At 62.5% G+C, this 55,347-nt stretch carries 56 protein-coding genes, 1 tRNA gene and 1 pseudogene (2 of these 58 cut by a window edge); 35 read left to right on the forward strand and 23 right to left on the reverse strand.

The genetic code is table 11. The features are described from left to right. Both EKH49_RS14115 and EKH49_RS14120 read left to right on the forward strand, forming a co-directional pair. A protein-coding gene (locus tag EKH49_RS14115; protein WP_236641174.1) for a BCCT family transporter crosses the window boundary here: on the forward strand, positions 1–596 show its 3' end. It extends 1,531 nt beyond the left edge of the window; only the last 596 of its 2,127 coding nucleotides appear in the window; its start codon lies beyond the left edge, outside the window; it ends in the stop codon at positions 594–596. A 163-nt stretch (positions 597–759) separates the two neighbouring features. Then, entirely contained in the window at positions 760–1,410 is a 651-nt protein-coding gene (locus EKH49_RS14120; protein WP_128471343.1) for a DUF6318 family protein, read from the forward strand. A 101-nt stretch (positions 1,411–1,511) separates the two neighbouring features. On the opposite strand, the gene EKH49_RS14125 is transcribed toward EKH49_RS14120, so the two are convergent. After that, a complete protein-coding gene (locus EKH49_RS14125) occupies positions 1,512–2,705 on the reverse strand; it encodes an MFS transporter (RefSeq protein WP_236641175.1) in 1,194 nt (397 codons plus the stop codon). A 212-nt stretch (positions 2,706–2,917) separates the two neighbouring features. On the opposite strand from EKH49_RS14125, the gene EKH49_RS14130 reads away from it, so the two are divergent. From EKH49_RS14130 to EKH49_RS14145, 4 genes are all read left to right on the forward strand, one after another. Further along, positions 2,918–4,129: a thiolase family protein gene (locus EKH49_RS14130; protein ID WP_128471344.1), complete on the forward strand. Its 1,212-nt coding sequence runs from the start codon at positions 2,918–2,920 to the stop codon at positions 4,127–4,129. Positions 4,130–4,148: 19 nt separating this feature from the next. Continuing rightward, entirely contained in the window at positions 4,149–4,820 is a 672-nt protein-coding gene (locus tag EKH49_RS14135) for a 3-oxoacid CoA-transferase subunit A (protein ID WP_128471345.1), read from the forward strand. Then, a complete protein-coding gene (locus tag EKH49_RS14140; protein ID WP_128471346.1) occupies positions 4,820–5,476 on the forward strand; it encodes a 3-oxoacid CoA-transferase subunit B in 657 nt (218 codons plus the stop codon). Before EKH49_RS14135 ends, EKH49_RS14140 begins: the two co-directional genes overlap by 1 nt. Before the next feature lie 82 nt (positions 5,477–5,558). Next, the gene (locus tag EKH49_RS14145; protein WP_128471347.1) at positions 5,559–6,341 is read left to right on the forward strand and encodes an IclR family transcriptional regulator domain-containing protein; all 783 of its coding nucleotides are present in this window, start codon (positions 5,559–5,561) and stop codon (positions 6,339–6,341) included. A 27-nt stretch (positions 6,342–6,368) separates the two neighbouring features. On the opposite strand, the gene EKH49_RS14150 is transcribed toward EKH49_RS14145, so the two are convergent. From EKH49_RS14150 to EKH49_RS14160, 3 genes are all read right to left on the reverse strand, one after another. Continuing rightward, positions 6,369–6,986, reverse strand: a complete 618-nt coding sequence (locus tag EKH49_RS14150; RefSeq protein ID WP_236641176.1) for a cysteine hydrolase family protein — start codon at positions 6,984–6,986, stop codon at positions 6,369–6,371. Between the two features lie 66 nt (positions 6,987–7,052). After that, positions 7,053–7,451 (reverse strand): VOC family protein, encoded by a 399-nt coding sequence (locus EKH49_RS14155; RefSeq protein WP_128471348.1) that lies wholly within the window; start codon positions 7,449–7,451, stop codon positions 7,053–7,055. Positions 7,452–7,546: 95 nt separating this feature from the next. After that, a complete protein-coding gene (locus EKH49_RS14160) occupies positions 7,547–8,428 on the reverse strand; it encodes a lipase family alpha/beta hydrolase (RefSeq protein ID WP_128471349.1) in 882 nt (293 codons plus the stop codon). A 465-nt stretch (positions 8,429–8,893) separates the two neighbouring features. Between EKH49_RS14160 and EKH49_RS14165 the strand changes: the two genes are divergently transcribed. Genes EKH49_RS14165 through EKH49_RS14175 form a run of 3 tightly spaced genes read left to right on the forward strand, consistent with a single transcriptional unit; the run spans position 8,894 to position 10,902 of the window. Then, positions 8,894–9,544: an alpha/beta hydrolase gene (locus tag EKH49_RS14165; protein WP_128471350.1), complete on the forward strand. Its 651-nt coding sequence runs from the start codon at positions 8,894–8,896 to the stop codon at positions 9,542–9,544. After that, positions 9,541–10,575 carry an LLM class flavin-dependent oxidoreductase gene (locus tag EKH49_RS14170; RefSeq protein ID WP_128471351.1) on the forward strand — a complete coding sequence of 345 codons (1,035 nt, stop codon included), beginning with the start codon at positions 9,541–9,543 and terminating at the stop codon, positions 10,573–10,575. Before EKH49_RS14165 ends, EKH49_RS14170 begins: the two co-directional genes overlap by 4 nt. A gap of 33 nt (positions 10,576–10,608) precedes the next feature. After that, entirely contained in the window at positions 10,609–10,902 is a 294-nt protein-coding gene (locus tag EKH49_RS14175; RefSeq protein WP_128471352.1) for a hypothetical protein, read from the forward strand. Here EKH49_RS14175 and EKH49_RS14180 read toward each other — a convergent pair. Continuing rightward, a complete protein-coding gene (locus EKH49_RS14180) occupies positions 10,899–11,999 on the reverse strand; it encodes a hypothetical protein (RefSeq protein ID WP_128471353.1) in 1,101 nt (366 codons plus the stop codon). The two genes, EKH49_RS14175 and EKH49_RS14180, sit on opposite strands and share 4 nt — an antisense overlap. 78 nt (positions 12,000–12,077) lie before the next feature. Between EKH49_RS14180 and EKH49_RS14185 the strand changes: the two genes are divergently transcribed. Continuing rightward, positions 12,078–12,509 carry a MarR family winged helix-turn-helix transcriptional regulator gene (locus EKH49_RS14185; protein ID WP_038992432.1) on the forward strand — a complete coding sequence of 144 codons (432 nt, stop codon included), beginning with the start codon at positions 12,078–12,080 and terminating at the stop codon, positions 12,507–12,509. A gap of 24 nt (positions 12,510–12,533) precedes the next feature. Here the strand turns inward: EKH49_RS14185 and EKH49_RS14190 are convergent, their stop codons facing one another. Genes EKH49_RS14190 through EKH49_RS14210 form a run of 5 tightly spaced genes read right to left on the reverse strand, consistent with a single transcriptional unit; the run spans position 12,534 to position 15,223 of the window. Continuing rightward, positions 12,534–12,743, reverse strand: a complete 210-nt coding sequence (locus EKH49_RS14190) for a DUF1653 domain-containing protein (RefSeq protein ID WP_038992430.1) — start codon at positions 12,741–12,743, stop codon at positions 12,534–12,536. Between the two features lie 39 nt (positions 12,744–12,782). Continuing rightward, positions 12,783–13,277: a MogA/MoaB family molybdenum cofactor biosynthesis protein gene (locus EKH49_RS14195; protein ID WP_128471354.1), complete on the reverse strand. Its 495-nt coding sequence runs from the start codon at positions 13,275–13,277 to the stop codon at positions 12,783–12,785. Then, complete coding sequence (gene moaC, locus EKH49_RS14200) at positions 13,267–13,743, reverse strand: cyclic pyranopterin monophosphate synthase MoaC (RefSeq protein WP_128471355.1); 477 nt, start codon at positions 13,741–13,743, stop codon at positions 13,267–13,269. Before moaC ends, EKH49_RS14195 begins: the two co-directional genes overlap by 11 nt. Then, positions 13,736–14,968, reverse strand: a complete 1,233-nt coding sequence (locus EKH49_RS14205) for a molybdopterin molybdotransferase MoeA (protein WP_128471356.1) — start codon at positions 14,966–14,968, stop codon at positions 13,736–13,738. The genes moaC and EKH49_RS14205 overlap by 8 nt, the downstream gene beginning before the upstream one ends. A 3-nt stretch (positions 14,969–14,971) precedes the next feature. After that, the gene (locus EKH49_RS14210; protein ID WP_073707444.1) at positions 14,972–15,223 is read right to left on the reverse strand and encodes a MoaD/ThiS family protein; all 252 of its coding nucleotides are present in this window, start codon (positions 15,221–15,223) and stop codon (positions 14,972–14,974) included. Positions 15,224–15,262: 39 nt separating this feature from the next. Here EKH49_RS14210 and EKH49_RS14215 point away from each other — a divergent pair, with 39 nt between their 5' ends. Both EKH49_RS14215 and EKH49_RS14220 read left to right on the forward strand, forming a co-directional pair. Beyond that, on the forward strand, positions 15,263–16,435 hold the full coding sequence (locus tag EKH49_RS14215) for a ThiF family adenylyltransferase (protein ID WP_330857445.1): 1,173 nt from the start codon (positions 15,263–15,265) through the stop codon (positions 16,433–16,435). A gap of 2 nt (positions 16,436–16,437) precedes the next feature. Beyond that, the gene (locus tag EKH49_RS14220; RefSeq protein ID WP_201739621.1) at positions 16,438–16,845 is read left to right on the forward strand and encodes a molybdenum cofactor biosynthesis protein MoaE; all 408 of its coding nucleotides are present in this window, start codon (positions 16,438–16,440) and stop codon (positions 16,843–16,845) included. A gap of 263 nt (positions 16,846–17,108) precedes the next feature. On the opposite strand, the gene EKH49_RS14225 is transcribed toward EKH49_RS14220, so the two are convergent. Further along, positions 17,109–18,065, reverse strand: coding sequence for a helix-turn-helix transcriptional regulator (locus tag EKH49_RS14225; protein ID WP_128471358.1), 957 nt, complete (start codon positions 18,063–18,065; stop codon positions 17,109–17,111). A gap of 113 nt (positions 18,066–18,178) precedes the next feature. Here EKH49_RS14225 and EKH49_RS14230 point away from each other — a divergent pair, with 113 nt between their 5' ends. Next, entirely contained in the window at positions 18,179–18,715 is a 537-nt protein-coding gene (locus EKH49_RS14230) for a DinB family protein (RefSeq protein ID WP_128471359.1), read from the forward strand. Here the strand turns inward: EKH49_RS14230 and moaA are convergent. Then, on the reverse strand, positions 18,712–19,752 hold the full coding sequence (gene moaA, locus EKH49_RS14235) for a GTP 3',8-cyclase MoaA (RefSeq protein ID WP_128471360.1): 1,041 nt from the start codon (positions 19,750–19,752) through the stop codon (positions 18,712–18,714). The two genes, EKH49_RS14230 and moaA, sit on opposite strands and share 4 nt — an antisense overlap. 134 nt (positions 19,753–19,886) lie before the next feature. On the opposite strand from moaA, the gene modA reads away from it, so the two are divergent. Genes modA through EKH49_RS14260 form a run of 5 tightly spaced genes read left to right on the forward strand, consistent with a single transcriptional unit; the run spans position 19,887 to position 24,327 of the window. Further along, on the forward strand, positions 19,887–20,666 hold the full coding sequence (modA, locus tag EKH49_RS14240; protein WP_128471361.1) for a molybdate ABC transporter substrate-binding protein: 780 nt from the start codon (positions 19,887–19,889) through the stop codon (positions 20,664–20,666). Continuing rightward, positions 20,659–21,465 (forward strand): ABC transporter permease, encoded by an 807-nt coding sequence (locus EKH49_RS14245; RefSeq protein WP_128471362.1) that lies wholly within the window; start codon positions 20,659–20,661, stop codon positions 21,463–21,465. The genes modA and EKH49_RS14245 overlap by 8 nt, the downstream gene beginning before the upstream one ends. Beyond that, positions 21,462–22,214, forward strand: coding sequence for an ATP-binding cassette domain-containing protein (locus EKH49_RS14250; RefSeq protein ID WP_128471363.1), 753 nt, complete (start codon positions 21,462–21,464; stop codon positions 22,212–22,214). Before EKH49_RS14245 ends, EKH49_RS14250 begins: the two co-directional genes overlap by 4 nt. After that, the gene (locus tag EKH49_RS14255) at positions 22,211–23,458 is read left to right on the forward strand and encodes a molybdopterin molybdotransferase MoeA (RefSeq protein WP_128471364.1); all 1,248 of its coding nucleotides are present in this window, start codon (positions 22,211–22,213) and stop codon (positions 23,456–23,458) included. Before EKH49_RS14250 ends, EKH49_RS14255 begins: the two co-directional genes overlap by 4 nt. After that, positions 23,455–24,327: an NTP transferase domain-containing protein gene (locus EKH49_RS14260; protein WP_128471365.1), complete on the forward strand. Its 873-nt coding sequence runs from the start codon at positions 23,455–23,457 to the stop codon at positions 24,325–24,327. Before EKH49_RS14255 ends, EKH49_RS14260 begins: the two co-directional genes overlap by 4 nt. A 65-nt stretch (positions 24,328–24,392) precedes the next feature. On the opposite strand, the gene narI is transcribed toward EKH49_RS14260, so the two are convergent. The 4 genes from narI to EKH49_RS14280 are packed head-to-tail and all read right to left on the reverse strand — an operon-like array spanning position 24,393 to position 31,205. Continuing rightward, positions 24,393–25,160: a respiratory nitrate reductase subunit gamma gene (gene narI, locus EKH49_RS14265; RefSeq protein WP_128471366.1), complete on the reverse strand. Its 768-nt coding sequence runs from the start codon at positions 25,158–25,160 to the stop codon at positions 24,393–24,395. Then, a complete protein-coding gene (narJ, locus tag EKH49_RS14270) occupies positions 25,157–25,855 on the reverse strand; it encodes a nitrate reductase molybdenum cofactor assembly chaperone (RefSeq protein ID WP_128471367.1) in 699 nt (232 codons plus the stop codon). Before narJ ends, narI begins: the two co-directional genes overlap by 4 nt. Next, positions 25,852–27,489, reverse strand: a complete 1,638-nt coding sequence (narH, locus tag EKH49_RS14275; RefSeq protein WP_128471368.1) for a nitrate reductase subunit beta — start codon at positions 27,487–27,489, stop codon at positions 25,852–25,854. Before narH ends, narJ begins: the two co-directional genes overlap by 4 nt. Then, on the reverse strand, positions 27,486–31,205 hold the full coding sequence (locus EKH49_RS14280) for a nitrate reductase subunit alpha (protein WP_128471369.1): 3,720 nt from the start codon (positions 31,203–31,205) through the stop codon (positions 27,486–27,488). The genes narH and EKH49_RS14280 overlap by 4 nt, the downstream gene beginning before the upstream one ends. Positions 31,206–31,420: 215 nt before the next feature. Here EKH49_RS14280 and EKH49_RS14285 point away from each other — a divergent pair, with 215 nt between their 5' ends. The 10 genes and pseudogenes from EKH49_RS14285 to EKH49_RS14325 all read left to right on the forward strand — a co-directional run bounded on the left by EKH49_RS14285 (position 31,421) and on the right by EKH49_RS14325 (position 38,731). Next, positions 31,421–32,653 carry an MFS transporter gene (locus tag EKH49_RS14285; protein ID WP_128471370.1) on the forward strand — a complete coding sequence of 411 codons (1,233 nt, stop codon included), beginning with the start codon at positions 31,421–31,423 and terminating at the stop codon, positions 32,651–32,653. Between the two features lie 3 nt (positions 32,654–32,656). Next, positions 32,657–33,175 carry an NUDIX domain-containing protein gene (locus tag EKH49_RS14290; protein ID WP_161567533.1) on the forward strand — a complete coding sequence of 173 codons (519 nt, stop codon included), beginning with the start codon at positions 32,657–32,659 and terminating at the stop codon, positions 33,173–33,175. A gap of 38 nt (positions 33,176–33,213) precedes the next feature. Continuing rightward, positions 33,214–33,369 carry a hypothetical protein gene (locus EKH49_RS16605; RefSeq protein WP_161567534.1) on the forward strand — a complete coding sequence of 52 codons (156 nt, stop codon included), beginning with the start codon at positions 33,214–33,216 and terminating at the stop codon, positions 33,367–33,369. Positions 33,370–33,422: 53 nt separating this feature from the next. Further along, complete coding sequence (locus EKH49_RS14295) at positions 33,423–33,965, forward strand: YaeQ family protein (RefSeq protein ID WP_128471399.1); 543 nt, start codon at positions 33,423–33,425, stop codon at positions 33,963–33,965. A 97-nt stretch (positions 33,966–34,062) separates the two neighbouring features. Next, positions 34,063–35,265, forward strand: a complete 1,203-nt coding sequence (locus EKH49_RS14300; RefSeq protein WP_128471372.1) for a glycerophosphodiester phosphodiesterase family protein — start codon at positions 34,063–34,065, stop codon at positions 35,263–35,265. 475 nt (positions 35,266–35,740) lie between these two features. Next, positions 35,741–36,031, forward strand: a pseudogene (locus EKH49_RS14305) (transposase); the annotation flags it as partial. Between the two features lie 175 nt (positions 36,032–36,206). After that, positions 36,207–36,998 carry a hypothetical protein gene (locus EKH49_RS14310; RefSeq protein WP_128471373.1) on the forward strand — a complete coding sequence of 264 codons (792 nt, stop codon included), beginning with the start codon at positions 36,207–36,209 and terminating at the stop codon, positions 36,996–36,998. Positions 36,999–37,004: 6 nt separating this feature from the next. Continuing rightward, positions 37,005–37,478: a hypothetical protein gene (locus EKH49_RS14315; RefSeq protein WP_128471374.1), complete on the forward strand. Its 474-nt coding sequence runs from the start codon at positions 37,005–37,007 to the stop codon at positions 37,476–37,478. Between the two features lie 346 nt (positions 37,479–37,824). Next, on the forward strand, positions 37,825–38,448 hold the full coding sequence (locus tag EKH49_RS14320; protein ID WP_128471375.1) for a hypothetical protein: 624 nt from the start codon (positions 37,825–37,827) through the stop codon (positions 38,446–38,448). Positions 38,449–38,473: 25 nt separating this feature from the next. Next, positions 38,474–38,731, forward strand: coding sequence for a hypothetical protein (locus tag EKH49_RS14325; RefSeq protein WP_128471376.1), 258 nt, complete (start codon positions 38,474–38,476; stop codon positions 38,729–38,731). Positions 38,732–39,113: 382 nt separating this feature from the next. On the opposite strand, the gene EKH49_RS14330 is transcribed toward EKH49_RS14325, so the two are convergent. Then, positions 39,114–39,204, reverse strand: a tRNA-Ser gene (locus EKH49_RS14330). A gap of 94 nt (positions 39,205–39,298) precedes the next feature. Next, entirely contained in the window at positions 39,299–39,775 is a 477-nt protein-coding gene (gene tadA / locus EKH49_RS14335; protein ID WP_038992357.1) for a tRNA adenosine(34) deaminase TadA, read from the reverse strand. Between the two features lie 169 nt (positions 39,776–39,944). Here tadA and upp point away from each other — a divergent pair, with 169 nt between their 5' ends. Next, a complete protein-coding gene (gene upp, locus EKH49_RS14340) occupies positions 39,945–40,592 on the forward strand; it encodes a uracil phosphoribosyltransferase (protein WP_066144007.1) in 648 nt (215 codons plus the stop codon). Positions 40,593–40,627: 35 nt separating this feature from the next. Here upp and EKH49_RS14345 read toward each other — a convergent pair whose 3' ends face one another. Next, a complete protein-coding gene (locus tag EKH49_RS14345; protein ID WP_128471377.1) occupies positions 40,628–42,139 on the reverse strand; it encodes a sensor histidine kinase in 1,512 nt (503 codons plus the stop codon). After that, positions 42,136–42,876, reverse strand: a complete 741-nt coding sequence (locus EKH49_RS14350; protein WP_038992352.1) for a response regulator transcription factor — start codon at positions 42,874–42,876, stop codon at positions 42,136–42,138. Before EKH49_RS14350 ends, EKH49_RS14345 begins: the two co-directional genes overlap by 4 nt. A 616-nt stretch (positions 42,877–43,492) precedes the next feature. Here EKH49_RS14350 and EKH49_RS14355 point away from each other — a divergent pair. The 4 genes from EKH49_RS14355 (at position 43,493) to EKH49_RS14370 (ending at position 47,852) form a co-directional block, all read left to right on the forward strand. Further along, positions 43,493–44,278 (forward strand): winged helix-turn-helix domain-containing protein, encoded by a 786-nt coding sequence (locus tag EKH49_RS14355; protein WP_066144014.1) that lies wholly within the window; start codon positions 43,493–43,495, stop codon positions 44,276–44,278. Positions 44,279–44,347: 69 nt separating this feature from the next. Beyond that, a complete protein-coding gene (locus EKH49_RS14360) occupies positions 44,348–44,875 on the forward strand; it encodes a SixA phosphatase family protein (RefSeq protein ID WP_066144017.1) in 528 nt (175 codons plus the stop codon). 227 nt (positions 44,876–45,102) lie between these two features. After that, entirely contained in the window at positions 45,103–46,230 is a 1,128-nt protein-coding gene (locus EKH49_RS14365) for a DUF1611 domain-containing protein (RefSeq protein ID WP_128471378.1), read from the forward strand. Between the two features lie 8 nt (positions 46,231–46,238). Further along, positions 46,239–47,852 carry an ABC transporter transmembrane domain-containing protein gene (locus tag EKH49_RS14370; RefSeq protein WP_128471379.1) on the forward strand — a complete coding sequence of 538 codons (1,614 nt, stop codon included), beginning with the start codon at positions 46,239–46,241 and terminating at the stop codon, positions 47,850–47,852. Here the strand turns inward: EKH49_RS14370 and EKH49_RS14375 are convergent. The 3 genes from EKH49_RS14375 to EKH49_RS14385 are packed head-to-tail and all read right to left on the reverse strand — an operon-like array spanning position 47,849 to position 51,698. Beyond that, positions 47,849–48,460, reverse strand: a complete 612-nt coding sequence (locus tag EKH49_RS14375) for a TetR/AcrR family transcriptional regulator (RefSeq protein ID WP_128471380.1) — start codon at positions 48,458–48,460, stop codon at positions 47,849–47,851. The two genes, EKH49_RS14370 and EKH49_RS14375, sit on opposite strands and share 4 nt — an antisense overlap. Beyond that, complete coding sequence (locus EKH49_RS14380) at positions 48,457–50,787, reverse strand: YhgE/Pip domain-containing protein (protein WP_128471381.1); 2,331 nt, start codon at positions 50,785–50,787, stop codon at positions 48,457–48,459. The genes EKH49_RS14375 and EKH49_RS14380 overlap by 4 nt, the downstream gene beginning before the upstream one ends. Next, positions 50,784–51,698, reverse strand: a complete 915-nt coding sequence (locus tag EKH49_RS14385) for an ABC transporter ATP-binding protein (protein WP_128471382.1) — start codon at positions 51,696–51,698, stop codon at positions 50,784–50,786. The genes EKH49_RS14380 and EKH49_RS14385 overlap by 4 nt, the downstream gene beginning before the upstream one ends. A 221-nt stretch (positions 51,699–51,919) precedes the next feature. Here EKH49_RS14385 and EKH49_RS14390 point away from each other — a divergent pair, with 221 nt between their 5' ends. Together EKH49_RS14390 and EKH49_RS14395 are read left to right on the forward strand one after the other, a co-directional pair. Continuing rightward, positions 51,920–53,836, forward strand: a complete 1,917-nt coding sequence (locus EKH49_RS14390; RefSeq protein WP_128471383.1) for an ExeM/NucH family extracellular endonuclease — start codon at positions 51,920–51,922, stop codon at positions 53,834–53,836. Positions 53,837–54,105: 269 nt separating this feature from the next. Further along, positions 54,106–55,347 carry the 5' portion of an ABC transporter substrate-binding protein gene (locus EKH49_RS14395; RefSeq protein ID WP_236641177.1) on the forward strand. Its footprint extends 90 nt past the window's final position, so 1,242 of the gene's 1,332 nt are visible here — the first part of the coding sequence; the start codon lies at positions 54,106–54,108; its stop codon lies off the right edge, out of view.

A 55,347-nucleotide genomic window follows, 5' to 3' on the forward strand; every position in this document is an offset into this window, starting at 1 on the left:
AGGTGCTGCGCATGGAGCGCGCCGAACGCGAGGGCCGGAGGAACCGGCGCAAGGCCACCGCCGCGCATGGCGGCGCGGCCCCGGACAAGACCTGGCGCCAGCGGCTGGCCCAGCTGCGCTCCTACCCGTCGAACAAGCAGGTGGCCCGCTACGTGGAAAAGGCCATCCACCCGGCGCTGGTGGAAGTGGCGAAGGAATTCGAGGAACTCGGCTACCATGCCGAGCTGTCCACCACGCCCAACGAGCAGACGAAGATCCCCGAGCATGCTCTGGTCATCCACATCCCGGACCACCGGGATTTCCATTACCAGGTGGCCGCGGTGGAAGCTCCTGTGCCGATGTTCGGCGCGCGTTCGATGTCCCGCGAAATCGACGTGTATTTCCGGCTCGAGGTCTTCACCCAGACGGGCTCCGAAGGCTACGACCTGATGGGCCTGGAACGCGACCAGGTCATCAACGATGTGCTGGACCGCTACGAAACGCACCTGTCCTTCCTGCGGTACTCGGACGAGCACGACTATGCCTCGGTGCTCACCCCGCCGCGTCCCGGAGCCGGGAACGGAGCCCGACCCGGGTGCCGGCAATCCGCCCGATGAGCAGCATCCAACGCCTCCCACTCCAGACCGCGGCCAGTAGGCCGAAGAAGCGGAGAATGAATTAGCCTCTCGGCATCCTATTTTCCAACCGATTGATGTATTGTCGGTTGCAGGTGGGGGCGTACCTATTGAGGAGCGGGTGGACATGGTTCGAATTCATAAAGTGGAACTGGTTGCACTGTCGGCTGCCGTGGCGCTGGCCGCCAGCGGTTGCGTCGGAGTGTCCGAGGAGGGTGCCGGCAATCAGCCGGACGCCACGGCGGCATCCGGCTCGGATTCTGCGCAGCAGGCTGTCGAGGCGCCGCAACCGCCTGCGGGCTTGGAGGAGGAAACCGAGGAGGGCCTTGAAGCTGCCGTCGACTACTGGGTAGCCCTGCTGAACCATGCGGTGGCCACTGGAGACACTGCGACGCTCAAGGAATTCTCCGCTCCGGACTGCTCGCTGTGCCAGGAGCAGATCGCCGCAATCGACCGGGTGTACGCCGAGGGCGGGAGCATTGCCGACGGGCAGTTCAGCATCGTCGAGATCTCCAGCAGCCTGGACCAGTTCCAGGAAGAAGATGGCGATGACAAGGTGGCCTTTGCCAACTTCGGGATGGAACGCGCCGCCGGCGAGGTGCTCGATTCCGAGGGTAAGGCGAGCGGCCAGATTGGGCCGGTGTCCTGCCAGGGCATCGACAGCACCTGGGACGAGGTCGCCTACGACAAGGATGGGAACTTCATCGGATCGATCTGCCGGCTGGCTGTGCAGGAGCCGGAGTTCGACGAAACCACCGGGTGGCGGCCGCTGGATGTCGCATTCAACGCCCAATAGCAGTGCACAGGTGAAAGGCGCCTCGATCGCAGCATGAAGAACGCCGGGCCCCTTCTGGAAGGGGCCCGGCGTTGCTTGCAGGGAACAGCTGCTGCGCGCGGCTACGCGCTCTTCGGCTTCGGGATCTGCGCGATGACCAGGACTGCGATCAGCGCCGCTCCGCCGTAGAGGAAGAACGCGCCCGGGTAGGCGGTACCCGCGGCGACCATCAGGCCGGTGACGTATGGGCCGATGATGGCGCCGAAGCGGCCGATGCCCGAGGCCAGGCCGATGCCCGTGGCCACCATGTCGCGCGGGTACACGTGCCCGGCATAGACATACATCAGGCACTGGGCGCTGAACACGAAGATGCCGGTGACGAACAGGACCGCGGTGAGCAGCACCTGGCTGCCGAATGGCACGGCCAGCAGCAACAGGAACACCGCGGACGCGGCGAACCAGAGCAGCGAGATGAGCTTGATGCCCTTGGCATCCGCCGCGTAGGCGCTGATGATCAGGCCTGCAATCGCGCCGAGGTTCAGCACGAAGAGCATGGTCAGCGAATCGGCCACCGGGTAGCCGGCAGCGCCCATGATCTTCGGCAGCCAGGCATTCAGGCCGTAGACCAGCACCAGGCCCATGAATGCGGCAATCCACAAGCCGATGGAGCTGCGCAGGTACTTGGGCTTGAGCACATCCATTGCCGAGGTCCGCTCATCCGCGGCAGCCACTTCGCTATCCGGCAGCTTGAACCACAGCAGCGCCAGCAGCGCCAGGCCCAGGCCGCCGCCCAGGTAGTAGAGCAGCGACCAGTGCACGCCGGCGGCCTTGCCAGCCAGCGAGGCCAGCACCGCGCCGAGGTGGTAGCCGACCATCGGCAAGTTGTTGGCCAGCGCGCGGCGTCCCACCGGCGCGTTCTCCTGCATCAGCGCCAGCGCTACCGGCATGCAGCCGCCCAGCCCGAGGCCCGCGATGAAGCGCACCAGGCCCATCAGGAACGCCGAGGGCATGAGCGGGAAGACCAGCGTGAAGATCGAGAAGACGAGCACTGCGAGCAGCAGTGGGCGGCGCCGCCCGAAACGGTCGGCCAAGCGGCCCATGAATGCGGCGCCCACGCCCACGCCGATCAGCGAGAAGGTGTTGACCCAGTTCATGGCTCCGACGCTGAAGCCGCCGACATCCGGGTCGGTGAGCATTGGGATTGTGGCGCCCAGTGCGACGATGTCGTAGCCCTCGAAGACCACGATGAAAAAGCAGAGGACGGCGATCCAGCCACCGAGTCGTTGTGGGGCGGTGCTAGTGGGGGGCGCGGACAATCTTGATCCTTTCGACGACGCGACGCCATGGCAGTGATGCAGCTCATGACCAAGTGAGACTAGCACCTCATTCGCATAGTGACCAAAAGTTCGCACAGCGAACAGGTGGGACTGGCCAAACTCTTGTGCCCGATGGGTGGAAACTGATAAAGTTCAACATACGAACATAAGTTCACGATGTGAACATCTTATAGCGATGGAGCAGTGAGACGATGCAGCAGGCCTACCTATACGACGCAATCCGCACGCCATTCGGCAAAATCGGCGGTTCCCTGTCCAGCCACCGCCCCGACGACCTGGCCGCCCACGTGGTGCGCGAACTGGTAGCCCGCGCTCCGCAGCTGGACAGCGCGCAAATCGACGAGTCGATCTTCGGCAACTCCAACGGCGCCGGCGAGGAAAACCGCAATGTGGCCCGCATGGCCACCCTGCTCGCTGGCCTGCCCACCTCGCTGCCGGGCACCACGATGAACCGCCTGTGCGGCTCCTCGCTGGATGCCTCCATCGCTGCCTCCCGGCAAATCGCCACCGGCGACGCGGACCTGGTTCTGGTCGGTGGCGTCGAATCCATGTCCCGCGCCCCCTGGGTGCTGCCCAAGACCGAGCGCCCGTTCCCGATGAGCAATCTGGAACTGGCCAACACCACCCTGGGCTGGCGCCTGGTCAACCCGGCCATGCCGGGTCAGTGGACGGTGTCGCTGGGCGAGGCCACCGAGCAGCTGCGCGAGAAGCACAACATCTCCCGCGAGGACCAGGACGAGTTCTCGGCCCGTTCGCACCAGCAGGCGGCGGCCGCCTGGGAGGCCGGCAAGTACGAGAACCTGGTGGTCCCGGTGCCTCCGGCAACCAAGCGCGGGGTGGAAGTCACCCGCGACGAGACCATCCGCGCCGATTCCACCACCGAAACCCTCTCCAAGCTGCGCACCGTCTTCCGCACCGGGGAGAACGCCACGGTCACCGCCGGCAACGCCTCGCCGATGAGCGACGGCGCCTCGGCCGCCTTCCTCGGCTCCGAGCGCGGCGGGCAACTGCTGGGCGCAGACCCGATTGCCCGCATTGTCTCCAACGGCGCTGCCGCCCTGGACCCGCAGTTCTTCGGCTTCGCTCCGGTCGAGGCGGCCAACAAGGCGCTGGCCAAGGCCGGCCTGAAGTGGTCGGACATCGCCGCGGTGGAACTGAATGAGGCTTTCGCCGCCCAGTCGCTGGCCTGCATCCGCGCCTGGGATGTCGACCCGGCGATCGTCAACGCCTGGGGCGGGGCCATCTCCATCGGCCACCCGCTGGGCGCCTCGGGCCTGCGCATCCTGGGCACCGTCGCCCGTCGGCTGCAGGAATCCGGCGAACGATACGGCATCGCCGCGATCTGCATCGGCGTGGGCCAGGGGCTGGCAGTCGTCGTCGAGAACGTGAACGCAACCAAGTAGCTTGTAGAAAGGCAGCATCATGGCACCACGTATTGCCACCTCGGCCGCGGACGCCGTCGCCGAGATCACCGACGGATCCACCGTGCTGATCGGCGGCTTCGGCAACGCCGGGCAGCCGATGGAACTGATCGACGCGCTCATGGAGTGCGGCGCCACCGACCTGACGGTGGTCAACAACAACGCCGGGCAGGCCGATGCCGGCCTGGCCCTGCTGATCAAGGAGCGCCGGGTGAAGAAGATCATCTGCTCCTTCCCGCGCCAGTCCGACTCCTGGCACTTCGATACGGCCTACCGGGCCGGGGAAATCGAGCTGGAACTGGTGCCGCAGGGCAACCTGGCCGAGCGCATCCGCGCCGCCGGGGCCGGCATTGGCGGGTTCTTCACTCCCACCGGCTACGGCACGCTGCTGGCCGAGGGCAAGGAAACCCGCATCATCGATGGCAAGGGCTATGTGCTGGAAACCCCGATCCATGCGGACTTCGCGCTGATCAAGGCGCTGAAGGCCGACACGCTGGGCAATCTGGTCTACCGCAAGACCGCACGCAACTTCGGCCCGATCATGGCCACCGCGGCCAAGCAGGCCATCGTGCAGGTGGACGAGGTCGTGCCGGCCGGTGCCATCGATCCGGAAAACGTCATCACCCCGGGCATCTTCGTGGATACCGTGGTGGAACTGGGAGGGGAAAAGTAATGAGCGCATTCAGCACCACCGAGGCGAAGCTCACCCGCGATGAAATGGCGCAGCTGGTGGCCGCCGACATCCCGGCCGGCGCCTTCGTGAACCTGGGCATCGGCCAGCCGACCAACGTCTCGAACTACCTCACCAAGGAGCAGGGGGTTACCCTGCACACCGAGAACGGCATGCTGGGCATGGGCCCGGTCGCCACCGGCGAGGACATCGACGAGGACCTGATCAATGCAGGCAAGATCCCGGTCACCGAGCTGCCCGGCGCCTCCTTCTTCCACCACGCTGATTCCTTCGCGATGATGCGCGGCGGGCACCTGGACGTGTGCGTGCTCGGCGCCTTCCAGGTCTCCAAGAACGGCGACCTGGCGAACTGGCACACCGGTGCCGAAGGCGCCATCCCCGCAGTGGGCGGCGCCATGGACCTGGCCATCGGCGCCAAGGCGACCTGGGTGATGATGAGCCTGTTCACCAAGGCCGGTGAATCCAAGCTCGTCGAGGCGCTGAGCTACCCGGTCACCGGCCTCGGCTGCGTCTCGCGGATCTACACCGAAGTCGCGGTCTTCGAGCTGCGCGATTCGAAGGTCTTCGTGCGCTCCACCCATGGCATCAGCTTCGATCAGCTGGCGGCCAAGGTTCCGGTGGAACTGACCAAGGCATAGCAGACACAGTAGATTAGTGGGGTGCGCATCGGGGAACCCGGACGCGCACCCCGCAATCATTTGAGCACGCGCAAGGAGCACGGTGAGCGAGCAGGCAGCACCAACCGCATCGGTCCAGTCACTGGCCCGGGGCTTGGCGGTCATCAGCAGTTTCGACGCAGAACACGCGTCGATGACCCTCTCCGAGGTCGCCGCCCGGACAAACCTGTCCCGGGCCACCGCCCGGCGGTTCCTGCTGACCCTGGTGGATCTGGGCTATGTGCGCACCGACGGCAAGCACTTCGAGCTGACTTCCAAGGTCCTGCAGCTGGGCTATGCCTACCTGTCCAGCGCCACCTTGCCGCAGCTGATCGAGCCGGTGCTCGAGGAACTCTCGGCCGCCGTGCACGAATCGGCTTCCGCTTCCATCCTTGACGGTTCGGATATCGTCTACATCGCCCGCGTGCATACCCGTTCGATCATGCGGGTAGGCATTTCGGTGGGCACCCGCTTCCCTGCGGCCAATACCTCCATGGGCCGGGTGCTGCTGGCCCACCAGCCGGCGGAAATCCAGCAGGAGGTGCTGTCCGCCGGGGTGCAGTCGATGACCGGATTGGGCATTGGAGATGCGGCTGCGCTGCGCGAGGAACTGGAGAAGATCCGCGTCCAGGGCTATGCGGTGGTGGACCAGGAACTGGAAATCGGGCTGCGCTCCGTGGCGGTGCCGGTATTCAGCGCCGATGGCACCGTAGTGGCCGCGATGAACGTGTCGATGAGCGTGCATCCGAATACCGCTGATACTGCGCATGATGCCGCCCAGGCGGTGCTGCCACGGCTTCTCGAAGCCGCGCAGCAGGTGCGCGAGGCGCTGGCCGCCAGCCGCTAGCGGCCAGCGGCGAGCCGACCCTGCGGATCAGCCAGCGGCCGGATCCCATTGGATATCGCCGCAGCCGGTGATCGTGGCGAGCAGCCCGAGTGATTCGATGCTCGCCGCATGGGCCGCCTCGGTGGCCGCCGAGCAGGCATCTTCCACGATCACCACCCGGCAGCCATGGTCCACAGCCGCCCGGGCGGTGCTTTCCACCGAGATATTGGTTGCCACCCCGGCGATCAGCAGGGTGTCGATGCCGCCGGATTCGAGCAATCCAGCGAGTTCGGTCCCGAAGCCGCCGACCTGCTGGTTGGTGATGACGGCATCGCCAGGGCCAGGCAGCAGCGGCTGGATGATGGCCGCCGATTCGGTGCCGTCCACCAGGGCGCCTGCCTGCTGCACCAGCTGCAGCAGCGGGGAATTGGGCACCAGGTCGCTGTAGTCCGGGGCGAAGGCGATGCGGGTGTAGATGATGGTGGCGCCGGCCGTGCGGGCCTGGTCCAGCAGCCCGGACAGTTTGCCCACCACGTTCCGGGCGGTGATCTGCTCGTGGAACAGGTGCGCGAAGGCGCCGTCGGGCCCGATGATGTCCCTTTGATTGTGGATGGACACCACTGCAGTCCTGGACGGGTCGAAACGCATGGCATGCCCCTTTTCCACGGGCCGCCGACCTCCTCAGCGGCGCTCGGTTTCAGCTTGCCACGGGCACGGCACGCACGCCAGCTTTTATTTCCGCGGCTCGCGCGCATCCCGGCGCAGCGGATGATCTGCCGGCACCTGCACCAGCACGATCCTGGTTCCGTCGGGATCCTCGATCCATGCCTCGACCAGGCCCCAGTCCTCCTGGCATGCCTCGCGGAGCACCTTCGCGCCGCGGGCGGACAGTTGTTCCAGTTCCGCACGCACATCCCGCACCTGCATCCAGAGCACCAAGGTGGAAGGCGTGCCAGGCGCCCTGCGCCCGGAGACTTCCAGCTGGCCATTGCCCAGGAAGAACACCATGCCTGGTTGCTCGGCCGGACCGAATTCCCGGGCCACGGCCAGCTGCAGCACTTCGCGGTAGAACCGCTGGGTTGCGGCCAGATCCACCGGCCGCAGCAGCACCCTGCTGGAAAGTACGTCCATGGTCACCAATCTAGTAGCTGGCTGGCGCACTGCCTAGGGGTGCTCCGGGTGCGTCCCGGCACCGGGAGCCGATGCCTGGACGCGTACTGGCCTGCTTACAGGTAGCAGGATGGGCGGTAGCCGGGGTCTGCCGGGCCATCGGTGGCCAGGGCGTTGAGCACCCAGCGATGGACCACCGGATCAACGTTCACGCCGAGGTGTCCCGAGATATTCAATGGGCATTTGTCCTGAAGCAGGACGTTGGTCACCTGCGCGCTGTTTCCCTTCAGGAGCTGCGATTTGTAGGGCATGACGATCTCGTCGTACTTGGTGGCAATTACCGTATAGTCCGGGCCGGCGACTGTGTCGCCGATGGCATTCAGCTCGGTCATGAAATCGCTGCCGGACACCTGGTCGGCGCAGGAATCGCAGATCCAGGTGTCAATGCTGTTGGCAATTGCCACGCCAGTGGCGGTCGGGACCAGAATGCCCTGGGTGCCGTGGCTGGATGGGGCGATCGACACCAGGTCGTTGACGTACTTCGCTCCGCCCATGTGGCCCATGTACCAGCGCGGCATCATTCCGCCTTGGCTGTGCCCGACGATGTCCACCTTCTTGGCGCCGGTGGCCTGGCGTACGCGGTCAATGAAATCGCCCAGTTCGGCCGCCGAGTCGGGGACATGCGCGGCCCCGGAAAGCCCGTTTTCAAAGCCGTAGTTCAGTGCGAAAACGCAATAGCCGTTGCGCTTGAGCTTGGGCGACAGGGAGATCCAGTTGACGTCCATCGTTTCAAAGGTGCCGTGAACCAGGACTACGGGGTAGGGGTGTTCTGCATCGGGCGTGCAGTCCCAATCGTTGGCCCCCACTGGGCTGATGCCAAGAGTGGAAACCGTGCCGGCTTGCGCGGTGCTTGCCGGGCTTGGCGCGACGGCCGGAGCAGCGAGTGCTGCGGCGGCCAGGCACAGTGCGCCTAGACCGGAGAGTATGCGTCGTTGCATGGTTGTCCTTCGGGTAAAAGTTGGAAGAAACTTGCTACCGGCCAGTAGTAAAACGAAATGATCACAGTAATTTTGATCGCTGTCCAGAGTTTTCTGCCGCCGAATTCTTGCGTGAAGTGGGATGGGATACCTCCGGATTCAATGATTCCGCCAAGGCGAATCCCCGAGTTTTCGCATTAGCTTCGGGCCGATTCCGGGCCGGGATCATCTTTGTTGACCAGCAGGTTCGTACTGCTGCCGCGCGGCTCTTGGCAGAGGGTGAACTGGATCGCAGTGTAGCTCGCTTCGGAAATTCCGAATGGGTCTGGTCGGGTGTATGTGACGAGTTGGATTGAAAAAATTTACTTGTATCTTCAATCAATTCCAGTATGCTTGGACTATGAACTTTGCCGGGAAGGCTGCCGTGAAAGCTGAACTTCCGCCTCCGGCACTGCCCCCCGGCAACTGATGAGGAGCTGACCTGCCATGAGCAACCTGTTGAGCGATGTGCGTTCTTCCAACTGGGATGACGCCGCGGAATCCGGCGCCGTGCTGGTCTTCCTGCATGGCTTCGGCTCCAATGAGCACGACCTGGCTTCGCTGGCCGAACCGTTGGGCCTTCAATTGCCGTGGGCTTCGCTGCGCGCACCGCTGGAATTGGGCCACGGCGGGGCCGCCTGGTTCCAGATCACCACACCGGGCGTCCCCGACGCGGCACCGGTGGAAGCGGCAACCGCAGCCATCTGGGCCTGGATCGACGCAAATGCGGACGCCTCCACCAAGATTATTCCGGTCGGTTTCTCCCAGGGCGGGCTGATGGCCAGCCAGCTGCTGCGCACCCGTCCCGAGCGCGTCCTGGCCACCACGATCCTCGGCGGTTTCGTGCTTGGCGGCACCCAGCCAGCCGATGAAATCATCGCCGCCCAGCGACCCGCCGTCTTCTGGGGCCGCGGCACCGAAGACCAGGTCATTGCCCCGGTCGCCATCGAACGGACCGCCGGGTTCCTGCCCGGGCACTCGACCCTGAATGAACGGACCTACCCGGGGCTGGCCCACGGCATCAACATGGATGAGCTGTACGACGTGCGCAGCCACATTTCCGCGCAACTGGATGCGATGGCAGCAGACAACGCATGAGCCAGGGCGCGCCCTTTGAAATCGGCATCTTCACCTTCGGGGAATTGACCAGGGATGCCGACGGCAAGCCCGTCGATGCGGCCACCAGGATGCGCGACATCCTTGAATGGGCGCGGGTCGCAGACCAGGCCGGACTGGACGTCTTTGGCGTGGGCGAGCATCACCGCGAGGACTTCGCGGTGTCCGTCCCTCCGATAGTGCTCGCGGCCGCCGCCGCGCAAACCCAGAACATCAAGCTGACCAGCACCGTCACGGTGCTTTCATCCGCCGACCCGGTACGCGTCTTCGAGGACTTCTCCACCGTGGATCTGATCAGCGGGGGACGCGCGGAAATCACCGCCGGCCGCGGGGCCTACCTTGAATCCTTCCCGCTCTTCGGCCAGTCGCTGGAACGCTACGACGAGTACTTCGAGGAAAAGCTGGATCTGCTGCTGAAGATCCGCGACGAAAACCCCGTGACCTGGAGCGGCAACACCCGCGCGCCGCTGGATGAGGCGGGGGTCTGGCCTCGTCCGGTTCAGGAGCAACTGCCCATCTGGGCAGCCGTGGGCGGGATGCCAGCCTCGGCGGTGCGTGCCGGCCGGCTAGGGTTGCCGCTGTACCTGGCGATCCTCGGCGCACCTGAACGCTTCGGGCCGCTGGCCCAGCTCTATCGCCGTGCCACGCACGAAGCCGGGCGCGAGCCAGGACGCATCGGGGTATCTTCGCACTTCTATGCCGAGGAAACCTCGCAGGGCGCCCGGAACAGCTTCTACCCGCATTACAGCTCCTGCATCGGGCAGAACATGCCGCGTGCAGGATTTCTGGATCGTGAATCCTTCGAGGCATGGGCCTCCCCGCGCGGGGCGCTCTTTGCCTGCAGCCCGGCAGAAATCGTGGACAAGATCCTGTGGGAGCACGAGATCCTAGGCCACACCCGTTTCCTGGCGCAGGTGGGTCTGGGCGGCCTGTCGCAGGCGCAGACCTTGCGTTCCATCGAGCTGCTGGCCACAGAAGTCCTGCCACAAGTGCGCGCCGCGTTGGGCCAATAGCGCCGGCAGCAAGGCGGCGGCTAGCCTAGAAGCATGCACGCAGTAGAGAAGCGCCTGCGCGAGATCCGGCAAGCCATCTCGAATCTGCGCGAGGCGGCGGCAATGGACGGCGATGCGCAGCGGGCGGGCGTGGCACAGTCGCTCGGCGAGCTGTTCGGGCTGGTCTCGACCCGCAAGGAATTGCGTGCCGCTGCGGCGCAGGCGATGCGGCACTACCAAGGCGGCATGGGATCATTCCAGGATGCCGGCACCCCGGCGATGGGTGATGCGGTCGACGGACTGCGGCGCGCGCTGGCCAAGGCACGATCAAGACTGCCTGCCGGCTAGGCCGCGACAGCCTCTTCGACGTCCTGGATCGAGGCATGCTCGTTCGCGATGCGGGTTCTGCGCACGCTCCAGGCGTGGGTCAGGATCACCAGCAGGATCCCGGGAATGAGCCACAACAGCAGTCGCAGGATATCCATGCTAATGGACTGCTCGGGAAAGTAGACCAGGGTCTGCACAGCATCCAGCCACCCTGCGCCATTCCAGAACGAGTTCAGTGCACCATAGAAGCCGGGCTGCATCTGGGGCTGGAAGATGCCGCCGGAGCTCGTGAAGTTCAACGCGACGAAGCATAGCGTCAGCACTGGGGTGGTCCAGTGGCGCAGCAGCGGATGCAGGCCCAGGCCCAGCAAGGTGATGCCGGCGGCATAAACCCAGGAAGTCAACCAGATGCCCGTGAACCGGGACTCGATGATCCCGTAGACCGGGCCTGCGATGATCACTGCGATCGTGGCAACCACTGCGGCGGCGACCGCCGCCAGGACCAGGCGCACCGGCAGCTTGACCTTGCCCATGAACCCGGCCAGCGGAACGGCGCTGGCATAGCCGCCAATGCTCAATGCAACCAGCAGGAAGAACAGGCCCTGCCCGGTGGTGTCCTGCGCTCCCGTGGGCACGACATCCTCGATGCGCAAGGGTAGGTCTTGCTCATAGGCCACGTCCATGAAGATCTTCTGGGCAATATTCGCCGACGTTTCCGATGCTGCGCTGGAAATGTACAGCGTTGCGGTGCCGTTGACTGTTTCGTAGGCGGCTGCGAGCTCGCGCTGTCCGACCAGTTTCCGAGCCTGCGCGGCATCAGCGACGGTGCGCACTCCCAAGGCGCCGTCGGATTCATCCTGCAAGGTTTGGGCGAAGACCTTGGACTGCGCGGAACCGCCGACGACTGCTACCTGCACGTTGTGCGGACTGGGCGCATGGAACGCGCCCAGATAGAACAAGCCCATGATTGCGCACAGGAAGAACGGGATCAGCATGGTCAAGGCCAGCTTTCCCCAGCCCAGCGGTGCCCGCTTGGGCGCAGGGGACGGCTTTGCGTCCACGGAGACGGTCTGCGTGGAGTCGGAGGATGGGCGCGGGGCGGTGTCGGTGAGAGTCATCAGCACCCAAGAATACTCTTAATGTTGCATGATGCAACTTTAAGATTCCGATGAAGCCCTGGGTACTAGACTCGGTACATGGGCAAGGAACAGCGCGAAGCCGACATCCAATCGATTTTCCACCACATGCAACTGATTACCCGGCGGGCAAATTCGCGCTCCCGCCAGCTGGCCGAGCCGTTGACCCTCGTGGAGCATTCCCTGCTGCGCTTCATTGCCGATACTCCCGGAACCCGGGCTACCGACATTGCCGAGGCATTCTCGCTGAACCGGTCGACAGTTTCCCGGCAAGTGGGCACGCTGCTGGAGTTGGGATACATCGCCTATGACGCTGCCGAATCAGGGCGCGGGCGCGTACTGGAACTGACTGAGCTGGGAAGCGATCGGCTTCAGGCATCCGCCGCAGTGCACCGCGCCGCGGTAGCCGACCGCCTGGATGGCTGGAGCGAAGAGCAGATCTCCACCTTTGCCGAAGCCTTGGCACGCTACAACGAGGCCGACTCGCAGTAGAGCCAGGGAATTCCGCGACCGGACCTATGCGATCCTGGCGAACCGCGGTCCGCTGTAGCCGTCGCGTTCAACGTGTTCCGCGAACATTTGAAGCGGCCGGGCCCAGAAGCTGTAGTCATCGTAGAGCTTGCGGTAGAAGACCAGCGGCTCTTCGGTCTCGCTGTGCTTTCCCACGGCCAGCACCTCATAGCGCTGTCCCTTGAAATGCTGGTAGATGCCGGGTTCGATGCTCACCGTGGCGGCCTTTCTGGTCAATTGGGATGCAGGAAAACTTCAGCGCGAGCCGTGCCCGGCACCGACGCCGCTGCGCTGGGCCAGCAGGTGCTCAAGGATCGGTTCCAGGACCGCCAGCCCGTCCTTCACTCCGCCGGTGGATCCGGGCAGCGTGATCACGAAGCTGCTGCCAGCGAATCCTGCCACCCCGCGGGTAATGATGGACATCGGGGTTGAGGCCTCTCCGCGCCGGCGGATGGCCTCGATGATACCTGGCAGCTGGACATCGAGCAGCGGGGCAACCATTTCGGGGGATTGGTCATCGGGCGAGACCCCGGTCCCGCCGGTGACGATCACTATCTGGCTGCCATTGGCCAGCAGCTCATCCACGGCGAAACGCACCGGCTGCCCGTCGGCTACCACCGTCGGTTGCCCGGTGTCGAAACCGCGCTCGGACAGCCACCGGGTGATCAGCGGGCCGGTCTTGTCTTCTGCTTTGCCGGCCGCGGCGCTGGTCGAGGCGACCACCACCGCCGCTGTGCGGCTAGTCTCCACGAACCCAGTCCCCGCTCTTGCCTCCGGACTTGGACAGCACCTTCACCGAGCGGACCTCGGCGTGCTTGTCCACGGCCTTGACCATGTCGTAGAGGGTCAGCGCGGCGACACTGGCGGCGGTCAACGCTTCCATCTCCACTCCGGTGACACCCTTGGTGGTCACCTGGGCGGTGACGCGCACTGCGGATTCCTCGGCGGTGAAATCAATGGACACTTTGGAAATCGGCAGCGGATGGCACAGCGGGACTAGTTCCCAGGTCCGCTTGGCCGCCATGATGCCGGCGATGCGTGCGGTGCCCAGCGCCTCGCCCTTGGGCAGGTCTCCGGTCATCAGCATCGGGACGACATCCGGGCGGGTGGCAAAGATGGCCTCGGCGGTAGCCACGCGCTTGGTGACCGCCTTGTCGCTGACGTCGACCATGTGGGCGCTGCCGTCTTCGCGCAGGTGGGTGAGTTTCTCAGACATTCATGCTCCAAGTTTCAATGCTTTGGCCGGCCGCCAGCTGGCTGACGCCTACCGGGATATGCACCAGCGCATCGGCGCGGGCCAGGTCGTGGACCAGATGGGACCCCGGATCCAGGATGGTGACCTGTCCATCGCGGATCACTGCCCTGCGCACCTGGTGCTTGTGCTCGGGGGAGCTGGCATCGGATGCCAGCAGGTACTGCTCGGGCCTAGGCTCGGGCAGGCCATTGAATTCGCGCAGCAGCGGAACCAGGAACAGCTCGGCCGAGAGCAGCGCGCTGACCGGGTTGCCCGGGAAGCAGAGCACCACTGCGTCGTCCAGCTGCGCATAACCCTGCGGGCCGCCGGGCTGGATGGCCACGTGGTGGAAGTTCCCGCCGCTTTCGGACAGGGCCTGGCGGACCACTTCGTAGGCGCCGGCGCTGATGCCGCCGACGGTCACGATCAGGTCCACTTCTGCCTGCAGCCTGTCGATGGCGTTGGCGAAGCCTTGCGGATCATCGGGCAGCTGGATGGTGCGGACCTCGACCTGGTGCCGGCGCAGCAGGGCCGCGAGCATAGGCGAATTGGCATCCGGGATCTGCCCTTCGGCCAGCTGGCCATTGCTCAGCTCATCGCCGGTGGTGCATAGCGCCACCTTCAGTGCCCGGCGCACCGGAACTTCGGATAGCCCGCTGGAAGCCAGTGCCGCGATCATGGCAGGGGCCAGTCGGGTTCCGGCAGGTGCCACGAGCGCACCGGCTTGAAGATCCACGCCGGCCGGGCGGATGAAGCGCCCTTCGGGACTCGGCGCGGTGAATGCTGCCTGGCCGCTGGGAGTGCCGTGGCCGCAACGCACGAGTTCGGGAAAGGTTCCGGCGGCGCTTTCCTCCACGGGAATGACGGTGTCGGCTCCGGCCGGGATCATTGCGCCGGTCATCACCGGGCTGGCGGTGCCCGGCTGCAGCTCCAGCTGCGGGTCCCCGGCGGCGGCGGTGAAGCCCAAGGGCAGGGAGACCGGGGCATCGGGTGCCGCGGACAACAGATCTGCGCTGCGTACGGCGTAGCCGTCCATCTGCGAATTCGTGAACGCTGGGATGGGCAGCACGGCGAAGGTGTCCTCGCTGGTGATCCGGTCGCACAGCTGCTCGCTGGTTACGGGCAGCCATTGCGTGCCAAGCGAATCGAAGACCGGTTTGAGCAGGCTAGCCAGCTCGGCGCGATGGTTTTCAAGGGTGCAGGTCATTGGCTATCCGCCTGCAAAAGGCGGCAGCACGTCCACGGTGAGCTCCCCGGTCGGACCCAGCTCGCCGGCATCGCGGCGCACCACACCGTTGACCAGGAAGCTTCCGGCACGCAGCACCTGGGCCATCTCGGTCCCGTGGGTGTCGATGAGCTGCGTGCGCAGCTGCGCCAGGGTTTCCGGCCGATCCCAGGTTTCCTGCTCGGTGCCCGCCGCCGCCGCGGCGGCAGCGAAGTAGCGTATCGTGATCTTCGACATGACTTCATGCTATCGCGCTAGAGCGAACAGGACACGATGATGAGCGAAGGCTACTTCCCAGCCCTAGTCGCACCCGGTGCGGAACTCAGCGGCGAACAGGCTAAGCGGGCCGCACGCCAGCTCTCGTTGCCCGGATTCGATGAGGTATCCCAGCGCCGCTTGGCCGCCGCCCGCGTGCTGGTGATCGGCGCCGGAGGCCTGGGCAGCGCCTGCATCCCGTATCTGGTCGGGGCGGGGGTAGGCACCATTGGCATCGTGGATGACGACGTGGTGGAACTGTCCAACCTGCATCGCCAGGTCACCCATACCACCGCGAATATCGGCAAATCCAAGACCGCGTCGCTGGCCCAGACGGCCACCGCGCTGGATCCGAACGTAAAGATTATCGAGCACAACCTGCGCCTGGATTCCTCCAATGCGCTGGAGATCTTTGCGAATTATGACCTCGTGATCGACGGCAGCGACAACTTCCCGACCCGTTACCTGTCCAATGATGCTGCGCAGCTCACCGGCATCCCGCTGATCTGGGGATCCATCCTGCAGCACCACGGCCAGGTCTCCGTGGCCTGGCATGAGCAAGGTCCGGGCTACCGCGATCTCTTCCCGGTTCCTCCAGCCCCGGGCACCGTCCCGGACTGCGCGGCCGGGGGAGTGCTGCCCGGATTATGCGGAACCATCGGTTCGCTGCTCGCCACCGAAGCGCTGAAGCTCATCGCAGGACTGGGCCAGCCGCTGGTGGGCAAGGTGCTGATCTATGATGCGCTCGCCGCCAGCACCCGCACCCTGGAATACTCCCGCGACCCGCAAGCCCCCGAAATCTCCGGGCTGATCGACTACGTGCTCTTCTGCGCCGGATCGCTGCCGGAGGCCGAATCCGTCGGCGCCGAAGCGCTCGCCGACGCACTGGCCGGTGCGGATGCGCCGGTGCTGCTGGATGTGCGCAACGACGACGAACGCGAACAGCAGCACATTGCAGGGTCCCTGCACCTGCCGTTGCCCCAGCTGGAAGCGGCGATCGAATCCGGTGCCGAGCTGGAACAGATCCCTGAAAACGTCACCGTGTACTGCGCACGCGGACCGCGTTCGCAACGCGCGGCATCCTTGCTCGCCACACGAGGCATCAAGGCAAATTATCTTGACGGCGGGTTGCCGGCCCTGGCCGAAGTTGCCCCGAACTTGCTGGCAGAACCAGCAGACATTGAAGGAGCTTGAGCATGAGCTACGCACTGATTACCGAAGAACCGATCGATGAAGCTGCGGTGAAGGCTGCCGTGGAATCCGATACTTCGGGAGCCTTGGTGATGTTCCATGGCATCATCCGCAACCATGATGGCGGCCAGTCGGTGAATTCCTTGGATTACTCCCACCACCCGCAGGCACAAGAGTTCCTGGAAAAGATCATCGCCGAGGAAGAAGAACGCACTGGGCTGAAGCTTGCGGCAGTTCACCGCGTGGGTCCGTTGAAGATTGGTGATGCGGCGCTGGTAGCTGCCTCGGCCGCGGCGCACCGCAAGGAAGCCTTCGACGCCATCGAGAACCTGGTGGAACGCATCAAGGCCGAGGTGCCGATTTGGAAAAAGCAGCACTTCACTTCCGGCAGCTCCGAATGGGTTGGGCTTTAACAATTCGGTTGGTTCCGTGCGCTAGCACGTGGAGATCCGGACTTCGCGGGGGCGTGGCCATGGCCAGCTTCGAAAGCAATTAATCTTGGCAACGGCGTAATTGAATCGACCAGCAGCCGAGCCAAGTCACCAGGTTGACGCTTCACGGTTCAACAAGCCCACGTTTCGTGGTCTGTTCATTGCGCGCGGCTTCCAGGCCAGCGAGCAATCGTACGGCATTTTTCGGCGAGCACAGCAGCTAGCTGGTTTCGACAGCTGGAATTCTACGTGCCAGGCTCTTGTGCAAGTCTGGCCGACCATTCCGACAGCAACTCCCGCAATTCCTTTGGCTGCACCTCGCTGACCGGTGCTTCGCTCAGCGCCAGCCCGAAAGCCGCCCACCGCAGGTCGGCGTTCTCCGTGCGCACCATGCAACTGCGGTCATCGATCGGATCGATCTCGAACCACCGGCCAATGAGGGGTGCCAGCGCTTCCGCGCCGGCGTGCACCCGTGCGCTGACTGGCTGCACTCCGGAGCCGCGCAGCCCATTGCGGACAAACTGGGCTGCATCGCCGCCGGGGATCTGCCGCGGCGCAAAGCGCAACGCCCGCGGATCTGCGTTCTCGGCGCGGTCCACGCGGAAGCTGCGCCAATCATCGCGATCCAGATCGAAGGCCACCAGGTAGTAGCGGTTGCCGACATTCACCAACTGGGCCGGCTCGACCCTGCGCGAGCTCGCAACTCCCTTGGCATCCTTGTAGTCGAAGGCGATTCGTTCATGGTCGCGGCATGCCTGGGCAAAAGCCACCAGAACTGCCGGGTCCACGGAATCAGGTGAGGAAGTCGGGGAGTCCAGCGGGACGGTGCTGGAAGCCAGCGCTTGCACCCGCTGCCGGAGCTTGGACGGCAGCACCGGGACCACCTTGGACAGGGCACGCAGCCCCGCCTCCGCAAGCGCATCCTCGCCGCCGTGGACCGTCGACTGTAGTCCGACAACCAGCGCGACCGCTTCCTCGTCGTCAAGCACCAACGGAGGCAGTGCGGCGCCAGAAGACAGCTGGTAGCCGCCGCCCACACCGCGATCCGCCTGCACCGGGTAGCCCAAGTCGCGCAACCGGTCGATGTCGCGGCGAACGGTGCGCAGGCTGACGTCCAAGCGTTCAGCCAGCTCGTCCCCGGACCAGTAGCGGTGGGTCTGCAGCAGGGACAGCAAACGCAGGAATCTGGTGCTGGTACTCATGCAACAAGTCTGCCTTGATTTAGGACAAGAACTGGCACTTTTGGCTTCTACTCTGGTTATTACCAGCTGGAAATACCCGCTGCAGCTTATGCCAGGAGGAAACCACGAGCACCATGGCCAACACCAACACCACCCTCACCGGGGAACGCGCCGACCTGTTCCAGGCCCTTGCCAATGCCCGGCATTTCCTGCGGTTCACCACCCAGAACCTCACCGATGAGCAGGCAGCCACTCGAACCACAGTCAGCGAGCTGACCCTCGGCGGGCTGATCAAGCATGTGACCGGAGTCGAGCAGCAATGGCAGGAATTCATGGTCAAAGGGCGGGCCGCCATGGCCTGGGACGGCATTGACTTCTCCGAACCGACCTCGGAGATGATCGAAGCCTTCCAGAACGAATTCAACATGCAGCCACACGAGACGTTGGACGAGCTCCTGGAAAACTACGCCCTGATAGCCGAGCGCACCGATGCCCTGCTGGCAGAAATCGATCTGGACACGGTTTACGAATTGCCCTCCGCCCCGTGGTTCACCGACACGCACTGGTCGGTGCGCCGCACTTTGCTGAACATCATTGCGGAAACCACCCAGCATGCAGGGCATGCGGACATCATCCGCGAATCCCTGGACGGGCAGAAATCGATGGGCTAGCCCCCGATGTAGGACATTTCGATGCGCTTGCGGTTGCCCGGGGTCAGTGCGGCGCGCAGTTCCGAATAGTTGTCATCGCGCTTGCGCCAGTGCCCGGCCAGCGCGTTGGCCAACTCCTCATCGCTGATCCCGTCGCGCATCAGGGCGCGCAGGTCATAACCGGAGCCGGCGAACAGGCAGGTGTACAGCTGGCCTTCGGCCGAGACCCGGGCGCGCGAGCAATTGCCGCAGAAGGCATTGGTGACACTGGAGATCACGCCGATTTCTCCGGCGCCGTCGGTGTAGCGCCAGCGGTTGGCGGTTTCACCCGGCTCGGTCTTGCTGACCGGTTCCAGCGCCCAGCGCTTATTGACCATGGCCACAACCTCGGAAGAGGGCAGCACCTCGTCCAGCTTCCAGCCGTTGGTGGTGCCCACATCCATGTATTCAATGAAGCGCAGGATCGCACCGGTGCCGCGGAAATGCTCGGCCAGCGACAGGATCTCCGAATCGTTGACCCCGCGCTTGACCACCGTATTGATCTTCACCGGGCCCAGGCCCACCTCTTGAGCCACATCAATGGCGTGCAGCACCCGGGACACAGGGAAATCCACATCATTGATGGCCTTGAACTTGTCGTCATCCAGCGAATCCAGCGAGATGGTGACACGGCGCAGCCCCGCGTCCTTGAGCTTCTGGGCCATGACCGGCAACGCCGAGCCGTTGGTGGTCATTGCCAAATCCACCGGCTGGCCCTCGGGGGTCTTCAGCTTCGAAAGCATGCTAACCAGGTCCACGATTCCGCGGCGCAGCAGCGGCTCGCCTCCGGTCAGGCGCAGCTTGGTGACCCCCAGCGAAACGCTGATACGAGCCAGCCGCTCGATTTCCTCGAAGCTGAGCAGCTCGGAGCGCTCGCGGAAGACGAAATCGCGCCCGAAGATCTCCTTGGGCATGCAATACACGCAGCGGAAATTGCAGCGGTCAGTCACCGAGATCCGCAGGTCGTGCAGGGGCCGTCCACGGGCATCGCCCAGAGCGCCGGCCGCTTGTGCTTTCATACTCTCCACAGTAGCTTCCGGCATCCTCGCGTGGAAGACGGTTAACCTGAAAGTAACAAATCAGCTACGCAAATGGATCGGCATGGCAGGTGCGACGGTAGCATTGGCACCAGCCCCGATTTCAAGGAGAACCCATGCAGCACCGCCCTTTCCCACGGTTCCGAGCCCTTGCCGGGCTGGCGGCGGCCGTGCTGGCGGTGGCCGGCTGTTCGGCCAGCACCCCATCCGAGGATGCAGCAGCCGAACCCATCACCATCTCCGCGGCGGCCTCCCTGCAAAGCGCCTTCGAGCAGATCTCCGAAGAATTCAGCGCAGAACACCCCGAGGTGCAGATTTCCAGCATCTCCTACGACGGCTCCTCGACCCTGGCCACGCAGATCCTCGAAGGCGCCGACGTGGACGTCTTCGCCTCGGCCGATGAACGCAACATGTCCGAGGTAACCGAGGCCGGGTTCGGCCACGAGCCGGTGATCTTCGCCAGCAACACCCTGGTGATCGCGGTGCCGCAGGACAACCCGGCGGATATCGATTCGCTCGATGATCTGGCGCAGGCCACCACGGTGCTGTGCGCGCAGCAGGTGCCATGCGGCTCGGCCTCCCGCCAGCTGCTCGAAGACCAAGGGGTTCAGGTGACCCCGGCCAGCGAGGAGCAGAACGTCACCGCGGTGCTGCAGAAGGTGGCCGCCGGTGAAGCGGATGCCGGGCTGGTCTACGCCACCGATGTGCTCAACGAAGAGAACGTCGCCTCGATTGTCCCGGACGGCGCCGAGGACATAGTGAACACCTATCCGATTACGACGCTCGGCGAGAATCCCGGCGCGCAGGCGTTCATGGATTTCGTGATCAGCGAGCGCGGCCAGCAGATCCTTGCCGAGCACGGCTTCGGCACCGGCGCTGAGCAGGCCAATGGCTAGCGATACCGGGGTACGGGTTCCCGGCTTCGCCATCGCTCCGGCCCTGCTGGGCGTCGGGCTGCTGGTGCTTCCGCTGCTGGCGCTGATCACGCGCGCCAGCTGGTCCACGCTGGTGGACGATGCAACCAGCCCCCAGGCCCTTTCGGCGCTGTGGCTGAGCCTGCGCACCGGGGTGGCGGCCACCGTGCTGTGCGTGCTGCTTGGCGTGCCGCTGGCGGTGCTGATGGCCCGCAGTCCAGCCCGGATAGCCCAGCTGCTGCGCGCGCTGATCGCCGTCCCGCTGGTGCTGCCGCCGATGGTTGGCGGCGTCGCCTTGCTCTTCCTCTTCGGACGCACCAGCCCCATCGGCGAATTCATCGATTCCCTGTGGGGGATCACCCTGCCCTTCTCCACCGCGGCGGTGGTCATCGCCCAGAGTTTCGTGGCCCTGCCCTTCCTGGTGCTCTCCGTGGAGGGCTCGCTGCGAGCCGCCGGGGCCGGCTACGAGCAAGCCGCCGCCACCCTGGGTGCCGGACGCTGGATGGTGCTCACCCGCATCACCTTGCCGCTGGCCGCCCCGGGCCTGGTAGCCGGGGTGATCCTGTGCTTCGCGCGGGCCATCGGCGAATTCGGGGCCACCGCGCTGTTCGCCGGCAACGCGCCGGGCATTACCCAGACCATGCCGCTGGCCATCTACACCGCATTCAACGGGGCCGGCACCGGACGGGATTCCGCGGTCGCCCTGTCGCTGCTGCTGCTGGCCACCGCCGTGGTGGTGCTGCTGCTGGTGCGCGCCTGGCGTCCGGGGGCCTTGAAATGACACTGGAGGTTGCCCTGCGCGTGCCGCGCACCGGATTCGACGTGGACGTCGAATTCCAGGTGCCTGCCGGCAGCACGCTGGCGATGATGGGACCCAGCGGCTCAGGCAAGTCCACCATTGTGCATGCCATCGCCGGGATCCAGAAGATTGCCGCCGGGCGCATCGAGCTTTCCGGTTCCCTGCTGGCCGATGCGAAGCAGCACCGTCCGCCGCACCTGCGCGAGGTCGGCCTGCTGGGCCAGGACCCGCACCTGTTCCCGCATCTGGATGCGCTGAAGAACATCGCCTTCGGCGCCCGGGCCGGGGGACTGGACAAGGCCGCCGCGAAGTCCGCGGCCGCCGAATGGATTGCGCGGCTGGGCCTGGAAGAAATCGCCACGCACAGGCCCGAGGCCCTCTCCGGCGGCCAGCGCCAGCGCATCGCGCTGGCGAGGGCCTTGGCCGCCGCGCCCAAGATCCTGCTGATCGACGAGCCGTTCGCTTCGCTGGATGTCGAGGCCGCCATGGACATGCGCGCGCTGGTGCGCGAAGAGCTGGAACGCACCGGAACCAGCGCCATTGTCGTCTCGCATTCGGCCGCCGACGCCCTGGCGCTCGCCGATGACTTGCTGGTGCTGGAGCGCGGAAGAATCATTGCGCAGGGAACGGTGCAGCAGGTTTTCGCTGAACCTGCCAACCGCTTTGTGCGTGCGGTGGCGGCCACCTTGCCAGCACAGCATCCGATGAGCATCCAGGAAGAGCAACCATGAGTACCGGCATCCAACCAGTGGAACTTGAAGTGCACCGTGAGCGGCTTTTGTCGCAGGTTGTGCCGTTGGCCCCGCGGCAGATCGAGGTGGCTGGAGGCTTTGCCGCACTGCACGGCGCGGTGCTGGCCGAGGATGTGCGCTCCACGCATCCGCTGCCGTTATGGGACAACTCGGCCATGGACGGCTATGCGGTGCGCTCGGTGGATACTGCTGCGGCGCCGGTCGCGCTGGACGTCATTGGCGAAGTGCCGGCCGGAAGCGGCTGGGACCCGAAACTGGAACCGGGCCAGTGCGTGAAGATCATGACCGGTGCCCCGATCCCGTCCGATGCCGATGCGGTGGTGCGCATCGAGGACACCTCCGCCGCGGTGACCGGCTGGGATGCTGAGACCGTGCAGATCCACGTGCCGGTGCAGCCGGGCAAGGACCTGCGCCGTCGCGGCGAGGACAAGACCGCCGGTCAGCCGGTGGCCCATGCCGGCGAACAGCTCACCGCCGCCCGTCTTTCGGCCCTGGCGGCCGCCGGGGCCAGCAGCTTGCCGGTGCGCACCGCTCCCAGGGTGGCGGTGCTGATCACCGGAGCGGAATTGCTTGAACCAGGCAAGACGCTGTCGCGCGGGCAGATCCCGGAAACCAACTCGCTGCTCATGGCAGGGCTGCTGGCCGAATCCGGGATCCAGGCAACCACCGTGGTGCACTGCGTGGATGACACCGGCGCGGTCCGCGAACAGCTGGAGGAGCTCGGCTCCACGCATGACGCCATCCTGAGCACCGGGGGAGTCGGCCCGGGCGCCTACGACGTGATGCGCCAGGTGCTGGATGCCGAACCCGGGGTGCAGGCGGCCCGGGTGAAGATCCGCCCCGGCCAGCCGCAATGCGCTGGACGCTTGCAGGCTGGCGCGATGGTCTTCGCCCTGCCCGGCAACCCGGTCAGCGCTGCGGTCAGTTTCGAATTGTTCGTGCGCCCGTGCCTGCGGGCCATGCAAGGGCACCGCGAGGTGCTGCGCCCAACGTTGCGTGCCATCGCCGCGGTGGGCTGGAAAGCTGCGGCCGGACGCCTGCAGGTGATCCCGGTGGTCTTCGAGCATGGGGAACAACTGCGGTGCGCCCCGGCAGTCCAAGCCAGCAGCATCTCCCACTCGGTGGGCGGCTTCGGCGCCGCCGAAGGCTATGCACTGGTTCCGGCTGGCATCGACCGGGTCAACCCGGGCGATGGAGTCGAAGTACTGAGGATGATTCCATGAGCGCCGCACAGGATCCCGGCTTCAACGCCCTGGTGCTGGCCGGCGGCAGGGGCACGCGTCTCGGTGGCGAGGCCAAGGCCGAAATCCAGCTGCACGGCCAGCGCCTGGTTGACCGCGTGGTCGCCGCGGCCCGCAAAACCGGCGCACGACGGGTGGTTGTGGTTGGCCCGGAATCCGCCGGTACCCAGGCCGATTCCGTGATCCGCGAGGACCCGCCATTTGCCGGTCCGCTGGCGGGAATCGCCGCTGGACTTGCCGAACTTGCTGGCAGCGCCAACGCGGAATGGACCATGGTTTTGGCCTGCGACCTGCAACGCCCGGCCGCTGTGGCCAGCGCGTTAATCGGTGGCTTTGGGCAACGCGCAGCCGATGGCCTGCTGCTGGTTGACGCGGAAGGCCACACCCAGTGGCTGGCAGGAATCTACCGCACCTCGGCACTGGCGGCCATCTGCGCCCAGCTGGCGCAGGAACTGGTCAATGCCCCGGTGCGCCGCGCCTTGAACCAGCTGCAGTTGGCACGGGTACAGGTGGATGATGGAATCAGCAGTGACATAGATACGCCGCAGGCGCTGGAAAGCGCCCGCATGAATGGAAGGGAAGCCATGGCACAGCATCTGCCGCCCGAATCATTGAACGATTGGCTGGAAGCAGCCGCCAAGGAATTGGGCTTGGACTCCGGCGAAGTGGACATCGCCACCGTGCTTGATGTTGCCAAGCATGTAGCCCACGAGGTCGCCCGGCCAGCAGCCCCGCTGAGCACCTTCCTGCTCGGCCTGGCCATGGGCAGCGGCAAGGGAGAGCTTTCTGGCCTATCCGAGCAAATGGTCTCGCGCGCCCACCGCTGGGCTGACGAGCACCCGGACGAATAGCCTAGTCCGGCTGCTCGCAGCCTCCCCGGAATCGCAATTCTCCGGACAGCCGGCAACCCGCGGTGCTACCGGCTGCGCCGGCCGCGGGCCTGCGGCGGCGTGGTGATTGGATCCCAGCCGCGGCGGATCGGACGGCTGCCGGCGCCACGGGAATCATCCCGCGAGCGGTACACGATGTAGGGGCGGAAGAAGTACGGGATCGGCGCCGAGAACACGTGCACCAGCCGGGTGAACGGCCACAGCGCGAACAGCAGGCAAGCGGTGATCACGTGCAGCTGGAAGAAGAGCGGCACCTCCAGCATCATCTCGGGGTGCGGCTGGAAGATGATCATCTGCCGGATCCATGGCGAGATCGATTCGCGGTAGGAATAGCCTGGCCCGAAGACCTGGTACACGACCGTCGCCAAGGTGCCGAAGAACAGCGTGGCTCCCAGGAACACGTACATGATCTTGTCCATCGGGGTCGTGGCGAGGAAGACCGGGCCCACCGTGCGGCGGCGGTAGATCAGGATCGCCAGGCCGGCCAGCGTCAGGATGGCCGCCGCGGTACCGAGCCAGGTGGCCCCGAGGTGGTAGATATGCTCGTTGATCCCGATGGCGTACAGCCATTCGCGTGGAATCAGCAGGCCGACCACGTGCCCGGCGATCACCATCAGGATGCCCAGATGGAACATGGGCGAGCCCCAGCGCAGCAGCCGGTTCTCATAGGTCTGGCTCGACCGCGTGGTCCAGCCGAATTTGTCGTAGCGGTAGCGCCAGATATGCCCGACGATGAACACCACCGCGCAGGCATAGGGCAGCACGACCCAGAGCAGAATCGCTGACGTACTCATCCGTTCCCCCTCGGGCTGAATGGCGGAAGATTTCCCAGGAAGGACAATCCGACGGTTTCCGTCGGCGGTCCCTCGCTGACCAGGGCCAGCACCCGTTCCTGGGTTTCCTGGTCGACTGGCGGCAAGGACAGGGTGATGCAGCGGACCAGCGGCGCCCAGTGGCTGTCCATGGATTCAAGTGCCGCGCGCAGCACCTCGATGCCCTCGATGTGCGCCGCGAGCAGCGCCTCGGCGATCGGGTCATCGCTGCGTGCCGAGAATTCCAGCACGGCCGGCAAATAGTCCGGCAGCTCCTCGGCCTCGAATTCCCAGCCCGCGGCCCGGTAGGCCTCGATGAAGGTTACCAGCGCGGTGCCGCGCTTGCGGGTATCCCCGGTGGCGAAATAGCTCAGGTACAGGCTGCACTTGCGCTTCAAATCGAAGGTCTGCACGTAGCGGCGCTGCACCTCGGCGGCACCCAGCTCGGTGGAGGCATCGATGAACTCGGCCAGCAGGCCGGCCAGCGGCTTCGGCACCGCGCCCAGATGGCGCTCCAGCTCCGGCAGCCGGTCGAACCATGCCGCGTCCGGGTAATCCAGCAGCAGGGAGACCAGCATGTGCACCTGGGCGCGTTCCCCGCGGGCCATGGACACCGGTTCGAGGGCGCCCGGCAGCCGGCGGCGCGGGGTGCCCCGGTTGAACAGTCGTGGAATCACTTTTCATCCTCCGGTGGAAAGAGTCCCTCGGGCCGGCCGTTGCCGTCCCAGTTCAGCAGGTTCACGCGTCCCGGGCTGGAAGGCCGGTCCGCGGTCTGCCGGTTCTTCAGCGAGTGGAAGTTCTCCACCGCCACCGGCACCGAGTCGCCCGACGAGGAACCGAACGGGCCTGCCCCGCCCATGCCAGGGCCGCCCTCGAAGTCCAGCGAGCAGCCCATTTCCTCCAGGTCGTGCGCCTGCTCTGCGTGGGCCGGCGGGATCACATAGCGTTCCTCGTACTTGGCGATGGCCAGCAGCCGGTACATTTCCTCCATGGCCGGCCCGTCCATTCCCACCGCCTGCGCGATGGACTCGTCGCGCATATCATCCAGCGAGATGCCGCGCATGTAGGAGCGCATGGCTGCCAGCTTGCGCAGGGCCAGGTCCACCGGGGCGGTGTCCCCGGCGGTGAACAGCTCGGCCAGGTAGCAGATCGGGATGCGCAGCTTGTCGATGGCGGCGAAGAGGTTGTTGGCGTCCTCGCCGTCGTTGCCGGTATTGGTGACCACGTCCACGACTGGGGACAGCGGCGGGATGTACCAGACCATCGGCATGGTGCGGTACTCAGGGTGCAGCGGCAAGGCTACCTGGTAGTCGCGGATCAGCTTCCAGATCGGGCTGGCCTGGGCGGCGGCGATCCAGTCCTCCGGGATGCCTTCGGCGCGGGCGGCCTCGATGACTGCCGGGTCGTTCGGGTCCAGCAGGACATTGCGCTGGGCGTCGAGCAGGTCGTGCTCGTTCTTGACGCTGGCCGCGGCGGCTACCGCATCGGCATCGTAGAGCACCAGTCCGAGGTAGCGCAGGCGGCCAACGCAGGTCTCGGCGCAGACGGTCGGCAGCCCGACTTCCACGCGCGGGTAACAGAAGGTGCACTTCTCGGCCTTGCCGGTGCGGTGGTTGAAATAGACCTTCTTGTACGGGCAGCCCGAGACGCACATCCGCCAGCCGCGGCAGGCGTCCTGGTCCACCAGCACAATCCCGTCCTCGGCCCGCTTGTACATCGCCCCGGAGGGGCAGGAGGCCACGCAGGAGGGGTTCAGGCAGTGCTCGCAGATGCGCGGCAGGTAGAACATGAAGGCCTTCTCGTATTCGGCCTTCACCTCCTCGCTCATCTTGGCCAGCAGCGGATCCTGGTCCATGGTCTCCAGCGAGCCGCCCAGGTTGTCGTCCCAGTTCGCCGACCAGCCGATCTTCATGTCCTTGCCGGTGAGCAGCGACTTCGGGGTGGCTACCGGGGTGTGCTCGCCGGAGGGCGAGTTCAGCAGCATGTCGTAGTCGTAGGTCCACGGCTCGTAGTAGTCGTGGATCTCGGGCAGCTTCGGGTTGGAGAAGATGCGGCTGATCTTCTTGAAGCGCCCGCCATCGCGCAGGGTCAGCCGGCCGCGCTTGTTCAGCCTCCAGCCGCCGCGCCATTTCTCCTGATCCTCGTAGGTGCGCGGGTAGCCCACGCCGGGACGCGTCTCGACATTGTTGAACCAGACGTATTCCACGCCGGTGCGGTTGGTCCATGCCTGCTTGCACGTCACGGAGCACGTATGGCAGCCGATGCACTTGTCCAGGTTCATCACCATGGACATCTGGGCCATGACCTTCATCGGTACTGCACCTCCTGGTTGCGGCGGCGGATCGTGGTGACCTCGTCGCGCTGGTTTCCGGTGGGTCCGAGATAGTTGAACGCCCAGGCCAGCTGGCCGTAGCCGCCAATCAGGTGGCTGGGCTTCATCAGGATGCGGGTCAGCGAGTTGTGGATGCCGCCGCGCTTGCCGCTGGTCTCCGCGATCGGCACATCCACCGTGCGGTCCTTGGCGTGGTACATGTACACCGTGCCCTCGGGCATGCGGTGCGAGACGATCGCACGGGCCACCACCACGCCGTTGCGGTTGTAGGACTCGATCCACTCGTTGTCCTTCACCCCGATCTTCGCCGCGTCCTGCGGGGACATCCAGATGGTGGGCCCTCCGCGGGAGAGCGAGAGCATGAACAGGTTGTCCTGGTACTCGGAGTGGATGGACCACTTCGAGTGCGGGGTCAGGTAGCGCACGGCGACCTCGGCATTGCCCGACTCATGCTGGCCGGTGGCGCCCAGCTTGGCGTCGTTGAACAGCCGGTGCATGTCCAACGGCGGCCGGTAGACCGGCAGCGACTCGCCCAGTTCCTGCATCCAGTCGTGGTCCAGGTAGAAGTGCATCCGCCCGGTCAGCGTGTGAAAGGGCTTGAGCTGCTCGACGTTGATCGCGAACGCGGTGTAGCGCCGGCCGCCGTGCTCCGAGCCGGACCACTCCGGTGAGGTGATGACGCTGCGCGGCTGGACCTGCACATCGTGGAAGGAAATCCGCGAGCCCTCATGCTCCTCGGCCAGGAAGGCCAGCTTCTGCCCGGTATGCTCTTCGAGCTGCTTGAAGCCCGCGGTGGCCAGGCGCCCGTTGGAGGTGCCGGAGAAGGCGAGGATCATTTCGCAGGCCTTCTTGTCGGTATCCAGCAGCACCGCGCCGGAGGCGGAAACCCCGTTGGCGTGCTTGAGCGCCTCGATCTCAGGCCCCACGCGGTAATTGATGCCCTTGGTGACCATGCCCAGTTCCTGCGTCAGGGGACCTAAGGTGCTCCACTGCCGGTAGAGGTTCGGGTAGTCGCGTTCCACGACCTTCAGCTTGGGCATGCTCAGTCCCGGAACCAGCGGGGCGTCCTGCGCCACCTTGCCCTTGACGGTGGCCATGGCATCGGGGGTGTCATGCTGCAGCGGGGACGCCACCAGGTCCTTGCGCACACCCAGGTGCTTGGCGGAGTACTCGCCGAAGCGCTTGGCCATGGACCCGAACAGCTCGAAGTCGGTCTTCGTCTGCCATGGAGGGGCAATGGCCGGGTTGAAGGAGTGGATGAACGGATGCATGTCCGTCGAGGACAAATCGTATTTCTCGTACCAGGTGGCCGCCGGGAAGACCAGGTCGGAGAACAGCGTCGTGCTGGTCATCCGGAAATCCGCGGTGGCCAGCAGATCCAGCTTGCCTTCCGGCGCCTCATCGTGCCAGGCGATGTCCGCCGGGCGGTGGCCAACGGCAGCTTCCGGGGCGCGTACCGACGCATCGGTGCCCAGCAGGTGCTTGAGGAAGTACTCATTGCCCTTGCCGGAGGAGCCGAGGATGTTAGCCCGCCAGATCAGCACGACCCGCGGGAAGTTCTCCGGGGCGTCGGGGTCCTCGCAGGCGAAGGACAAAGAGCCGTCGTTCAGCGATTCGACGACATGCGCCGCCGGATCCTTGCCGGCCGCTTCGGCCTCATCCACCAGGTCCAGCGGATTGCGGTTGAAGGTCGGGTAGTCCGGCATCCAGCCGCGCTTGATCGACTCGACCAGGCAGTCCGCGGTGGTGCGCCCGTCGAATTGGCCCTTGGCCAGCGGCGAGGCCAGCTGGTTGGCCGGCAGACCGTCGTAGCGCCACTGGTCGGTTGCCAGGTACCAGAAGGCGGTGCCGATGGTGTGGCGCGGCGGGCGGTTCCAGTCTCCGGCCGAAGCATATTGCTGATAGCCGGTAAGCGGACGGACCTTTTCCTGGCCCACATAGTGCGCCCAGCCGCCGCCGTTCACGCCCTGGCAACCGGTCATCATGGTCAGCGCCAGGAAGGTGCGGTAGATGGTGTCCGAATGGAACCAGTGGTTGGTGCCGGCGCCCATCAGGATCATCGAACGGCCGCCGGATTTCTCTGCGGTATCGGCGAATTCGCGGGCAATGCGGATGGCCTGCTCTGGCGGCACCCCGGTGTGCTCCTCCTGCCAGGCCGGGGTGCCGACAGTGGAGGCGTCCATGAAATCAGTTGGCCACTGGCCGGGAAGGGATTCGCGGCCCACACCATACTGGGCGAGCATCAAGTCGAAGACCGTGGTCAGCGTCTTGCCGGCAAGCTGCACCACCGGGACACCACGCTGCACGACGCCCGAGCCTCCTGCATGCTCCTGCCCGGCCTCCGGGGCCAGATCGAAGCGCGGCAGGCTGATTTCCGCGGTTGCGCCATCCCAGCTTGCCAGGTCCATGACCGACAGGGCAGGGGTGATATCGCCCAGGTCCAGGTTCCACTGCCCCTTGTCTTTCTCGGAGTAGCGGTGGCCCAGGGTGCCGCGCGGAACCCGGGCGTTGCCATCCATGTCCAGCAGGGCAGGCTTGAAGTCGGCGTTCTGTTCCTCGGAGAGCCCGAGGTCTGCCGCGGTGAGGAACTTGCCGGGCACCGGTGTGCCCGTGGCCGCATCGATTTCCACCAGGAAGGGAGAGTCGGTGAAGCGCAGCATGTAGTCCTCGAAGGCCTTGGTGCGCTTGTCGACGTAGTGCTCCTTGAGGATCACATGCCCCATGGACAAGCCCAACGCCGCATCAGTGCCGGGCTGCAAGGCCACCCATTCGTCGGCGAACTTGGTGTTGTCCGTGTAGTCCGGGGACACCGTGACCACCTTGGTGCCCTTGTAGCGCGCCTCGGCCATGAAGTGGGCATCAGGGGTGCGGGTCACCGGAACATTTGAGCCCCACATGATCAGGTACTGCGAATTCCACCAGTCGGCAGATTCAGGCACGTCGGTCTGGTCGCCGAAGACCTGCGGGCTGGCCACTGGAAGATCTGCGTACCAATCGTAGAAGGAGAGCATGGTGCCGCCGACCAGGTTCATGTAGCGCGAGCCGGCCCCATGGGAGACCATCGACATGGCCGGGATGGGGGAGAAGCCTGCAATGCGGTCCGGTCCGTACTTCTTCACCGAATAGACCTGCGCCGCACTTGCGATCTCCAGTGCTTCATCCCAGGTGGTGCGGATCAGCCCGCCCTTGCCGCGGGCCTTCTTGTAGCGCTTGGCCTTGGCAGGGTCCTCGACAATCGATGCCCAGGCCTCGACAGGATCCGGATGCTCCTGCTTCGCGCTGCGGTACAGCTCGGCGAGCACATCGCGGATGTAGGGGAAGCGCACGCGGGTCGGGGAGTAGGTGTACCAGCTGAACGCCGCGCCACGCGGGCAGCCGCGTGGCTCGTATTCGGGGGAGTCCGGGCCAACCGAGGGATAGTCGGTCTGCTGCGTTTCCCAGGTGATGATTCCGTCTTTGACGTAGACCTTCCAGGAGCAGGAGCCGGTGCAGTTCACCCCGTGGGTCGAGCGCACCACCTTGTCATGGGACCATCGGTCCCGATAGAAGACATCGCCCTTGCGCCCTCCCTGGAGGAACATGGCACGCAGGTCGTCACTGGTGTCACCGCGGCGCAGGAACTTTCCCATCGAAAGCAGTGAATCAGCAATCGGTCCATCAGTGGCAGGCTGCGTGTGGTTTGGACTATCGCTCATTGCCGGATCTCCTCCAACTGTGGCTAGTATCCCTAGCTTCGTCTTTTGGATCGCGAGTTTCAAGAGTATTTTCCAGAATTATCCGTTAATGTTTTTCCCTGTCATTAGGTAAATAATTAACCGGATCAACTCTTCCAATTCCGTGATGGAAAGGAATAGACTACTGGCTTAAAAGGCTCTTCGACGTTACTTGAACCGTGCGACCAGGGGGTCCAATGAGCGCAGGATCTGACGCAAACACCACTGTGAATGAGCCTGATTTGCGGGGAGGATTTTTCCAACTGCTGCTGGCCGCTTTTGCAAGCGCCGTGGGCTTCTGGGCATGGATGCTGATTTCACCGATCCAGCGTTTCTATGCTGAGGGGATGGATCTGAGCGAGGGACAGGTGTCGCTGATGCTGGCAACACCGGTGCTCGTAGGCGCTATCGGACGCATTTTCACCGGTGCGCTGACTGACCGCTTTGGTGCCCGGAAAATGTTCACCGCTGTGCTGCTGGCGACGATTCCGGCGGTGCTGCTGGTGGCGCTCGCCGGCAGCATTGGCAGTTTTGCGCTGCTGATTATCGCCGGAACCTACCTTGGTGTTGGCGGTTCGATCTTTGCAGTGGGCGTCCCCTTCGCCAGTGCCTGGTATCCGGCCAATAGGCGCGGCTTCGCCAACGGCATCTTTGGCATGGGAATGATTGGCACCGCCATTTCGGCCTTCCAGACACCTCGTCTGCTGCAAGATTTCGGCTACTGGGGAACCCACCTGTTCCTGGCCGGTCTTCTGCTCGCCGCAGCGATCCTGGTGTGGTTCTTGATGCGCGAGTCTCCGGCATGGAAGCCGAGCAGCCAACCGCTGTTCCCGAAGGTTTTCGGTGCATTGAAGCTGGCTATTACGTGGGAAATGTCCTTCCTCTACGGAATAGTCTTTGGCGGTTTTGTCGCATTTTCGACCTTCTTGCCCAAATACCTGATGACCATCTACCCGGAGAATGTCGACCCGATCGGTGCCGGTACGCGTACGGCGTTGTTCGCTGTGGCCGCAGTGATTGCTCGACCTGTCGGCGGCGTGCTGGCCGACAAATTCGGTCCGAAAGTCATTGCGCTGATCTCGCTGGCCGGCATCGTTTCGCTCGCCTATATTGTTGGACAGCAACCTGCTGAAGGCATCCTGACCGGTGTTACCTTCATCTTGATGGCTTCGGCCATGGGCCTTGGAATGGGCGCGGTCTTCGCTTGGATAGGCCCGTCGACACCTCCGGAAAAGGTTGGCGCGGTTTCCGGTGTCGTGGCGGCTGCCGGTGGCCTGGGCGGTTACTTCCCGCCGCTGGCCATGGGCGCCACCTACCATGCTGAAACCAATTCCTACGCATTGGGTCTCTGGCTGCTGGTGCTCGTGGGAACTTTCGCCTTGGTGGTTGCCGGCATGCTGCGCGGCACCAAGGCCCGTGATGGAAAATGAATCGTGGAAGAACAAGCAGCGTTATTCGATGAGCACGGGCAGGTAATCGGGCAAGCCCCGCGCTCACGCGTCAGAGCGGAAAATCTGCGCCATGGCGCTACCGGGATTCTGGTGTTCAACCCGCAGGGCGAGGTCTTTGTGCATCAGCGCACGATGAGCAAAGACGTGTACCCCGGACTCCTCGACTTCACCGCTGGCGGTGTGATCCAAGCAGGCGAAGATCCCGACGAATCGGCACGACGCGAAGCCCAGGAAGAATTGGGCATCGACAGTGAGCTCGTGCGCTTGGAACCAGAGAACTACGCAGATGCGCATACCCAGTACCGGGCTTTTCGGTACTGGACGGTTGCCCGCGGGGAGCTCAGCTTGCAAGCTGAGGAAGTCGCTAGCGGACGCTGGATGGAGCATCGTGAGCTGCTGGCAGACATTGAGCGGAACCCCGGCAGCTATATGCCCGATGCTGTTGAGCTCTTTGGCCAATGGCTCAAAGACCTGGATGGAAAGTTCCCACCTGCTGGATAGATCAATCATTTGCGCGCTGCGTCAGCTATGATCTAGCAATGAAGACCCTGTTCGTTGTTTCCGCGATCCTTTTTGCTGCGTTTTCGGTACTTTCGATTGGCGGGAATCTGCTGGTTGGCATAGTTGCAGCCGTGGCCAGCTTGTCTTCGCTGGCAGGTTTCTTCGTAGTTCGAAGCCGCGGGGCGAAAGCCTAGAAAGCCGGCTGCTCGTCGGACGGGCCATGGCATTCACGGTAAACTCGATGACTATGGCTATCGGCGCGACTATGCACACCTTTGAAATCCAGCTTGCTGATGTGGATCGCGGGGTGTACGTGGATCTTTCGCTGCGGGCTGCGCAGCACCCTTCGGAAACCGATGCCTATTTGGTTACCCGGGTGCTTGCCTACTGCCTCGAATATGAGGAAGGCATCGCCTTCTCGGCCGGCGGCGTTTCCACCGGGGAAGAGCCTGCCATCTTGGTCAAGGATTTGACCGGCCTGATCACCGCGTGGATTGAAGTGGGTGCTCCTGATGCCCAGCGGCTGCATACGGGAAGCAAGCGGGCAGGGCGTACCGCCGTCTACACGCATCGCGACCCTGCCAAGCTTCTGGCCTCCTGGCGTGGAAAGACGATCCACCAGTCTGAACAGATCATGGTGCGTTCCTTCGACCCCAAGTTCGTCGATGCGGCCACCCAGAAACTGACCCGCCGCAACACCATGTCCGTTTCGGTAACCGAGGGGCAAATTTATCTTGAATTGAATGGAACGAGCTTGGAAACGCAGATCAGCTCGCATGGGATTGAGTAGCAAAGGTTAATCTCTGATTTAGCTCAGTGTGCCGCGGCTGTCACCAGCGCGCGGAAGCATGGCCGGTGTACATCAATGACACCAACGGAAGAGCTCCATGAAACTGCGCAAAATCACGCTCGGCACAGCAACCCTGGCTTTGGCCGTCACCCTGGCCGCTCCTGCCGGAGCCGCGCCGATTGAACCGACTGGTTCCGATCCACTGATCATCGGCCACCGCGGAGCAGCAGGCCTGGCCCCGGAGAACACTTTGCCAGCCATTAAGGCAGGTAGCCAGTCCGGCGCCGAATTCATTGAGATCGACGTGCAACTGTCCAAGGACGGGGTGCCGTTCATCTTCCATGATGGAACTCCTCCGCGCACCACGAACGTGGCAGAGGTATTCCCTGACCGCGTCAATGATCCCATCACGTCATTCACTTGGGAAGAACTGCAGCAGCTCGATGCAGGATCCTACTTCTCGGACGAGTTCAAGGGAACCAAGATTCCGCATTTCGATGAGGTCCCAGGTGCACTGGCCGGTGGCACCGGTGTCTTCATCGAAATCAAGGATCCAGCCAAGTCCCCTGGCGTGGAGAAGTTGGTAGCGGACGCGTTGGCCGAGGATCCGGAGTGGAAGGCGCTCGCAGATGCGAACAAGATCGAGGTGCTCAGCTTCGACGCGGCATCCAATCAGATTTTTGCGCAGCTGGCCCCGGAAGTTCCTCTGCAGCAGCTGACCGGAACCGTGCCATCTGCCGCGGAACTGGCAAACTACGCGACGTACGCTGATTCCTTCGGCACCAACTACCGCACGCTTGATGCCGCCGGTGCCCAACGTGTGAAGGACGCAGGCTTGGGCCTGGGAGTCTACACAGTCAACGCCACCGAAGCTGCTGATGATGCCATGGCTCTGGGCGTCGAGCGGATCACCGGCGACTTCCCAACACAGGTGAACCGCCACGTCGATGGCCAGAAGGACTTCCCGGCCAACAACGGCGTGGTGATTGCCGACGCGGTCAACGACGTGCCTGGAAACGACGTCGCTCCGGAAAATGGCGAGCACGTGATCCTGGAGAACACCGGCAAGCGCACCATCGATGTCAGCGGTTACATCATTCGCGATGCCGCCAACAACATCCTGGAAATCGGCAAGGGATACGAGCTAGAGCCAGACGAGCAGCTGCACGTGTACTCGGGTCCGGGCACCAACAGCGACAAAGCTTTCTACGTGGGCGGTCCGGGCATCTTGAACAATGCCGGTGATTCGCTGGCACTGTGGGATGCCAAGGGCAAGCTCACCGATACCTTCGCGAACTAGAGCTGGGCAAGGCAAAACCCCCGTTCTCTTTGTGCTGTTGCTGTTGGAACAGCCTGCATCATCTGCGTAGCTGGTTTCCCCGATGTTGCTGGCGCATCCGCAGGACAGTGCCTGAGCGGTGTCAGTTAGGCACGAGAATGGAAACGGCAAATGACAAAGCAACCTAGCAATTCGTCTGCCGCCAGGAAGAGCACCGTAGTGGTGCTTCTGTTCCTTGCGGTAGCCGCGTTCAATCTGTCTATTGTGCCTCAGCTTACTGACTACGCCGTGGTTGGATGGGCTGTCGGCGGAGTACTGCTGCTCGCAGCGCTTATCCTTGCTTTCACCTACTATCGGCACCAGTCGAAGGCTAGCTCTTCACGATAATAGTTAACGCCGGCTCGTTCGTAGATTGAGCCGAGGCGAGCAATGTCCAGATCCGCTGAGCCTAACCCGAAGAGATCCCCTTGCCGCATCCAGCAGCAAGGGGATCTTTCTCTGTGCCCGGCTTGGGCTGGCACCAACCACAAGGCAATCGGGCATCTCGATCAAATCCGAGCGCGTCAGCCACACGGGCAACAAACGGTTGAAACGTGCATTGTTCCTCTCGGCGTTAGCTTCCATCCGCTCCGACCCGACCAGCTGTGACTACTATGACCGGAAACGAGGCCAAAGGAAACGGCGTAATCAGGCGTTCATCGCCTTGGCCCACCGCCGGCTGACGGTGTTGTTCGCGATGATCCGAGATGGGTCACTTTATGATGTTCCGGAGCTGAAAATTACTTGACACAGAACATAGGGGCACCCCACTCTTCGAGTTGAATTTTTTGGATCACCAAAACCGGACGCCTAATACTTTGCAATGATATATTTATGTGAGATATTTTATTATTCCACCTCGGCACCAAGGACAAAAGTTGAATCCAGTTTCTCGGACCCTAAAGTTGGCTATTGCAATAGCAGTGGGATTTGCAGTATGCGCTGCCTCGGTTCCTGCAGGCGCCTCTTCATCTCACGACATTGAGACTTCCTCAGAGTTTTCAGAATCTAGTAGTGAATCATTAATTGAAGGCCCCGGCACTTCCATGCTTTCGAACGCGCTGCCACCGATTGCAGACAACGGAATGCTCAAGCTAACTCTTGCGGACATGCCTGATAATTTTTCCTACATTGAACCCATTACGGGTAAGGCGACGGGAAATATAAAGGACGTTGGTGCGAGTGTGTCAGCATTTGACTTGGCCTCTAACGGAGTTTCCTTAGAGAGTGTTGACTTCTATATCGCGTCACCTGCCTCTGGTAAAACAGATCCCAACGAAATTTCTGGTGACTATTACGATGGAGCTGACATGGAAGTCGGAGAGCCAGCGGCTACTAAAAACTATCCGGTGATGAAATCTTGGAAAGATTACGGCAATAGACCTGCCACACTGCGCACAAACATCAACGATAAGTTAGTCAATAAACACAACATTACTTATAAAGTCCCACGCACTGCTTCAAAGCGCATCAAACCCTACCGGACAGATGTTCCGACTAAGTACGGTTACGATGTTAGAGTCAAAAACGTTACCTGCACTGGTTTTCTTTGGAAGCGTCATTGTGTAACACGCGATAGCGTAATTGTGCGCACAGTGATTGATTATCGAAACAATACGAGCGATAAGAAGTCGTTTGGCGTAGTTACGTCCCACTGTCTTACACGGGTTGTAAAATGCCCTAATTACGTCAAGAACGCTATCAACCAGATTTAGGGATTCATGAAAGATCTTCGATTTGGCCGTCTGTTCATGGAGCTCTCTGCTCTCGAACGAACGCAGGGCGATTTCCTATTAAGTGGGTTTAGTGTCACTGAATTAGGAAACGTTGCTGTTAAAGTTTACAACGAGTGGGTTCCATGCTCCCGTGAAGCTAGTAGGTCCGACATTGAATCCCTTTTAATCCGAGCGGGCTACACCGTTAGGCCAGCGTGGATGCAGGAATTACCTCCGTTGAATCTGGAACCTAAGATCCACGATTTTTGGGTCGAACTGCTGCAGGATCTGGGCAGCTACGAAACCGAGATGAAAGACATCTCTCCTAGATTGTCGTATCAGCGGATCGAAATTTTTGACCTCACAGTTAAGATCTCGCTCAGTAATGGGGAGAGAACTAAAATTATGCAAGTCAGGTTAGACCGTGGAGAGTTTCCGGCGGCCCTACCTGTCGATTTCGCTTTTGAATTTAATAAATGATCGAAAGTGCTACCATGATGGTGAAGCCCATGCGCGTCTTGTCGATGGCTAATATTGCGATCCCTGGTAACCCGCCTGGCTGATTTGCGACGATCGTCTTTCCCTAAAACCTGCACGCTCTTGCTCACGAGCTGTGCGACCCGCTCACCGAAATGGTTGTACCGCTCTGCGTCGGCATTCCGAAAGCCCCGCGATTGCTAGAAATCTCATCTAAGAACAATTAGATCAGCCGCGCGCCCAACGCGTGGCACGAGTATCGCAGAATGGTGGAATCGGATGTGCCCCAAGGGAGCAAAGAACTGCTTCAAAAGCACTTCTGTCCCTCGGAGTCAAACACTCAACCTTCGTGTTTTTGGATGATACGCAATACGCTTTATTAATGAGAAGCTTTAAAAGTCCTAGTGGGTATGAATGTCTTATTGGAGGAAAAGCGAAAATCCGAAAAGCGGTTGGTGTATCAACTGCAGTCATGGTGGCTTCGGCGCTCATGATGACAATTATCGGTCCGGCTAATGCCGCGCCACGAGTTGCGGAACCTCCGGCGCAGACCGTCACCTCTGTAGTGGGTTCGTCTGTCGGCGAGGCCCAGCAGGTTGAAGAGTTGTTGCGGGCGATCGACCAGATCCCCGAGTCGGTTCTTCTCCAGGGAGACGAGGCGACACGACTCCGGGTGGCTCAGAACCTCCAAGAGAAGCCATTGACTATCGGTGGTATCGTTGTGGCCAAACCCGCTAGCTTCCTAGAGTGCTCGGGTGCCATTCTGCTGGTAATTGGCACCACTGCAATCCCGATTGCCAAGATTCTGAAGATTAAGAAGCTGATGGATTCTTTGGGCGGTGTGACCAAGGCAATTAAGCTCATGTGGGGAGCAAGCTTCTCCCACGAGAAGCTGAAGGCGCTCGGTGGTGCAGCTGCTGCGCTGGGAGCCGAACTGCTCGGCATCGCGGCTGTCAAGAAGGCCTGCACCTAATTAGGGGCGAAAAAGTAGGGGCAAAATGAAACAGAACCTCAGATACACATTGGTGTTCGCCTGCCTCGCGGCGGCAGCTGTCGCCTTTGTATTGCTTGATAACTGGCTCGTGCCGGCGATCTTTGGAGCGTGGGCCATTATGATCCTGGCGTTCTTCGGAGGCAAGCAGGAGGAGTTCAGGCCAGGCGCTGCCGATGGCATCGATCCAAAAGCTGTCAAGGAGTACCGGAAGCAGCATCCAGAAGCATCGATCGTTGAAGCCGTGAACGCAATCGGCTCGTAAGAGTTTGTACGACAGGCCCCGGAGCGAATTATAAGACCGCTCCGGGGCTTTGTTGTACGTGGGCTCATTGCTGGGCGATGGCTCCTGAATAGTTCGACCGAGCTGGGTGTCACCGCTATAGGGCAAGCATCGCGGAGCGATGTGCGGCAGCCCGCCGGGAGGCTACTGGTCTTCGAGATTCTGCGCGCGATGAGACGCCCAATAGGGGCACTCTTCGTCATGGTTGCCCCAGTCGCAGGCGTGCGGCCCTGCATGGTGGTGGAAGCCGTGTTCGCAACGCATGACAGGCATGTCTCGACTACCTTCCGCTGAAATTTGCACCATAAGTGCACCACGGCAGATTCTTAAAAAAGAAAACCCCTGGTTGACCAGGGGTTTTCATTGGCGGTGACGGTGGGATTTGAACCCACGGTACGGGGTTACCGTACACAACATTTCGAGTGTTGCACCTTCGGCCGCTCGGACACGTCACCAGACCTGATAACTCTATAACGAACATCAGGTGAAAACAAAAACGAGAGTGCTATTTTTGGCCTGAAGTGTTCCGAAACACATCAGTGCCGGCCTCTAGCTCCGCTTGCCGCGGAAGAATTCACGCAGCAGCTCTGCGCATTCGTCTTCCTTGACCCTCGAGTACACCTCGACCCAATGGTTCAAGCGCGGTTCACGGACGATGTCGAAAACCGAGCCGCACGCGCCGGCCTTTTCGTCCCACGCCCCGAAGACCAGCTTGGGAATGCGCGAAAGGACGATGGCCCCGGCGCACATGGCGCAGGGCTCCAAGGTCACCACCAGCGTGCAGTCCGATAGGCGCCAGCCATCGTCTTGCCCTGTGGCTTCCAGTGCCTTGACCGCATTGCGGATGGCGACCACCTCGGCATGCGCTGTAGGGTCCTTGACCGCCTCGCGCTCATTGCGGCCGGTGGCCAGCACTTCGCCTTCGGGGGAGAGGATAACGGCGCCGATGGGCACGTCATCGGTGGCTAGCGCTTTGCGCGCTTCAGCCAAGGCGAGGTCCATCCAAGCATCAAATTCGTGCACCATAGTGCTTTCACTTTACGTGTTTTGCGACGGCTGCCGGGCTCCGGGAGCGTGGATCACCGCCCACTGCACTGAAGTTTGCTGTTTCCTTGGGCACACCAAAGACCTTTAACAGCGTGAAATCGAGGATTTCTCTCGATTTGGCCGAGGCGGTGCTGATAGATTTCTACTTATGCGCGTACAGGTAGTCGACCACCCACTGGTGGCACACAAGGTTTCGGTTCTTCGTGATAAGAACACCCCATCCTCGATTTTCCGCCAGCTGACCGATGAACTGGTCACCCTGCTGGCTTATGAAGCCACCCGCGAGGTGAAAACCGAAAACGTTGAGGTGCAGACCCCGGTCGCCACCACCACCGGCACCTCGATTGCCAAGCCAACCCCGCTGGTTGTCCCGATCCTGCGTGCAGGCCTAGGCATGCTCGAAGGCATGACCCGCCTGGTCCCAACCGCTGAAGTCGGCTTCCTGGGCATGGCCCGCAACGAGGAAACCCTGGACATCATCACCTACGCCGACCGCGTGCCAAACGACTTGACCGGTCGCCAGGTCTTCGTGCTGGATCCGATGCTGGCCACCGGCGGCACCTTGGCCGAGTCCATCAAGTTCATTTTCGAGCGAGGCGCGGAATCCGTCACCTGCATCTGCCTGATCGCCGCTCCTGAGGGCGTCGAGCGCCTGAAGGAAATCCACGGTGGCGACGACCGCGTGCACATCGTGCTGGCCGCGATGGACCAGAAGCTGAACGAGAAGTCCTACATCATCCCAGGTCTGGGCGATGCCGGTGACCGCCTGTATGGCGTGACCCCGCCGATTGCCTAGCATCAGCCAAGCCATGCGCCCGGAGGCTGCGGTGATTACACCGCAGCCTCCGGCGTTTCTTCATCGGTTTCGGGTTCGTCCAGCGGCAGGCGGACCTCGAAGACGGTGTCTCCCGGCGTGGACGCCACCGTAATGCTGCCGCCATGGGCTTCGACGATGCTCTTGGCGATCGGCAGGCCCAGCCCGGTGGTGCCATCGGAGCCGGAGCGCGCCTTGTCGGCGCGGGTGAAACGCTCGAATACCCGGGGGAGGAATTCGGGGGCAATGCCTTCGCCGGTGTCGTGCACCCGGATGACGGCTTCATCGGCGTCCTCGTCGCGATCCACCGATACGGTGACGGTGTTCCCGGCGGTCGTGTGCTTGCGTGCATTGGCCAGGAGATTGGTAATCACCCGCCGCAACGAGGACGAATCGCCGTAGACGAAGGTCTGCGGGGCCTGGCAGTCGAACTCCCAATGGTGGTCGCTCGCGGTGAGCTTGAAGTCTTCGGTGATATCCGCGGTGAGCGAGCACAAATCGATCTTGCTGCGCTTGAAAGCATTCTCTTCGTCCAGGCGGGCCAGCAGCAGCAGATTCTCCACCAGCGAGCTCATTCGGCTGCTTTGCTGCAGCACCCGATCCACCGAGCGCTGCCCGTCTGGGGAGAAATGCTCGGTAGCGGAGAGCAGTTCGGTGTAGCCGCGGATCGCCGAGAGCGGCGTGCGCAGCTCGTGCGAGGCATCGGCGACGAACTGGCGCATCTGGGCCTGGGATTTCTCGCGGGCGGTCAGGGCTGTGGCGACGTTGCTGATCATCGCATTCAGCGCATTGCCGACATTGCCCACCTCGGTGCCGGGGATGGCATCGCGTGCGGGCACACGCTGGGTCAGGTCCACTTTGCCCGAATCGAGATCTTCGGCGGCGACCGAACCTGCCACGGCGGCCACACGCTTGAGCGAGGCCAGCGAACGCGAGATGAGCCATGAGCCGGCCAGGCCTGCACCGGCGATCAGGATCAAGGCAATGAACAGCGTCAGCCACGCCATGCCGCGCAGCGCCAGATCGGTGCCGTGCAGGGGCAAACCGACGATCAGGATGCCGTTGGAGCCGGAGTCCTTCACGGCGACCAGGTAGTAGTCTCCCACGGTCAGGTGGGCGCGTACCGGCTTGAACTGCCCTCCGGCACGCAACGTGCTCAGTTCGAGATCCACCATCGGGATGGCATCTTCCTGGCTCAGCTGCTTCAGTTCGCCGGTGCGTTCATCCAGCACGCCGCCGTTGAAGACGTACTTGTCGACGAATCGGGCGGTCAGCGTGCCGGCCGCCTGGCCCGGGGCATCCAATCGGGAGTTCACCGCTGGCGCGCCCTGCGAATAATTCAGCGCGCGTTCGGTGGTGAGCCGCAGCTGGCTGTTGAGCTGGTCCATCAACGTCTGGCGCATGCCGGCGTTGTAGAGCAGGCCGAGCAATACGGATACTGCGGTGACCGAGGTCAGCAGGATGAGCAGCAGCTTGCGTTGCAGCGCGTGCGGCGAGCTCACCCTGGTATTCGGGGAAAAGAAACTCATGCAGCCGGCTTCAGCACGTAGCCGACACCACGCACGGTATGGATCATCGGCTCGGCATCAACATCGATCTTCTTGCGCAGGTACGAGATGTACAACTCGACGATGTTCGCCTGCCCGTCGAAATCGTAGTGCCAGACGTTGTCCAGGATCTGCGACTTGGACACCACACGTCGGGCATTGCTCATCAGGTAGCTGAGCAGATCGAATTCGGTGGCGGTCAGCGAGATTTCGCGGCCTGCACGCGAGACATCGTGCGAGTCCATGTTCAGCACCAGGTCGCCAACTACTAGTTCAGCGGAATCCGCGGTGGCCGCGCCTGAACGTTCCACGAGCCGGTGCAACCGGATCAGGACCTCTTCGAGGCTGAAGGGCTTGGCGACATAGTCGTCTGCACCGGCGCCCAGGCCTTCGATGCGATCCTCGACCGCGTCCTTGGCGGTCAGGAAGAGAACTGGGATCTCCGGGAAATGGGTGCGCACCTTGCGCAGCACTTCCGGGCCGTCGAATCCGGGCAGCATCCAGTCGAGGACCAGGACGTCAGGGGCCAAGGAGCGGGCGGTCGCCACTGCTTCCGGCCCATCGTGGGCCATCGTGGCTTCCCAGCCGAGCATGCGGGTTCCCATGGCGACCAATTCTGCCAGCGAAGGTTCATCATCGACCACGAGAACTTTGATTGCCGTGCCGTCAGGGTGGGTCAGCCGAGGCAATTGCGAAGGTGAAAATCGAGATTCATTCATGTTTATCAGCTTGTCCTATTGCCATGGGCCGAGAATATGTTTTTGCTGTGTGCAAGCTATGACTGCAAGTCGATTTTATGCGGAGAAAACCGAAACCGATAGTGGTTAATTTGGTCAACCCCTAAGAACGACGAATGATTGAAGTGTGGACAAGCGGGAGTGATGAATGGATATTCAGGCCTCTGAATGGACTAGGCGAAATGACGAAGTTCAATTGATAGCTTGAGCATATTGTTTAGTTAAGCGCTTAGGCAGTCCAGAATTGCCTAAAGTGGCGTGCGTCACGTTTGGAAACATTTGTCTCACTATGTGGACACGGGTGTCCATTGTTACTTGCAAGTTGTCAATGTTACGAGGAAACTAGAGGTGTGAGTACGGCGCAGAACAGCAAAGGCACCTCGAATAACGACCTCGAATTGCCCGTGATTGTTCTCAACGAATGCTCGGCGTCCTTGGCGTCCAGATCGAATTGCGAGTGATTCGCAATCCGGATTTTGGGTGTTATTGACGGGAAACCCAACTGCTGAACGTGGACGAAGGCCGCGGACAGCGCAAGCAAAACCCGAAGCATGAGCGCCAAACCACTTGGCCTTCGCACTAAAAGAGGAAAAAGATTATGTCGGCTGGTTCCGGATACGTCCACGTTTCAATTCGCAATGCGCAGAACCGCGCAGCAGCTGCCCAGCGTGCAGCTTCTGGCAACTATGCACCAGCGGGCTATCGCCCACTGCGCGCAGTTTCCAATGTTCATGAAACTCGTGATGCATCGCATCAGCCAGCTCAGGCTCCAGTGCAGCCAACCGGCCAGCCGAGCGCCGATACCTCAGCACGCGGCTTCGTGCTCTACGTAGGCCTGGATGAAACCGCAGCCCAGGCGCAGGGCACCTCGCTGGGCAAGCTTGCCACCCAGGTGCGCGCCTTCCTGGCCACCCTGTCGCCGCAGGCACAGACCCACGCCGCCGTAGCGCTGGCACCAACCAGTGCGCAGGGCGAGCCAATCGATGTTGTTCGCCAGGCACTGGGCGACCCGACGATTTCCCGCCGGCCTCGCGCTGAAGCCCGCCCATCCACCCCGCGCCCATCGGGTGTGCTGATTGACCTCTCGCGCCGCGAAGTCTACCTGGATGGCGAAACCCTGAACCTGACCTTCAAGGAATTCGAGCTGCTGAACTTCCTCGTGGAAAACGGCACCCGCACCGTAGGCCGTGAAGAGCTGCTGGAAAACCTGTGGCGCAACGCCGAAGAAGTCCCCAATGAACGCACCATCGACGTGCATATCCGTCGCCTGCGTTCGAAGCTGGGACGCCTGGCCAACACCGTGCGAACCGTGCGCGGGCAGGGCTACCGCTTCTACGAGCACCCAGAAGTGGTCGTCTGGGCTGCTCCGGAATACTCCATCTAGCAGTTGCTGACAGCAGTGGCGGGCAAACCGGGTTCGGTTTGCCCGCCACTGCTGTCTTAAGCTGGGACAATGAACACCATTCACTCCCGCAAGCTCATTCTGATGCGCCACGCCAAGGCCGACTACCCGCTAGGCGTCGCGGATCACGACCGGCCGCTGGCAGCCCGCGGCCACCGCGAGGCTCCCGCCGCCGGAGCCTGGCTTGTAGAGAATGGCCTGATCCCGGACTACATCATCTGCTCCGATGCGCTGCGTGCGCGCGCCACCTGCGCGTGGGTGCTGTCCGAGCTTGGTGAAAAGGGTCCAACCCCCTACATCGACTCGCGCATCTTCACCGCGGGCGTCTCCCAGCTGTGCTCCATCATCAATGAGGTCCCGGATACGGTCAGCTGCCTGCTGGTGATCGGGCATCAGCCGGTGCTGCAGGAATTGGCGTTGCGCTTGGCCGCTATGGACTCGGATGAAGAAGCCGTCTACGAGCTGGCGATGAACTATCCGACCCTGGGAACCACGGTGCTGGAAACTTCGCACCCGTACTCGCATTTGGATGCCCGTGATGCGCGCGTCACACATTTCACCGCACCTCGGCCTGCATGAGAGAAGTCTCATCAAGATTTTTCTAACGCACTAGTCAGCATGTAAATAAGTGATGATCTGGATGTATGAGAAGCAGATGATAACCCTCTCATCGAATCCACCTCGTCGTCTCATGAACCGTTCACTTTGAGTTCACTATTGCTCGTTTCACTAGGAATCGTTGGCAGCACAGCCAGCACCGGCACACGGCAACCGCAGGCCGGAAACAGTGAAAGAGGAACAGGCAAATGGCCATCATCGCAGAATCGCTTCCCACGCAGACCACCGCAGCCCGCAATGAAGTGCAGCAGCAGATCGATGCACAGCGTGCTCGCACCATCCGCGCCGCCTACACCACCCGCTTTGTCGCAGCCGAGCTGCAGCGCAACCCCCAGGATTTCCAGGTCGTGCGCCGCGCGAACATGGCGCCTCGTGCCGGCGACGTCGTGATTGCCACCGTCACCGAGCTGGGCAAGCACACGCGCCTGCAGTCCCCGGTTTCCCGCCGCCAGCTGATGTTCGTCGGCCAGGAGATCATGGTCGCCTACGGCGACCGCTACGCACCGGACCAGTTCCTTGCCCATGTGCCGCAGAACCTGGGCCCCTGCCAGCTGGTGGCCGGCGGCGGCATCGCCAGCGAAGTCATCGAGCAGCACGCCGCGATCGACATGGCGACCCAGCTGCAGCCAACCGGCCTGCTGATGCGCCACGGCAAGGTCGCGAACCTGGCGGACTTCGCACCGCTGGGCATCGAGGACGATTCCCCGCGCCCGGCGCAGGCCGGCGCCCAGCGCCCGCCGGTGATCGCGGTGCTGGGCACCTCGATGAACTCCGGCAAGTCCACCACGCTCGGATGCCTGGTCAACGGCCTGGTCAACTCCGGCATGGCAGTTGCCGCAGGCAAGGCCACCGGCACCGGAGCAGGCAACGACCCGGACCTGTTCACCGATGCCGGCGCCTTCAGCGTCTGCGACTTCACCGACTTCGGCTTCCCGACCACCTACCGCCTGGACTACGAAACCGTCCGCGACCTGCTGGTGGCGATGATCCGCGAGCAGAGCGCCACCGGCGCGGACGCAGTGGTCATCGAGATCGCCGACGGCCTGTTCCAGGGCGAAACCTCCCGCTTGCTGCTCGACCCGGTCTTCTCCGAGCACGTGGACCGCGTGCTGTTCAGCGCCCAGGACGCGCTAGGCGCGCTGGCCGGCGAACGCATCCTGCGCGAAGCAGGCCTGGACGTTGCCGCGGTGTCCGGAGTGCTCACCGCCTCCCCGCTGGCCGCGAAGGAAGCCCAGGCGCAGCTGGCCACCCCGGTCATCGGGACCTTCGACCTGTGCCAGGCCGAGGTGGCCGCCGCGCTGCTGCCAACCCGCTAGGAGCCGCAATGCTGGACCAGAAGACCGCCGCCGCGCCGGTGGCCCAGCCCGAGCGCCTGCCGCCACTGGTAGCGCCCGGCCGGCGGATGCTCCTGGCCGGACTGCTCAGCCTAGGCGTTCTCGCCGGCCTGCTCTCGATTGCCATTGGCTGGCTGATCGGGCAGCTCTCGGCCAGCCTCAGCGCCGGGGCGCTAGCCGCGGTGCTGGGCCTGGTCGGCTGTTTCTTCCTGGCCAAATACGCTGAACGGGTGCTGGCCGAAAAGCTGGGCCAGCACTATGTGGCCCAGCTGCGCCGCGGGCTGGTAGCCCACGCTTTGCGCAGCGCCCGCGGACCGTCCATGGGCATCACCATCGCCCGTTCCACCAACGACCTGTCCTCGATCCGCAACTGGATAGTGCAGGGCATGGTCCCCCTGGTGGCCGGCCTGCCGCTGCTGCTGGTCAGCGGTGCGGGCCTGTGGTTCTTGCATCCGCTGCTGGCTCTCAGCCTGGCCGTGACACTGGTGCTGGAAGGCATCTTGCTGGCGGGCCTGGCCGGCGGAACGTTCCTCAGCGCCCGGACCTTGCGCCGGCACCGCGGGAACCTGGCCGCGCGCATTGCCGATTCCGTGGCCGCACGGACCGCGATTGCCGCCGGCGGCGGCATCGAGCGGGAGGTGCAAAGGGTGCAGGACACCTCGCAGAAGGTGGTTGACGCGTCCGTGCATCGCGCCCGGTTCGCCGCAGCCCTGCGCGGCGGAGCGTTGGCCATTCCGCTGCTGGGTACTGCGCTTCTCGTGGCCGCGGCCGCGCAGGCGCAGCTTCCGGCAGCCGCCGTGGCGACCGCGCTGACGCTGATGGGAATCTGCGCGGGAACCCTGGGCGAATGGGGCCGCGTGGTGGAGTACAGGCAGAATTACAAGGCTGGCCGGCGCATCATCGCGCCGCTGTTGGCCGAGCAGGATCGCTGGCAGGCCAGCGAAGCATCGCCGGTGAGCACCCGCGATGCCAAGGAGCTGATGCTCCAGTCGTCCTCAGTGCGCATCCAGCTTCCGGAATCGATGGCCGGGAATTTCCCCACGCTGCGCGCCCAGCCCGGGCAGCGCATCGCGGTGCGCGGAAACCAGGGGGACTGCGCCGCATTGCTCGCGGCCATCGCCACTGGCAGCCTGGCGCATGACGCCGACCCGCAGGCCGGGGTGTGGATCGCCGAGGGGCGAAGCGAGGATTTGCCTACGACCGGCCGCCGCAAGCTGATCGGCGCCGCATTGGAGTCCATGGTTCCCGAGCGCGGCAGCGTTGCCCGCGCGCTGCGCTACCGCCATCCGGGCGCGTCGCTGCGCAAGGCAGTGGCACTGGCGGAAACCTGCGGGCTGCAGATGGCCCACCTGCCCGATGCGGAGGAAACCCGCTTGCGCCGGGGCGGAGAACCGCTGAATTCCGCGCAGCAGGCGTCGCTGCTGGTGGCGCGGGCGTTATTGCGCGAACCGCCGTTGCTGGTGCTCGATTCGCTGCTGGCCCGCCTGCCCGATGCTGCCTATGCCACGGTGGCCGAACTGCTCAACGACTATCCCGGGGTGCTGATCTTCAGCGGCGAACTGCCGGGCATCAGCGAAACCGCCAGCTGGGAAGCGCGGGCCTAATTGCTGGCTGGTGGACGGGTGGCACGCAGCCCGTCCACGGTGAGCAGCACGGCGCGCACCGTCTGCTCGCGGTCCAGATCGGTCCGTCCCGAGGCGCGCATGCGGGCGGTGAACAAGGCGGCGCCGAAAATGCTGGTGGCTACCGACAGCTTCTGCTCCGGGGCGAGCACCACGAGGCGTTCGAGGACCTCGATGATCAGCCCGGTCACCTGCGTATTCAGCGGGGTGCCGGCGAATGCATTGGCGGTGTCGGCATCCAGCTGCTCCTGCATCCACAGATGGGCGAAGGCCGGGTAGTTGGCCACGAAATCCATGGCAAATTCCAGCATCTGGCGCAGCGCCAGGTAGGGGTCTTCCGCGGAAGCAACGCGTGCCAGTTCGCCCATGAGCTTCTGCGCGCCGTAGCTGAGCAGCTGGCTGACCAGCTCGTCCTTGGAACCGAAATTGTAGTAGACGGTGCCCTTGGAAACGCCGGCGGCCGCGGCGATCTCGTCCACCGAGACGGACTCGGGGGAGCGCGAACCGAGCAGCCTCATGGCCGCTTCGAAGAGCTTTTCCTTCGAATCCGTGGCGCGCACGCGGCGGCGCTGGCCGGTTAGCGTTGTCATTCTTTCAGCTCCGGCTGCAGTGTTTTCAGGGTCCAGGTCTTGCCCTTACGTACCGCGAGCATGCTCAGCAAGAGTCCGATCGCGGTGTAGATGAGCAATGAGCCTGCGACCGCGGAGAGCACATTCAATTCCGCTCCGTACACCAGGTGACGCAGTCCGACGACCACATTACCCATCGGCAAGATCTGGTGCAGGAAGTGCAATGGCGCTGGCAGGGTCTCCCACGGGAAGGTACCGCCGGCGGTGACCAGCTGAAGCACCATCAAGACGAGCACCACAAACTTGCCGGCAGTTCCTAGCAGGGCGAAGCAGCCTTGGATGAGGGCGCTGAAGCACAGGGCGGCGAGTACCAGAAGGAACCATGCCATCCATGGGTGCGCCGTGTGTAGACCCAGTCCGAAGTGCACCACTGCGTAGAGCAAGCTGGTCTGGATCACGGCAACGGCCGCGAATGGTATCCAACCACCGAGCGAGATCTTCCAGTTGCTGCCGTTGGACAGCAGTGCGCGCTTGGTAATGGGGCGCATCACCTGCGTGAGGATCAGTACACCGATAAAGGTCGCCAGCGTCATGAAGAATGGGGCTAGACCCTCACCATAGACTTGGGCTTCGGACTGCTTGGTGTTCTCCACCGTCACCGGGTTACCGATCACATCGGAGAGCTCTTCACTGGTCTTCTTATCGGGGTTAGGAACCTGCTTGACGCCGTCATCCAGGCCCGTGGCCAGCTCGTTGGAGCCATCTTGGAGCTTGGTGGTACCGTCGGACAGATCGCCGACACCATCGGAAAGCTGGACCAAACCGCTGTGGAGCTGGTCGGCGCCGGTCACCAGGGAACCGGCTCCGGAATCCAGCTTCTTGGCACCCTCGGAGGCCTGGGTCGCACCGGTCAGTGCGGACTTCTGGCCTTCGGCCAACTGCTTGGCACCGTCGTGGGCACTGTTCGCGCCGGTGGCAAGTTTCGCTGAGCCGTCAGCGGCCGAGGAAATTCCGTCCACGAGGCTTGGTACCGCAGCGTTCAGCGTCTTGGTGCCCTGGGCAAGGGTGCCCAGACCGGTAGCTAGCTGTTCGTTACCATCGGCGACCTTGTCGGCACCATCCGAGAGTGTGTGCAGGTTATCTTGCAGTCCTGCAAGGCCGGTGTTGACCTTGTCCACCTTGTTCTTCAAGGTGTTGCTCAGCGTCGAGTTCTCCACGCTATCGCTGACCTTGGACTTGATGGTGTCTGCTTGCTCTTGGGTCAACACACCGTCGGCCACCAGCTTGTCCAGCTCGGCCTGCGTATCGGTCTTGACGTTCTGCAGTTGCTTGTCGGTTTCGTCCTGCAGCTCGTTGATCACCGAGATGGCGTCATCGGCGGTGTCGGAGAGCTGCTTATTTCCATCGGCGACTTGACGTGCGCCGGTGGCCAACTGGTCGGCAGCGCTCTTGGCGCTCTGGGCGCCATCGTTGAGCTGTTTGACCGAGCTTGGCAGGGTCTTGGTCTTGGATTTCATGGCGCTCAAACCATCGCTGAGCGTATCTGCACCGGTGGCTAGCTCTCCGGTGCCATCGGCCAGAGAATTGCTGCCATCGAGCAGTTTCTTCTGACCTGTGACCAGCTGAGAAAGGCCACTGGAAAGTTCGCTGGTTCCATCCTTGAGCTGGACAGCACCGTCGGAGAGTTCACTACTGCCATCAACAAGCTTGGTGGTGCCATCGGCCAGGGTCACGATGCCATCACCTAGGGTGATCGTGCCGTCGTAGAGCTGTTGTGCGCCGTCCGCGGCTTTATCCATAGAGCTGTGAATGTCTACAAAGCCGGCGATCATCGCCGACGCGGTTTCGGTGCCGACTTCTTCGGAGACCGAAGTGCGCACCGAGGTGGTCAGGGTCCGTGCGAAGTTGGAGACCATGAAGTTATTCGCGTCATTGGTCAGCAACTCAATATTGGCCTGGCTGGCATCTTTGAAGTCGCCGGGGGACAGCAGCGCAGCGGTGAAATTATCGGGTAGAACGAGGGCGAAGGCGTATTTGCCGCTGGCCACCGCGTCGGCGGCTTCGTCTCTCGAATCGAGATGCGCCCAGCTGAAGGTCCCATCGTCTTCGAGGTTCTCAACGACATCGTCGGCGACACGGGTGAATTTGCCGTCCTTTTCCCCGCCGTCATCGAGATTAACGACGGCCGCGGTGACCTTGTCTAAGTTTCCCTGGGGGTCCCAGTTGGCGTAGAGGTAGAGGGCACCATAAAGCAGAGGCACACAGGTCACCGCGATGAGCGCCAGCTTTGGCAGGGTGCCACGGGTCATGCGCTTTAGCTCGGAGAGCGCAAGTTGCAAAGTGGTCATTCTTTTTCCTTCGCGTCGCTATCCTCTGCGACAGTTGGTACTGCGTCGCTGTGTTCTGCCGGTGTGGATTCTTGCTCCGCGGACTTGGGCTCCACTGTTTCTGGAACGTCTAGATCCAGCTCATCTTGAACAGATTCTTGCGACAAAACCTCTGTTTTATCGGGTTCGTCTAGTTCTGCAGGCGCTTCAGAATTTTCGGGCTCTTCTAGTTCTTCGGGTTCTTCTGGCTCTTCAACCAGAGGTTCTCCGGAGATGAGCGCGGTGGCTTCTTCCGGTGATTCAAATTCTTCGTACTCGTTGGATCCCAGGTAAGTGATCGGTCCATCCCACTCGTAAGGGGCGTTACTGACAATGGCGACGATCGCGAATGCGCGGTTCGAGCCAGCAAATTCAAGCAGGAGATCCAGCCAGACATCATCTTGCATGTCGTGGCGATCAGGGGAGTCAAGGACTATAAGTTCGATGCGGGAGTCTTCTGCGGCCAGTAAAAGTTGCAGTTCCAACCGGCGGGCGGGATCTAGGGAATCTGCCCAATCCTTGGCCACATCATCGAATCCGTGCAGTGCCGTCCACTTTTTATTGCGTGGTTTTTTCCAGATCGGGCCCGGCAGAAGGGCGAGGTCTTCGGCGATGAGATCGCGGACCTTCATATGTGATTCAGGTTCGTTGACCTCTGGAGAATCCAGGAGGGCAGTGTGCTGGCGCAGGGTTTTCAGGGAGTCAGCGTGACCCCACGAGACGGTCCCCGTAGATGGTTTCATGCGCCCGCTCAGGGCTAGGGCCAAGGCGGTACGTGAGATTTGCGGGTCGGCCACCACAAGGTGTACCTCTCCGCGAGTTACTTGAAGCGAGGTGGGGGACACCAGTAAATCGTGGCGTCCCTTGACGGAAACTGAATCTGCGATAAGCACAAAACAAGACTATTTGAACTGACCGGTCAGTTCAAATAGGGAAAATATTCCTTTAATCACGTCTAGACGTAAACCGCTTGATGCTCTTGGATGGTTCTTGGCTAAGCCTTATAAACGCGGTGTGGAGTTCACGAGTAGTTCACTGAACTCTGATTACCTCGAAGCCTAGTCGCCATTGGCGGTTCTGACTACCGCCCAACGATCATCAACCGAGGGAAACTATGAGCAAGAGACGAACTACCAGTATTGCGGCAGTTCTGCTGTCCGGGGCTGTTGTTGCATCCACCTTCACCGCAGCTCAGGCTGACACGGTGGAGATCACCCCCATCGAGCAGGTGCAAGGTACGGGGGATACCTCCCCATTGGTCGGCCAAAAGACCACCGTGCGTGGCGTGGTGACCGCCGCCTATGCAGAGGGTGGAATTCGCGGATTCTACCTACAAAGCGCCGGCAGTGGGGTACAGATTCCAACAGAAGGAAGCTCGGCGGTGTTCATTTACGCCCCGGACGATGTAGCTTCAGTTGAGGTCGGGGACCACCTGCAGGTCTCTGGAACGGTCAGTGAGTACTACGGGCTCACCCAGATCAAAGCCCAGAGTGTGAAGTCCCTGAGTGAGCCGGCCGAAAGCATTAAGCCATTGGCCATCACCTTGCCTAGCGACGAAGCCGGGCGCGAGCAGATCGAATCCATGCTCATTGAACCTCAGGGTGAGTTCACTGTCTCGGATAACTATTCGCTGAACCAATATGGTGAACTGACCCTAGCCATGGGAACAAGCTCGATCCTCCCAGGCGAAAAGCTGCTGCGTCAGCCCACCGACGTCTTTGCTCCGGGCAGTGCGCAGGCCGCTGAGCTAGGGAAAGAAAACGAGCAGCGCTCGATCGTGGTGGACGATGGTGCCACCTTGAATTTCAGCACCGCCAAAAACACCACCGTTGCCCTGCCATATATTGATTCTGCCCATCGCGTCAGTGTTGGAGCGGAAGCCACTTTCACCGGACCGATGATTCTGGACTACCGGTATGACCTGTGGCGACTACAGCCTCAGGGGCAGGTGATCGGCTCCGATGACGCAGATATCGCCTTGCACTTTGAGCAGATCGATAATAGTGCCCCACAGGATGTCGGCGGCAACGTGTCCGTAGGCAGCTTCAACGTACTGAACTACTTCACCACTACCGGCGATGAACTTTCCGATTGCAGCTACTACTCGGACCGCGAAGGTAATCCAGTGACCGTCCGTCAAGGATGCGACGCTCGTGGAGCTGCCAACCAGGCCAGTTTTGAACGTCAGCAGTCCAAAATTGTTGCTGCGTTGAGCCAATTTACCGCGGATGTCGTGGTACTTGAAGAAATTGAAAACTCGGCCCGTTTTGGTCAGGATCGTGATGCTGCCCTAGCTCATCTGGTTGATCAGTTGAATTCGGCAGCCGGTTCAAAGATCTGGAAATTTGTCCCAAGCCCGGATGCTACCCCGGCTGATGAAGACGTGATCCGCACCGCGATCATCTACCGCAACAAAGCTGTGAAGCCGATCGGCGAATCGGTCATTCTCGAAGACGAGGCCTTTGACAATGCGCGCGAACCACTGGGTCAAGCCTTCCAGAAGGTCGGCGGAAATCAGAAGACTCGTTTTGTGGTCGTAGCCAATCACTTCAAGTCGAAGGGCTCAGACCCGAAAGACGGTTCGGGCAACGCTGACTCCGGCGATGGCCAGGGTGCCTGGAACGCCGATCGAGTAGATCAGGCTAAGGCGCTGGTCAGTTTTGCTGATCAGCTGAAGAAGTCACGCAACACCCAGAAGGTCTTGCTCGCTGGCGACTTCAATTCCTACGCTGCCGAAGATCCAATTCGAGTGCTCGCCGAGGCGGGCTACGTTGATCTCGGTGCCAAGGCTGACTCGCAGAGCTACGTTTATGGTGGGCTGAGCGGTTCCTTGGATCACATTCTGGCTTCCCCAGAGCTGGCTTCCAAGGTCACCGGGCAGGATATCTGGAATATCAACGCCATCGAATCCGTCGGCTATGAATACAGCCGCTACAACTACAACATCACCAACCTGTTTAGCTCGAACCAGTACCGTTCATCGGATCATGATCCGGTTCTGGTTGGATTGCAGTTGAACAAGAAGGGCTAGTTTCAGCTAGTTTTATCGGCCAGGCAACTCCAAATGGGGCAGTTGTCTGGCCGATTCTTTCGTTAAGGGTTGACAAGCAGAATCCATTGTGGAGAATTATGGAAGAAGTTTTGTGAGAGCGCTCACAAAATAGCTAAGCGGAGTTGCTGTCATTGCTATGGCAAATGGGGTTCAGGAAGAACCCTCATATTTTTGCCACATTTTGAGAGCGCTCTCAAAATATGTTGGTCTCACCTCACTCGCACAAACAAGACTTGAATGGAGTCACCGTGAACCCCTCACGAACAGCTCGGCTAGCCAAGGTTGTAGCCCTGAGCTCAAGTATTGCCCTGCTCGCAGCAGGCTGCGCATCGGGCGATAGCAAGGACGCCGCCCAGCCAGCCTCCGCGGATAATCCTGTCACCCTGACCATCACCACCTTCGGCACCCAGGGTTTGGATCCTCTGTACAAGCAGTACGAAGCCGATAACCCAGGCATCACCATTGAAGCCACCAACATCGACACCGGTGGCAACGCACTGACCGACTGGAAAACCAAACAAGCCGCGGGCGCAGGCCTGCCGGATGTTCAAGCTGTGGAAGAAGGCTGGCTCGGCCAAGTCATGACCGTTTCAGATAGCTTCACCGACCTCAACGAATACGGTGCCAAAGATATCGCCGGCGACTGGGTGGACTGGAAAGTACAGCAGGCCACCGACGCCGATGGTCGCACCATCGGCTACGGCACCGACATCGGACCAATGGGCCTGTGCTACAACAGCAAGCTCTTCAAGGCAGCCGGTCTGCCCAGCGATCGTGAACAGGTTGCCGAACTCTTCGGCGGCGCCGACTCGACGTGGGATGACTTCTTCTCCGTGGGCGAGGACTACGTGAAGAAAACCGACAAGGCCTTCTATGACCAGTCCGGCTTCGTCTGGAACGCCATGGTCAACCAGCTCGATGAAGGCTACTACAAGGCTGATGGCTCACTGAACATTGAGGGAAACACCGCACTGCGTGAGCGGTGGGATCAACTGTCGGCTGCAGCGTCCAAGGGCCTGTCCTCGGCGCAGACCCAATGGGACTGGGGCAAGGGACAAGCATTTGTCGACGGCTCCTTCGCAGTGATGCCATGCCCAGGCTGGATGTTGGGCAACGTCAAGGGTCAGGTTGAAGGCGCCGGTGGCGACGCATCGGACGGTTGGGACTTTGCCGATGTCTTCCCTGGCGGCGCAGCCAACTGGGGCGGTGCATTCCTGACGGTGCCGAGCACTTCCAAGCATCCCGCTGAGGCGGCCAAGCTCGCGCAGTACCTGACCAACGCCACCTCGCAGGCGACTTCCTTCGAAGAAGCAGGAGCCTTCCCAAGCAACAACGAAGCACAGAAGTCCAAGGCTGTGACCGGTGAGAACGACCTGACCAAGTTCTTCAATGGTGCACCGATCGGTGAAATTCTCTCGAACCGTGCCGAGGGCGTAAAGGCACAGTACAAGGGCGCGGATGATTCGGTGATTCAGGAGCAGGTCTTCGGT

Source organism: Glutamicibacter sp. HZAU (assembly GCF_004100365.1).
Lineage (GTDB): Bacteria > Actinomycetota > Actinomycetes > Actinomycetales > Micrococcaceae > Glutamicibacter > Glutamicibacter nicotianae.

Excerpts from the sequence above, each read along its gene's own strand:
- EKH49_RS14375 (WP_128471380.1), bottom strand. The coding sequence starts at position 48,460 with ATGACAACGCTAACCGGCCAGCGCCGCCGCGTGCGCGCCACGGATTCG.
- upp (WP_066144007.1), top strand. The coding sequence starts at position 39,945 with ATGCGCGTACAGGTAGTCGACCACCCACTGGTGGCACACAAGGTTTCG.
- EKH49_RS14380 (WP_128471381.1), bottom strand. The coding sequence starts at position 50,787 with ATGACCACTTTGCAACTTGCGCTCTCCGAGCTAAAGCGCATGACCCGT.
- EKH49_RS14255 (WP_128471364.1), top strand. The coding sequence starts at position 22,211 with ATGAGTACCGGCATCCAACCAGTGGAACTTGAAGTGCACCGTGAGCGG.
- EKH49_RS14350 (WP_038992352.1), bottom strand. The coding sequence starts at position 42,876 with ATGAATGAATCTCGATTTTCACCTTCGCAATTGCCTCGGCTGACCCAC.
- EKH49_RS14170 (WP_128471351.1), top strand. The coding sequence starts at position 9,541 with ATGAGCCAGGGCGCGCCCTTTGAAATCGGCATCTTCACCTTCGGGGAA.
- EKH49_RS14300 (WP_128471372.1), top strand. The coding sequence starts at position 34,063 with ATGAAACTGCGCAAAATCACGCTCGGCACAGCAACCCTGGCTTTGGCC.
- EKH49_RS14210 (WP_073707444.1), bottom strand. The coding sequence starts at position 15,223 with ATGTCGAAGATCACGATACGCTACTTCGCTGCCGCCGCGGCGGCGGCG.
- EKH49_RS14215 (WP_330857445.1), top strand. The coding sequence starts at position 15,263 with ATGAGCGAAGGCTACTTCCCAGCCCTAGTCGCACCCGGTGCGGAACTC.
- EKH49_RS14185 (WP_038992432.1), top strand. The coding sequence starts at position 12,078 with ATGGGCAAGGAACAGCGCGAAGCCGACATCCAATCGATTTTCCACCAC.
- EKH49_RS14285 (WP_128471370.1), top strand. The coding sequence starts at position 31,421 with ATGAGCGCAGGATCTGACGCAAACACCACTGTGAATGAGCCTGATTTG.
- EKH49_RS14355 (WP_066144014.1), top strand. The coding sequence starts at position 43,493 with ATGTCGGCTGGTTCCGGATACGTCCACGTTTCAATTCGCAATGCGCAG.
- EKH49_RS14325 (WP_128471376.1), top strand. The coding sequence starts at position 38,474 with ATGAAACAGAACCTCAGATACACATTGGTGTTCGCCTGCCTCGCGGCG.
- moaC (WP_128471355.1), bottom strand. The coding sequence starts at position 13,743 with ATGTCTGAGAAACTCACCCACCTGCGCGAAGACGGCAGCGCCCACATG.
- modA (WP_128471361.1), top strand. The coding sequence starts at position 19,887 with ATGCAGCACCGCCCTTTCCCACGGTTCCGAGCCCTTGCCGGGCTGGCG.
- EKH49_RS14345 (WP_128471377.1), bottom strand. The coding sequence starts at position 42,139 with ATGAGTTTCTTTTCCCCGAATACCAGGGTGAGCTCGCCGCACGCGCTG.
- EKH49_RS14315 (WP_128471374.1), top strand. The coding sequence starts at position 37,005 with ATGAAAGATCTTCGATTTGGCCGTCTGTTCATGGAGCTCTCTGCTCTC.
- EKH49_RS16605 (WP_161567534.1), top strand. The coding sequence starts at position 33,214 with ATGAAGACCCTGTTCGTTGTTTCCGCGATCCTTTTTGCTGCGTTTTCG.
- EKH49_RS14360 (WP_066144017.1), top strand. The coding sequence starts at position 44,348 with ATGAACACCATTCACTCCCGCAAGCTCATTCTGATGCGCCACGCCAAG.
- EKH49_RS14175 (WP_128471352.1), top strand. The coding sequence starts at position 10,609 with ATGCACGCAGTAGAGAAGCGCCTGCGCGAGATCCGGCAAGCCATCTCG.
- EKH49_RS14280 (WP_128471369.1), bottom strand. The coding sequence starts at position 31,205 with ATGAGCGATAGTCCAAACCACACGCAGCCTGCCACTGATGGACCGATT.
- EKH49_RS14250 (WP_128471363.1), top strand. The coding sequence starts at position 21,462 with ATGACACTGGAGGTTGCCCTGCGCGTGCCGCGCACCGGATTCGACGTG.
- tadA (WP_038992357.1), bottom strand. The coding sequence starts at position 39,775 with ATGGTGCACGAATTTGATGCTTGGATGGACCTCGCCTTGGCTGAAGCG.
- EKH49_RS14220 (WP_201739621.1), top strand. The coding sequence starts at position 16,438 with ATGAGCTACGCACTGATTACCGAAGAACCGATCGATGAAGCTGCGGTG.
- EKH49_RS14245 (WP_128471362.1), top strand. The coding sequence starts at position 20,659 with ATGGCTAGCGATACCGGGGTACGGGTTCCCGGCTTCGCCATCGCTCCG.
- EKH49_RS14260 (WP_128471365.1), top strand. The coding sequence starts at position 23,455 with ATGAGCGCCGCACAGGATCCCGGCTTCAACGCCCTGGTGCTGGCCGGC.
- EKH49_RS14130 (WP_128471344.1), top strand. The coding sequence starts at position 2,918 with ATGCAGCAGGCCTACCTATACGACGCAATCCGCACGCCATTCGGCAAA.
- EKH49_RS14160 (WP_128471349.1), bottom strand. The coding sequence starts at position 8,428 with ATGCAACGACGCATACTCTCCGGTCTAGGCGCACTGTGCCTGGCCGCC.
- moaA (WP_128471360.1), bottom strand. The coding sequence starts at position 19,752 with ATGAAAGCACAAGCGGCCGGCGCTCTGGGCGATGCCCGTGGACGGCCC.
- EKH49_RS14370 (WP_128471379.1), top strand. The coding sequence starts at position 46,239 with ATGCTGGACCAGAAGACCGCCGCCGCGCCGGTGGCCCAGCCCGAGCGC.
- EKH49_RS14295 (WP_128471399.1), top strand. The coding sequence starts at position 33,423 with ATGGCTATCGGCGCGACTATGCACACCTTTGAAATCCAGCTTGCTGAT.
- narH (WP_128471368.1), bottom strand. The coding sequence starts at position 27,489 with ATGAAGGTCATGGCCCAGATGTCCATGGTGATGAACCTGGACAAGTGC.
- EKH49_RS14140 (WP_128471346.1), top strand. The coding sequence starts at position 4,820 with ATGAGCGCATTCAGCACCACCGAGGCGAAGCTCACCCGCGATGAAATG.
- EKH49_RS14135 (WP_128471345.1), top strand. The coding sequence starts at position 4,149 with ATGGCACCACGTATTGCCACCTCGGCCGCGGACGCCGTCGCCGAGATC.
- EKH49_RS14180 (WP_128471353.1), bottom strand. The coding sequence starts at position 11,999 with ATGACTCTCACCGACACCGCCCCGCGCCCATCCTCCGACTCCACGCAG.
- EKH49_RS14205 (WP_128471356.1), bottom strand. The coding sequence starts at position 14,968 with ATGACCTGCACCCTTGAAAACCATCGCGCCGAGCTGGCTAGCCTGCTC.
- narI (WP_128471366.1), bottom strand. The coding sequence starts at position 25,160 with ATGAGTACGTCAGCGATTCTGCTCTGGGTCGTGCTGCCCTATGCCTGC.
- EKH49_RS14165 (WP_128471350.1), top strand. The coding sequence starts at position 8,894 with ATGAGCAACCTGTTGAGCGATGTGCGTTCTTCCAACTGGGATGACGCC.
- EKH49_RS14365 (WP_128471378.1), top strand. The coding sequence starts at position 45,103 with ATGGCCATCATCGCAGAATCGCTTCCCACGCAGACCACCGCAGCCCGC.
- EKH49_RS14230 (WP_128471359.1), top strand. The coding sequence starts at position 18,179 with ATGGCCAACACCAACACCACCCTCACCGGGGAACGCGCCGACCTGTTC.
- EKH49_RS14390 (WP_128471383.1), top strand. The coding sequence starts at position 51,920 with ATGAGCAAGAGACGAACTACCAGTATTGCGGCAGTTCTGCTGTCCGGG.
- EKH49_RS14225 (WP_128471358.1), bottom strand. The coding sequence starts at position 18,065 with ATGAGTACCAGCACCAGATTCCTGCGTTTGCTGTCCCTGCTGCAGACC.
- EKH49_RS14155 (WP_128471348.1), bottom strand. The coding sequence starts at position 7,451 with ATGGACGTACTTTCCAGCAGGGTGCTGCTGCGGCCGGTGGATCTGGCC.